The sequence below is a fragment of the Streptomyces sp. NBC_01255 genome, assembly GCF_036226445.1.
GTDB lineage: Bacteria > Actinomycetota > Actinomycetes > Streptomycetales > Streptomycetaceae > Streptomyces.
Window position 1 is genome coordinate 6,376,994 of sequence record NZ_CP108474.1, and the last position, 57,472, is coordinate 6,434,465.

A 57,472-nucleotide genomic window follows, 5' to 3' on the forward strand; every position below is an offset into this window, starting at 1 on the left:
CGGGACGCCGTCGGTGAAGACCCGCACGCCGTACCAGGCGTGCAGCGGCGCGGCGATCCCCGCGAGAGTCGACGTCAGCGCGTCGAGCCGGTCGGCCCGCACCTTCACGCCGTTGTCGTCGGTGTAGACATCGGTGTCGAAGCCCGCGAGGGCACCCGACCAGTCGCCGGCGAGCCCCGGGCGCAGGGCGAGCGCCTCCGCGTTCCGGACGACGAGGGAGAGCAGGCCACCGGGGGCCAGCATCCGGGCCAGACCCGCGAGCAGCGCGTCCGGCTCGTCCGCGTACATGAGCACGCCGTGGCAGAGGACCACGTCGAAGCTGCCGGGCAGGAAGTGGACGCCGGTCTCGCGGCCGTCGCCCTCGATCATCCGGACCCGCTCGCGGATTCCGGCGGGCTCCGTCGCCAGCGACTCGCGCGCCGACTTCAGCAGCTCGGGATCGGCCTCCAGGCCGGTCACGGTGTGTCCGGCGCGGGCCAGGCGCAGCGCCTGTGTGCCCTGACCCATGCCCGCGTCGAGGATCCGCAGCCGCTGCCCCACGGGGTAGCGGGCGGATATCTGCTCGTCGAGCTGGCGGGCGATGATCTCCTGCCGGATGGTGTCGCGCAGCCCGCCGTGTCCGGCGGGCCAGTGCGCGACGGCGGGCAGCACGGCGCCGCCCGTCGCCGACGCGTCCACGCCGAAGGCACGTTCATCGAGCGCACCCCCGTCGGGCGCACGCTCATCCAGCGCACGCCCGTCGGGCGCGCCCTCGTCGAAAGCGTGCCCGCCGAGGCCCGAGCTGTCGGCGCTCAGGGCCGCTCTCCGCGCTTGACCTGCGGCTTCGGCAGCCGCAGGCGGCGCATCTGGAGCGTACGCATGAGGCCGTAGGCCACGGCGCCGCGCTTCGGCTCGTTCGGGAAGCGCTCGTTCAGCTGCTTCTTCAGCCGGAGCCAGATGCCGATCGAGTCGATCACGATCAGGATGATCACGCCGAGCCACAGCAGCAGTGAGATGTTCTGCAGGGCGCGGTTCGCGTTCCCGAAGAGCGACAGCACGAGGATCACCACGGCCATCGGCAGGAAGAACTCGGCGATCGCGAAGCGCGAGTCGACGAAGTCGCGCACGAACTTGCGCACCGGACCCTTGTCGCGGGCCGGCAGATAGCGCTCGTCACCGCTCGCCAGCGCCTCGCGCTGCCGGGCCAGGTCCGAGCGACGCGCCTCGCGCTGACGCTTGGCGGCCTCCTTGCGGTCGGTCGGCACCGTCGCGGCGCGCCGACGCTGGGTCTGCGCTTCGCTCCGCTTCGGTGTCGGGCGGCCCTTCGGGGCCTCGGGGTCGCGGGGCTGAGTGGTGGAAGGGTCCGCCGTCACCTTGTCGGTGGGGGCCTTCTCGTCCTTCGAACGGCTACGGAACACAAAACCCAAGGGTACGGGGTGGTGGGCATGGACCCCAGCCCGGGCGGGAACGATCCGCTAACGGACTGCGTCTACGGCGGTACGTACGCAGGACGCACGGGGTTTCCACGGGGCATCCCCGAGATCCATCTACACCCTGGGCGGGAGGGAGACCGCACGCAGTCGTCCTTGGGGAGGAGCGCATCCCGCTCCGAACAGTGCGGTAATAGAGACAGGGCCCGTACTGTGGACCTTGTTGGAGAGCTGGAGCCGAAGTCCGTCAGAAGGGGGCGCGCGAAGCCCATGAGCGGTGTCATGAAGCGTATGGGGATGATCTTCCGCGCGAAGGCGAACAAGGCCCTTGACCGGGCCGAGGATCCGCGCGAGACGCTCGATTACTCCTACCAGAAGCAGCTGGAGCTGCTGCAGAAGGTGCGGCGCGGTGTGGCCGACGTCGCCACCTCCCGCAAGCGGCTCGAACTCCAGCTGAACCAGTTGCAGGGCCAGTCCGCCAAGCTGGAGGACCAGGGCCGCAAGGCGCTGGCGCTCGGCCGCGAGGACCTGGCGCGCGAGGCGCTGTCCCGGCGGGCCGCGCTCCAGCAGCAGGTCAGCGACCTGGAGGTGCAGCACCAGACGCTGCAGGGCGAGGAGGAGAAGCTGACGCTCGCGGCGCAGCGCCTCCAGGCCAAGGTCGACGCCTTCCGCACGAAGAAGGAGACGATCAAGGCGACCTACACGGCCGCCCAGGCCCAGACCCGGATCGCCGAGTCGTTCTCCGGGATCTCGGAGGAGATGAGCGACGTCGGTCTCGCGATCCAGCGGGCCGAGGACAAGACCGCTCAGCTCCAGGCGCGCGCGGGCGCGATCGACGAGCTGCTCGCCTCGGGTGCCCTCGACGACCAGTCCGGGCTCGCCAAGGACGACATCCAGGCGGAGCTGGACCGGCTCTCGGGCGGTACGGACGTGGAGCTGGAGCTCCAGCGGATGAAGGCCGAGCTGGCCGGAGGCCCTTCGGCGCAGCAGCAGGCGCTCGAGGGCGGCGGCGAGGCCGCACCGCAGGACAGTACGCAGCAGCAGTCCCACCCGCGGTTCGAGAAGTAGGCCGAAGCCAGGCGACAGACAGGACGCGTCATGATCGTACGGATCATGGGGGAGGGCCAGTGGAAGCTGGCCGACAGCCACTTCGTCGAGCTGAACAGGCTGGACGACGAGCTGCTCGAAGAGATGGAGTCGGGGGACACCGAGGGCTTCCGCCGCACGCTGGGCGCCCTGCTGGACGCCGTCCGGCGGCTCGGTGAGCCGCTCCCGGACGCCGCTCTGGAGCCCTCGGAGCTGATCCTCCCGGCTCCGGAAGCGAGTCTCGAAGAGGTCCGCGAGATGCTCTCCGACGACGGCCTGATCCCGGGCTGACGCCCGCGAAGGACCTTCGGTGTCCCACCGCCCCCACCGGGGTGGTGGGACACCGTGTTTTCCGGGTCGGTGGGACACCGTGCGTTCCGGGTGGGGCACCGCACTTTTTCCCCCTCCCGCCGCTTTCCCCGTACCGTTCCTCGACGTGACCCCCACCGGCCCCGCCACCGGCACCCTCTACGCCCGCCTCCACGACTGGTTCCGCGCGCACCCGCTCGCCTTCGACGCGGTGATCGCGAGCGGCACACTGGTCTGCATGATCGCCGGGTCCTTCACCGACCCGCACGGGAGCCGGGAAGGGCCGACCTTCGGCGACCACCCGCCCGACGTGTGGAGCGTGCTGATCATGGTCGTCGGGGCCGCCGCGCTGGTGCTCCGCCGCCGCAGACCCTTCGTGGTGCTCTGCTTCACGGTCACGATCTGCCTCCTCGAACTCGTCAACGACAACCGGCCCGCCCCGATCGCCATGGCCGCCGTCGTCGCGCTCTACACGGTCGCCTCCCGCACCGACCGCCCCACCACCTGGCGCGTCGGACTCCTCACGATGGCGCTGCTCACCGCCGCCGCCATGATCTTCGGCCCGACCGACTGGTACGCGCAGGAGAACCTCGGTGTCTTCGCGTGGACCGGCATGGCGGCCGCCGCCGGGGACGCCGTCCGCAGCCGCCGGGCCTTCGTCGACGCCATACGCGAGCGCGCGGAGCGGGCCGAGCGCACCCGGGAGGAGGAGGCGGGCCGCCGGGTCGCCGAGGAGCGGCTGCGGATCGCCCGGGACCTCCACGACGTCGTCGCCCACCACATCGCCCTGGTGAACGTCCAGGCCGGCGTCGCCGCGCACGTCATGGACAAGCGCCCCGACCAGGCCAAGGAGGCCCTCGCGCACGTCCGCGAGGCCAGCCGCTCCGCGCTCGACGAGCTCCGCGCCACCGTCGGCCTCCTGCGCCAGTCCGGCGACCCCGAGGCGCCCACCGAGCCCGCCCCGGGCCTCGCCGTCCTCGACGGACTCCTCGACAGCTTCCGCAAGGCCGGCCTCCCGGTCGCCCTGGCCCGCGCCGACGGCGACCGGCCCCTGCCCGCGACCGTCGACCTCGCCGCGTACCGGATCGTGCAGGAGGCCCTCACCAACGTCCGCAAGCACGCGGGACCGGACGCCGCGGCGGAGGTGAGCGTCGTCAGGGTGGGCCGTACGGTCGAGATCACCGTCCTCGACAACGGCACCCCGCAGCCCGCGCCCCCTGCCGACTCGGGCGGCCACGGCCTCCTCGGCATGCGCGAGCGGGTCGGCGCGCTCGGCGGCACCCTGACCGCCGCACCCCGCTACGGCGGCGGCTTCCGGGTGCAGGCGATACTGCCCGTGACGACCCGTACGGGGGAGGACGCATGACGATCCGGGTACTGCTCGCCGACGACCAGGCCCTGCTCCGCAGCGCCTTCAAGGTCCTGGTCGACTCCGAACCGGACATGGAGGTGGTCGGCGAGGCCGCCGACGGTGCCCAGGCCGTCGACCTGGCCCGCGCCGAGCGGCCGGACGTCGTCCTCATGGACATCCGGATGCCGGGCACGGACGGCCTCGCGGCGACCCGCGCGATCACCGCCGACCCCGAGCTGTCCGCCGTACGCATCGTCATGCTCACCACCTTCGAGGTCGACGAGTACGTCGTGCAGTCGCTGCGCGCCGGCGCCTCCGGCTTCCTCGGCAAGGGCGCCGAACCGGAGGAGCTGCTCGGCGCGATCCGGATCGCCCACGCCGGCGAGGCGCTGCTCTCCCCGGCCGCCACCAAGGGCCTGATCGCCACCTTCCTCGCCCAGGGCGGCGGGCTCGAACCCCTCGCGGGCGGCGACCGGCCCTACTCCGAGCGGCTCGCCGCGCTCACCGCCCGCGAGCGCGAGGTCCTCGTCCTCGTCGGCGGCGGCCTCTCCAACGACGAGATCGCCGAGCGGCTCGACGTCAGCCCGCTCACCGTGAAGACGCACGTCAACCGGACCATGGCCAAGCTCGGCGCCCGTGACCGGGCCCAGCTGGTGGTCACGGCGTACGAATCGGGACTGGTACGTCCGAGGGTGGAGTGACCGCAGGCTCCGGCGTACTCCAGACGCGGTATGCGCGGGATAAGGATGTGGACCCGGGGGCCGAGGACTTCCGGGCGCGGATGGCAGATCGTATAGGCGGGGGGCACCTCCGGCGGATCCAGCGGATCAGGGCCGGGGTCTTGGCTGCTCCCGCCCGTCGACGAGTACGCCACAGAAGAGAGACCCCATGTCCTGGCTGTCCAGATTCAGCCTCGCGCAACGGGCCCTGATCGGGCTGACGTCCATCGTCGCGATCGTGTTCGGGGCGATCGCGATACCGCAGTTGAAGCAGCAGTTGTTCCCCTCGATCGAGCTCCCCATGGTCTCGATCCTCGCCCCGTACCAGGGGGCCTCTCCCGATGTGGTCGAGAAGCAGGTCGTCGAACCCCTGGAGAACAACCTCAAGGCCGTCGACGGCCTGAAGGGCGTCACCTCCACCGCCTCCGAGGGCATGGCCGTCGTCATGGCCTCCTTCGACTACGGCGACGAGTCGACGAAGCAGCTCGTCGCCGACGTCCAGCAGGCCGTGAACCGGGCCCGCGCCCAGCTGCCCGACTCGGTCGACCCGCAGGTCGTGGCCGGCTCGACGGACGACATGCCGACCGTCGTCCTCGCCGCGGCCTCCGACAAGGACCCGCAGGCCCTCGCCGACCTCCTGGAGCGGACCGTCGTGCCCGCCCTCGAAGGCATCGAGGGCGTCGGCCAGGTCTCCGTCAGCGGTGTCCAGGACGTCCAGATCTCCGTCGTCCCCGACGAGCGGAAGCTCGCCGCGGCCGGACTCAGCTCCATGAAGCTCGCCGAGGCGCTCCGCTCCGGCGGCGCCACGATGCCGGCCGGCTCCTTCTCGGAGGCCGGCAAGAGCCGCACGATCCAGGTCGGCGGCGGCTACACCTCCCTGCAGCAGATCGAGGATCTGCGCATCCCGTCGGCCACGCCCGGCAAGGGCAAGGCGGTCCGCCTCGGCGACGTCGCCACCGTCCGCCAGGAGGAGTCGCCGAGCGTCTCCCTCACCCGCACCAACGGCAAGCCCAGCCTCGCCGTCATGGCCACGATGGACAAGGACGGCAGCGCCGTCGCCATCTCCGACGCCGTCGAGGAGAAGCTGCCCGACCTGCGCCGCGACCTCGGCGCGGGCGCCGAGCTGACCGTCGTCTCCGACCAGGGACCGGCCGTCGCCAAGGCGATCTCCGGCCTGACCACGGAGGGCGCGCTCGGCCTCGTCATGGCCGTCCTGGTGATCCTGGTCTTCCTGACCTCGATCCGCTCGACCCTGGTGACCGCGGTCTCCATCCCGCTCTCGGTCGTCCTGGCCCTGATCGTGCTGTGGACCCGCGACCTCTCGCTCAACATGCTGACCCTGGGCGCGCTCACCATCGCGATCGGCCGGGTCGTCGACGACTCGATCGTGGTCCTGGAGAACATCAAGCGTCACCTGGGCTACGGCGAGGAGCGTCAGGCCGCGATCATCACCGCGGTCCGCGAGGTGGCCGGCGCGGTCACCTCGTCCACGCTCACCACCGTCGCCGTCTTCCTGCCGATCGGTCTGACCGGCGGCATGATCGGCGAGCTGTTCGGCTCGTTCTCGCTGACGGTCACGGCGGCCCTGCTGGCCTCCCTGCTCGTCTCCCTGACCGTGGTCCCCGTCCTCTCGTACTGGTTCCTCCGCGCCCCCAAGGGCACCTCGGAGGACCTGGAGGAGGCCCGCAGGGTGGCCGAGGAGAAGGAGGAGAAGAGCCGTCTCCAGCGCCTGTACGTGCCCGTCCTGCGGTTCGCGACCCGGCGCCGGATGATGAGCCTCGGCATCGCGCTCGTCGTCCTCGTCGTCACCTTCGGCATGGCCCCGCTCCTGAAGACGAACTTCTTCGACCAGGGCGAGCAGGAGGTGCTCAGCATCCAGCAGGAGCTGGCGCCCGGCACCAGCCTGAGCGCCTCCGACGAGGCCGCGAAGAAGATCGAGAAGGTCCTCGCGGAGACCGAGGGCGTCAAGGACTACCAGGTCACCGTCGGCTCCTCCGGCTTCATGGCGGCCTTCGGCGGCGGCACCGGCTCCAACCAGGCCTCGTACAAGATCAGCCTGGAGGACTCGGACGCGTACGAGAAGACCCGCGCCTCCATCGAGAAGGCGCTCGCCGCCCTCGACGGCATCGGCGACACCACCATCGCGGCCGGCGACGGCTTCGGCAGCCAGGACCTGAGCGTGGTCGTCAAGGCCGCCGACCCGAAGGTCCTGGAGCAGGCCTCCGAGCAGGTCCGCACGGCGATCGCCGGGATGAAGGACGTCACCGACGTCCAGAGCGACCTCTCCCAGTCCGTGCCGCGCATCTCCGTCAAGGCCAACGCCAAGGCGGCCGACGCGGGCTTCGACAGCGGCTCGCTCGGCATGATCGTCGCCCAGGCCGTCCGGGGCACCCCGGCCGCCAAGGCGATCCTCGACGACAGCGAGCGGGACGTCCTCATCACCTCGGCGAAGCCCGCCACCACCCTCGCCGAGCTGAAGGCCCTGCCGCTCGGTCCGGTGAAGCTGGGCGACATCGCCACCGTCGAGCTGGTCCCCGGCCCGGTCTCCATGACCCGGATCGACGGCGCCCGCGCGGCGACGATCTCGGCCAAGCCGACCGGTGACAACACCGGCGCGGTGAGCGCCTCGCTCCAGTCGGTGATCAACGCTCTGGACCTGCCCGAGGGCGCCACCGCCAGCATCGGCGGTGTCTCCGAGGACCAGACCGAGGCCTTCACCAACCTGTTCCTGGCGATGCTCGCGGCCGTCGCGATCGTCTTCATGCTGCTCGTGGCGACCTTCCGGTCGCTGATCCAGCCGCTGATCCTGCTGGTCTCGATCCCGTTCGCGGCGACCGGCGCGATCGGTCTGCTCGTCGTCACGGACACGGCGATGGGCGTCCCGGCGATGATCGGCATGCTGATGCTGATCGGCATCGTCGTGACCAACGCGATCGTCCTGATCGACCTGATCAACCAGTACCGGGCCCAGGGCCTGGGCGTCGTCGAAGCGGTGATCGAGGGCGGCCGGCACCGGCTCCGCCCGATCCTGATGACCGCCCTGGCGACGATCTTCGCCCTGCTGCCGATGGCCCTCGGCATCACCGGTGAGGGCGGCTTCATCGCCCAGCCGCTCGCCGTGGTCGTGATCGGCGGTCTCGTCACCTCGACGCTGCTGACCCTGCTCCTCGTCCCGACGCTCTACGCGATGGTGGAGCTCCGCAAGGAGCGCCGCGCGAAGAAGAAGGCGGCGAGGAAGGGCGAGAAGGACGCGGCCGCGAAGAAGGGCGAGAAGGCGGAGATCCCGGAGCAGGGTGACGTCAGCCCGCTGGACGCCGGCCTGCTGGACGTCCTCGACTGACCGAGTCCCGGTGACACCGGAAGGGGCGCCCCGCGAGCTGTCGCGGGGCGCCCCTTCCGGCGTACGTACGGGAGAACCGTTACGGCAGTGCCAGCATCCGCTCCAGGGCGAGCTTGGCGAAGCTCTCCGTCTCCCGGTCGACCTTGATCTGGTTGACCAGGTTGCCCTCGGCCAGGGACTCCAGGGTCCACACCAGGTGCGGCAGGTCGATGCGGTTCATGGTCGAGCAGAAGCAGACCGTCTTGTCGAGGAAGACGATCTCCTTGTCCGGGTGCGCGTTGGCCACGCGCCGGACCAGGTTCAGCTCGGTGCCGATCGCCCACTTCGAACCGGCCGGGGCCGCGTCCAGGGTGTTGATGATGTACTCGGTCGAGCCCACGTAGTCCGCGGCGGCGACGACCTCGTGCTTGCACTCCGGGTGGACCAGCACGTTCACGCCCGGGATGCGCTCACGGACGTCGTTGACCGAGTCCAGCGAGAAGCGGCCGTGCACCGAGCAGTGACCCCGCCACAGGATCATCTTCGCGGCGCGCAGCTCCTCGACGGTGAGCCCGCCGTTGGGCTTGTGCGGGTTGTAGAGCACGCAGTCGTCCAGGGACAGGCCCATGTCGCGGACGGCGGTGTTGCGGCCCAGGTGCTGGTCCGGCAGGAAGAGGATCTTCTCGCCCTGCTCGAAGGCCCAGTCCAGCGCGCGCTTGGCGTTCGACGAGGTGCAGATCGTGCCCCCGTGCTTGCCGGTGAAGGCCTTGATGTCGGCCGAGGAGTTCATGTACGAGACGGGCACGACCTGCTCGGCGATGCCGGCCTCGGTCAGCACGTCCCAGCACTCGGCGACCTGCTCGGCGGTGGCCATGTCGGCCATCGAGCAGCCGGCCGCCAGGTCCGGCAGGACGACCTTCTGGTCGTCGGTGGTGAGGATGTCGGCCGACTCCGCCATGAAGTGCACGCCGCAGAAGACGATGTACTCGGCCTCCGGCTTGGCGGCGGCGTCGCGCGCGAGCTTGAACGAGTCGCCGGTGACGTCGGCGAACTGGATGACCTCGTCACGCTGGTAGTGGTGGCCGAGCACGAAGACCTTGTCCCCGAGCTTCTCCTTGGCGGCGCGGGCGCGCTCCACGAGGTCCGGGTCGGAGGGCGACGGGAGATCGCCCGGACACTCCACGCCGCGCTCGCTCTTCGGGTCGGCCTCGCGGCCGAGCAGGAGCAGCGCGAGCGGCGTCGGCTGAACATCCAGGGGCTGGGCGGTGGTCACGTCACGCACCCTTTCTTCGGGGAACCTTTTCGTCGAAATGACGTTATCTATCATAACCGCTTCACGTCACGTTGACGATGTCCATAGTGTCGATGTGACGAATTCGCCGTCCGCGCTCCTGGACAGGGTGTGCGAGCATGAATGAGGAAGACCCCACGCGGCCCGGAATGAATCCGGGGCACCGGCGGTTACCACTGTCGGCAAGCAGTCTCCGTACACACCGGGAGAGAAGCAGATGTCCGTATCGGACGAGAAGACCACTGTCAGCGACGGCATCCTCCTGTCCGACGCCGCCGCGGCCAAGGTCAAGGCCCTCCTCGACCAGGAAGGCCGCGAGGACCTGGCCCTGCGCGTCGCCGTACAGCCCGGTGGCTGCTCCGGCCTGCGTTACCAGCTGTTCTTCGACGAGCGTTCGCTCGACGGCGATGTCGTGAAGGACTTCGACGGAGTCAAGGTCGTCACCGACCGCATGAGCGCCCCGTACCTCGGTGGTGCCTCGATCGACTTCGTCGACACCATCGAGAAGCAGGGCTTCACGATCGACAACCCGAACGCCACGGGCTCCTGCGCCTGCGGCGACTCGTTCAGCTAAGTCGCACCACCCGCACGAACGCGAGGGCGGCGGCCCGGGACTCCCGGGCCGCCGCCCTCGCGCATGTGCCGACAGGTCTACCGACGAGGTACGGCCTCCCCGCTCGCCGCGTCGACGACGGGCCGGTCGCCCAGCGGCCGGTCGAGCGTCACCGACTTCGTCACCTCGACCGCGATGGCGATGCACGCCTTGCCCGGTTCGGTGGGCGTCTCCTTCACCCGCACCGTGACCCGGTCCGCGCTCTCCCGGGCCGTCACCGTGTAGTCGCTGCACACCCCGCCCCAGAAGGTGACGGTCAGCTTCCGGCCGTCCCCCTCGGTCCGGAACGACTCGATCTGCCGCGCCGGAGAGGTGCCCTCGTCGGGCTCCGGCGTCGGCGAGGGCGACGGCTTAGCCGGCGGCGCCAGGAACTCCGGGGCCACCGCCGTCTGCGTCACCGTGTATGGCGCAGCGTCCGCGGGGTCCGCCGTGAACAGCCACGCCGGTACGAGCAGCCGCGCGCCGTCCACGTCCTGCGCGACCAGACCGAACACCGCGCGCGTCACCGGCACCTGGTCCGGCTGCGCCATGTCCACGATCGTCTGGCAGGGCGCGCCCGGGGCGTCCGACCCGGTGCTCGGCTCGCCGAGGTCGGGCCTCCCGGCGGTCGGCTTCCCCGAGTCCGGCATTCCGGCGTCGGGCTTCCCGGCCTCCGGCATCGGGGCGTCGGGCTTCCCCGCCTCCGGCTCCCCGGCCGGCGGGGCGGTGGCGCAGCCGCCGATGCCGATCGGGCCGGTGCCCTTCGAGGCCTCGTTCAGCTCGGCGAGCGCCTTCTCCGCCCCGATCGCCGGGTACGTGTCGCCCTTCACCGGCTCCTTGAGCATCCCGCTCCCGGCGACCGGCCGGCCGTCCGGCCCGATGTGGAGCCCCGTCGACCAGCCGTACGTCGGGAGCCCGCCCACCACCGGCTCGGCGTTGACCACCCGGACCGAGCCGTTCATCACCTGCGTCGCCGACACCTTGGCGTCGTCCTGGCCGATCGCCTTCAGGACGGGCGCGGCCGCCGCCTTCGCCGCCGCCTCGCTCACCGGCGAACCACCGGGGAAGGGCTTCGTCTCGCCCGGCGGAGGACACGCCTTGCCCTTGAGGCAGCTGTCGCCGGCCGGGCCGCCGTCGTACCAGGAGTACGTCCAGTTCCCGGGCGCCTTCCGAGCCACGTCGAGGCGGGCTCCCGAGCCGTCCTTCTCCGGCCGGATCGTCCAGACCTCACCCACCAGGGAGGGGCTCCCGGAGAGACCGAGCGCTTCGGCCAGCCTGGTCACCTCCGCCGAGGTGACCAGGCCCTCGGGCCGGTGGACCGCGGCCGAGGAGGGCCCTTGGGGGAGCGGGCCCTTGGCTGTGTAGACGGTCCCGTTCGGGCCGCCGCCGGGGTCGGGCTCGCCGGGCGCGATACCGGGACCGTCACCCGTACCGCCGTCACCCGTGCCGCCGCTCCCGCCCCCGAGGCGGAGCGGCGGGGGCACGGCCGCCTTGTCGGCCCGGCTCTCCGACCCGGCGGGCGTGGCCTCGCCGGGCGCCGTCGCGGCGACGGCGAGGTACACCCCGCCGCCACCGGCGAGCAGGACTCCCGCCGCCACCGAGGCGGTGAGCAGCCTCCGCCGCCTCCGACCGTTCTCCGTACCGCTCACGGCATCGCTCCTTCGGACCTGGCATCCCTGTGGGGAAGACACCGGTGGGACGGAGCGGGCGGGCGGACGGTTCCGTCCGTCAGCCGCCGTACTCGGCGGTGGCGTCGATCAGCCGTGCCGAGGCGGCCGGTACGACCACCCCGTGGATCAGCGCGGGGGAGACCGGGGCGGGCACCGGCGGGGCCGGCGTGACCCAGTGCGGGACCATCCGCGCGCTGTCGCCGCGCAGCTGGGCGAGGCTCAGCTCGGACTCGTGACGCTCACGGGGAGCGGGGTGCAGGCTCATGGGCGCACCGTATGCACCCCGGTGCTCCGGAGAAAAGGCCTACTCTGGGGTAGTTTCCACTGTTCGGCAGCGCGCGTCCCACCAGATAGCGTGAACTGTCATTACCGCCTTCCCGCAGGAGCACCCCGCCGTGCGTATCGCAGTCACCGGCTCCATCGCCACCGACCACCTCATGACCTTCCCTGGAAGGTTCGCCGACCAGCTCGTGGCCGACCAGCTCCACACGGTGTCCCTCTCGTTCCTCGTCGACAACCTCGACGTGCGCCGGGGAGGCGTCGCGGCCAACATCTGCTTCGGCATGGGCCAGCTCGGCAGCCGCCCGCTCCTCGTGGGCGCCGCCGGCTTCGACTTCGACGAGTACCGCGCCTGGCTCGACCGCCACGGCGTCGACACGTCCTCGGTGCGGATCTCCGAGGTGCTGCACACGGCGCGCTTCGTCTGCACCACGGACAAGGACCACAACCAGATCGGCTCCTTCTACACGGGCGCGATGAGCGAGGCCCGGCTGATCGAGCTCAAGGCCGTCGCCGACCGCGTGGGCGGCCTCGACCTGGTCCTGATCGGCGCCGACGACCCCGAGGCGATGCTCCGCCACACCGAGGAGTGCCGCTCCCGGTCGATCCCGTTCGCCGCCGACTTCTCGCAGCAGATCGCGCGCATGGACGGCGAGGAGATCCGTACCCTCCTCGACGGGTCCACGTACCTCTTCTCCAACGAGTACGAGAAGGGCCTCATCGAGTCGAAGACGGGCTGGACCGAGGCGGAGATCCTCTCCCGCGTCGGCCACCGGATCACCACCCTCGGCTCGCGCGGTGTCCGCATCGAGCGCGTCGGCGAGACCCCGATCGAGGTCGGCTGCCCCGAGGAGACGGCCAAGGTCGACCCGACCGGCGTCGGCGACGCCTTCCGCGCCGGCTTCCTGACCGGCCTGCACTGGGGCGTCGGCCTGGAGCGCGCCGCCCAGGTCGGCTGCATGCTCGCCACCCTCGTCATCGAGACCCTGGGCACGCAGGAGTACACCCTGCGCCGCGCCAACTTCATGGACCGCTTCACCAAGGCGTACGGCGACGAGGCCGCCGCCGAGGTCCAGTCCCACCTGGGCTGACACGCCCCCGTGCGGGGTGCGGCGGGCGGCTCTCAGGCCACCCGCCGCACCACGTACGCGACGCCGCCCCGCTCGGAGGGCTCCTCGCCCACGTACTCCTGGCCGCGCATCTCGCACCAGGCCGGGATGTCGAGGCGGGCCGCCTCGTCGTCGGAGAGGACGGTCACCGTCCCCCCGACCGGCACGTCGCCGATCACCTTCGCCAGCTCGATCACCGGGATCGGGCAGCGCCGGCCGAGCGCGTCCACCACGAGCGAGCCGGAGCCGGCCGCCGGGACCGCGGCCGCTGCCGTCGGGGCGCCGAGCCGCTCCCGTACCCCGGCGACCACCCCCGGCAGCACGTCGAGGAACCGGTCCACATCCTCCGCCGGGGTGCCGGCCGGCAGGGACACCCGGACGTTCCCCTCGCTCAGCACCCCCATCGCACGCAGCACATGGCTGGGCGTCAGCGTCGAACTCGTACACGACGAACCGGACGAAACGGAGAAACCCTCCCGGTCCAGCTCGTGCAGCAAGGTCTCTCCGTCGACATAGAGACAGGAGAAGGTGACGAGATGGGGGAGCCGGCGCACCGGATCGCCCACCACCTCCACGTCCGGCACCAGTTCCGGCACCCGCGCCCGGATCCGGTCCACCAGACCCCGCAGCCGGGCCGCCTCGGCCGCCGCCTCCGCCCGGACCGCCCGCAGCGAGGCCGCCGCCGCCACGATCGCCGGCAGGTTCTCGAAACCGGGCGCCCGACCCGACTCCCGTTCGTCCAAGGGGCCTTGGGGCGCGAACCGCACCCCCTTCCGTACGGCGAGCAGCCCCACGCCCGCCGGCCCGCCCCACTTGTGCGCGCTCGCCGCGAGCAGCGACCAGCCGCCCTCCACCGGCCCCCAGCCCAGCGACTGGGCCGCGTCCACGAGCAGCGGCACGCCCGCCGCCCGGCAGGCCTCGGCGACCTCCGCGACCGGCTGCTCCGTCCCCACCTCGTGATTGGCCGACTGGAGGCAGGCGAGCGCCGTGCCGGGCGCGAGCGCCCCGCCGAAGACGGCCGCGTCCACCGCGCCGGAGCGGCCCACCGGCACCTCGGTGACCGAGCTGCCCGCCGCCGCGTGACGCTCCGCCGCGTGCAGGACGGAGGAGTGCTCGACCGCCGACACGACGAGGCCGGTCCCGACACGCCGACGGCCCGCGAGGGCGCCCGAGATCCCGGCGTGAACCGCGCGCGTTCCCGAAGGAGTGAACACGAGCTCGTCCGGGCGGCACCCCACCGCCTCCGCCGCGGCCTCCCGCGCCGCGTCGAGCAGCAGCCGGGCCCGCCTCCCCTCCCGGTACAGCCGGGCCGGATCGGCCCAGCCCTCGTCCAGGGAGGCGAGCAGCGCCTGGCGGGCGACGGGGTGCAGGGGTGCGGCGGACGCGGCGTCGAAGTACGGCATCCGCCCACGGTAGGGCCGACCTGCCCCGACCCGCGGGGCCACCCCTCCCCGACCCGCCGGACCGGCCCCGCCGCCCGCCCGGCCGACACGCCCGACGCGCCCGGCCCGTACATCCGTCCACACCGCCGTCCGCCCGCCCGTCCGCTTCTCGTGAGCACTCGTCAGAAGGCCGCCCCGGTACGACGGCAGACCGCCGAACGGCCGCCTGGGACCCCCCTCCGGAACCCCGGACTCCACCCCTTCGGGGACTCGGACGGCGCGTTGGGCACCCTCCCCGCGCGACCCCAAATAGCGTCCAGTAGGGTTTGGTCCGCATAAACATCCAAACCCCTGCCCGCGGCCGGGGCGGCGACCGACCAGCGAGACGGACGGCCGTGGCCGACCAACGCGGGCCGAGACTCTCGGGAAGGCGCTACGTGAGTCCCAACGGCTCCGACCGCTCGTCGCGGCGCCCGATGCGGCGGAAGCTGCCGCAGGTGCTGACTGCGGGCCTGATCCTGGCGACAGCCACGGGCTGCTCGTACAACTGGGAAGACTTCCCCCGCCTTGGTATGCCCACTCCGGTCACGGAAGAGGCACCTACGATCCTCTCCCTCTGGCAGGGTTCGTGGGCGGCCGCGCTCATCACCGGAATCCTGGTGTGGGGCCTGATCCTCTGGTCAGTCTTCTTCCACCGGCGCAGCCGGACCAAGATCGAGGTACCTCCGCAGACCCGGTACAACATGCCCATCGAGGCGCTGTACACGGTCACCCCGCTCATCATCGTCTCGGTGCTGTTCTACTTCACCGCACGCGACGAGTCGAAGCTCCTCGCGCTCACGCCCAAGCCGGCGCACACGGTCAACGTGGTCGGCTACCAGTGGAGCTGGGGCTTCAACTACGTCGAGAACGTGCCCGGTGTGAAGGGCGACGCCAAGACGGACAAGAACCTCGCCGCGATCCCGGACAAGTTCCTGGAGGCGTTCCCGGAGAACGCCGGCGGTGTCTACGACGCCGGTATCCCCGGCGACCGGAACCCGCAGACCGGCAACCCGGGTCCGACCCTGTGGCTGCCGAAGGGCGAGAAGGTCCGGTTCGTCCTGACCTCCCGTGACGTCATCCACTCCTTCTGGGTGGTCCCCTTCCTGTTCAAGCAGGACGTCATCCCGGGTCACACCAACGTCTTCGAGGTGACTCCGAGCCAGGAGGGCACCTTCCTCGGCAAGTGCGCCGAGCTGTGCGGTGTCGACCACTCCCGGATGCTCTTCAACGTCAAGGTGGTCTCTCCGGAGCGCTACCAGCAGCACCTGAAGGAGCTGGCCGAGAAGGGGCAGACCGGCTACATCCCGTCTGGCATCGAGCAGACGGACCCGGCCAGGAATGCGGAGAAGAACCAACTGTGAGCATCCACAACGAAACCCAGGGTGCCGCCGCAGCTGAGGACTCGTACGAGAACGAGCTGCCCGTACGGCGCAAGCAGCCCGGCAACGTCGTGATCAAGTGGCTGACCACCACCGATCACAAGACGATCGGGACGATGTACCTGGTCACGTCGTTCGCTTTCTTCTGCATCGGCGGACTCATGGCGCTCTTCATGCGCGCCGAGCTGGCCCGTCCGGGTACGCAGATCATGTCGAACGAGCAGTTCAACCAGGCGTTCACGATGCACGGCACGATCATGCTGCTGATGTTCGCGACGCCGCTGTTCGCCGGATTCGCGAACTGGATCATGCCGCTGCAGATCGGCGCGCCCGACGTGGCGTTCCCGCGGCTGAACATGTTCGCGTACTGGCTGTACCTCTTCGGCTCGCTCATGGCGGTCGGTGGCTTCCTCACCCCGCAGGGTGCGGCCGACTTCGGCTGGTTCGCCTACTCCCCGCTGTCGGACGCCGTCCGCTCGCCGGGTGTCGGCGCCGACCTCTGGATCATGGGTCTGGCCTTCTCCGGCTTCGGCACGATCCTCGGTTCGGTCAACTTCATCACCACGATCATCTGCATGCGCGCTCCGGGCATGACGATGTTCCGCATGCCGATCTTCGTCTGGAACGTGCTGCTGACCGGTGTTCTGGTCCTGCTGGCCTTCCCGGTCCTGGCGGCCGCGCTGTTCGCCCTGGAGGCGGACCGCAAGTTCGGCTCGCACATCTTCGACGCGGCCAACGGTGGAGCGCTGCTGTGGCAGCACCTCTTCTGGTTCTTCGGCCACCCAGAGGTGTACATCATCGCGCTGCCGTTCTTCGGCATCGTCTCCGAGATCATCCCGGTCTTCAGCCGTAAGCCGATGTTCGGCTACATCGGTCTGGTGGCCGCGACGATCGCGATCGCCGGCCTGTCCGTGACCGTGTGGGCGCACCACATGTACGTCACAGGCGGCGTGCTCCTACCGTTCTTCTCCTTCATGACGTTCCTCATCGCCGTACCGACAGGCGTGAAGTTCTTCAACTGGATCGGAACGATGTGGAAGGGCTCGTTGTCGTTCGAGACACCGATGCTCTGGACGATCGGCTTCCTGATCACCTTCACCTTCGGTGGTCTGACGGGCGTCATCCTGGCCTCGCCGCCGATGGACTTCCACGTCTCCGACTCGTACTTCGTCGTCGCGCACTTCCACTACGTCGTCTTCGGCACCGTGGTCTTCGCGATGTTCGCCGGCTTCCACTTCTGGTGGCCGAAGTTCACCGGCAAGATGCTGGACGAGCGACTCGGCAAGATCACGTTCTGGACGCTGTTCATCGGCTTCCACGGCACCTTCCTGGTGCAGCACTGGCTCGGTGCCGAGGGCATGCCGCGTCGTTACGCGGACTACCTCGACGCCGACGGCTTCACCGCGCTGAACACGATCTCGACGATCTCCTCCTTCCTGCTCGGTCTGTCGATCCTGCCGTTCATGTACAACGTCTGGAAGACCGCCAAGTACGGCAAGAAGATCGAGGTCGACGACCCGTGGGGCTACGGCCGTTCGCTCGAGTGGGCGACGTCCTGCCCGCCGCCGCGGCACAACTTCCTCACCCTGCCGCGGATCCGCTCCGAATCCCCGGCGTTCGACCTGCACCACCCTGAGATCGCCGCTGTCGACCAGCTGGAGAACAAGGGGCACGTGGCCGAGGCCCTCGCGGGCGCGAAGGAGGCCGGCAAGTGAAGATCCAAGGCAAGATGTTCATCTGGCTGAGCGTCTTCATCCTCGCCATGGCCGTCCTGTACGGCGTGTGGTCGAAGGAGCCGGTCGGTACGACGGCGCTGTTCCTGGCGTTCGGCCTGTCCATCATGATCGGCTACTACCTGGCCTTCACGGCCAAGCGTGTCGACGCGATGGCGCAGGACAACAAGGAAGCCGACGTCGCGGACGAGGCCGGTGAGGTGGGCTTCTTCGCCCCGCACAGCTGGCAGCCGCTTTCGCTGGCCGTCGGTGGTGCGCTCGCCTTCCTCGCCGTCGCGATGGGCTGGTGGATCCTGTACTTCTCGGCTCCGCTGCTCCTCATCGGCCTGTTCGGCTGGGTGTTCGAGTTCTACCGCGGTGAGAACCAGAACCAGTAGCAGCAACAGCGGTACCCCGCTCCGTAACGGAGCACCCGAGGGGCCCGGACGCTTCGTCACCGAAGCGGCCGGGCCCCTCGTTTGCCGTACTCGACGCGCTGGTGCGGAGGATTGTCCTTAGCGTGAAGTCATGAACGACACGCCGCGCATTCGGACTGTTCTGAGCTGCACTCTTCTGGCCGTCACCGTCACCGCGACCGCCACGGCGTGCGCGGGCTCCGACGGCCATCCGCTGTCGGTGAAGCCCTACGACGCGGCGGACCAGCTCGCCATCAGTACCGCGGCCGACGGCGCCAAGGCGGACCCGGAGAAGCCCCTGGAGATCTCCGCCAAGGGCGAGGACGGCCGGATCACCGACGTCACCGCCGTCGACGCCGCAGGACGCCACCTGGCGGGTGAACTCACCGCGGACGGGCAGCGCTGGCGCTCCACGGCCTCCCTGGCGGCCGGCACCCGCTACACGGTCCGGGTGGCCACCGAAGACGAGGACGGCGCCCCAGGTGCCCGTACGTACACGTTCGAGACAGCCCCGGCCAAACGGGCCCTGACCGTCACCTTCGGGCCGGAGACGGGCACGTACGGCGTCGGACAGCCGATCACCGCGGACCTCGCCCTCCCCGTGAAGGACCGGGCGGCCCGCGCGGTCGTCGAGCGGGCCCTCAAGATCCGCTCCACGCCCGCCGTGGAGGGCTCCTGGTACTGGGTGGACGACAAGAAGCTGCACTTCCGGCCGAAGGAGTACTGGCCCGCCGGCGCGCGCATCACCGCCACCGCCAACCTGGACGGCCTCAAGGTGGGCGACAAGCTCTACGGCGGCGCGTCCAAGCCGCTGAAGCTCACCATCGGCGACCGCGTCGAGGCCGTCGCGGACGCCGGCTCGCACTACATGACCGTCCGGCGCAACGGAGAAGTGATCAACACCATTCCGGTGACCACCGGCAAGCCGGGCTTCTCCACCCGCAACGGCATCAAGGTCGTGCTCGGCAAGGAGTACTACGTCCGGATGCGGGGCACCAGCATCGGCATCTCGGAAGGCAGTTCGGAGTCGTACGACCTGCCGGTCTACTACGCCACCCGGGTGACATGGAGCGGCGAATACGTCCACGCCGCGCCGTGGTCCGTCGGCTCGCAGGGTGTGGCGAACGTCAGCCACGGCTGTGTCGGCATGTCGACCGGGAACGCGGCCTGGTTCTACGAGACCGTCCGCCCCGGCGACATCGTGAAGACCGTCAACAGCTACGGCGACACGATGGACACCTTCGGCAACGGCTTCGGCGACTGGAACATGCCGTGGGACAAGTGGCGCAAGGGCAGCGCCCTGGTGGAGGAATCGGGAGACCCGACCGCCACCGAGGACGCCAAAGCCCGCCTCCGGCCCCTCTCTTTTTGAGGCTCGGTTCGCCTCCGGGGCGCTTCAGCCGGGCTCACAGGGCCGACCGTGCTCGGCCCTGTTCCCCCGGCGCGCCCCTTCGGCTCACTCGCCGGAGGGTTACGCGTCGATCGCGAGGCGGGAACGCAGCAGGGCGGCCAGGGACGCCGCGAACTCGACCGGTTCCACCGGAAGGGTGATCGCGGCGTCCGCGCGGCTCCAGGTGGCCAGCCAGGCGTCCTGGGGGCGCCCGATGAGCAGCAGCACCGGCGGGCAGCGGAAGATCTCGTCCTTGATCTGCCGGCAGACGCCCATACCGCCGGCGGGCACCGCCTCGCCGTCCAGGACGCAGACGTCGATACCGCCCTCGTCCAGGTGCTTCAGCACCGCCGGCAGCGTCGCGCACTCCACGAACTCGACCGGCGGGACGTCGGCCGCGGGCCTGCGCCCGGCGGCGAGGCGCACCTGCGCGCGGGTGTTCGCGTCGTCGCTGTAGACCAGGACCGTGGCACTCGACTGCATCGTTCCTCCGTGGGGAAGTCCGTGGGAAGGTCGTCGATCGATGCGCGGGATGCTACTCCGGTCCACACCCCGTCAACACCCGTTCAGCACCTGTTCGAAGGGGCTTCCGATGGGCCGTTCGGGCTGGACACGCCCCCCTGACACTCCGAACGGCACCCCCCGGAGTGAGGGCGGGATAAGCGACCGACATAATGTCGGTCGTGGCGACAGTAACGACAGTAGAAACAGGGCACGCGCACCCGTCGGTCAATCGACCGAACCTCACCAGCGTCGGAACCATCATCTGGTTGAGCTCCGAGCTGATGTTCTTCGCGGCCCTCTTCGCGATGTACTTCACCCTGCGATCGGTGACCGGTCCCGAGTTCTGGGCGGAAAAGGCCTCGGCCTTGGCCTTCCCGTTCTCGGCGGCCAACACCACGATCCTGGTGCTCTCCTCCCTCACCTGTCAGCTCGGCGTATTCGCTGCCGAGCGGGGCGACGTGAAGAAGCTCAGGACGTGGTTCATCATCACGTTCGTGATGGGTGCGATCTTCATCGGCGGCCAGGTCTTCGAGTACACCGAGCTGGTCAAGCACGAGGGCCTCTCGCTCTCGTCGGACCCGTACGGCTCCGTGTTCTACCTGACCACCGGCTTCCACGGCCTGCACGTGACGGGCGGTCTCATCGCCTTCCTGCTGGTCCTCGGCCGGACGTACGCCGCCAAGAGGTTCACCCACGAGCAGGCAACCGCCGCCATCGTCGTGTCCTACTACTGGCACTTCGTCGATGTCGTCTGGATCGGCCTCTTCGCCACGATCTACATGATCAAGTAATCGGTTCCGCCTCCCGGCGGACCGAGACATCCAGCAAGCATCGACGCAGAAGATCCTGACACCGGGGTAATCCGTGAAAAAGCTCTCCGCACGACGACGCCATCCGCTGGCGGCGGTCGTCGTCCTCCTACTCGCGCTGGCGGCCACTGGGGGGCTGTACGCCGCGTTCGCGCCCGCGGGCACGGCGAAGGCCGATGAAACCGCCCAGTCCCTCGCGATCGAGGAGGGCAAGAAGCTCTACTCCGTCGGCTGCGCCAGCTGCCACGGAACCGGCGGTCAGGGCACCTCTGACGGCCCGTCCCTCGTCGGCGTCGGTTCGGCCTCCGTCGACTTCCAGGTCGGCACGGGCCGCATGCCGGCCCAGCAGCCGGGCGCCCAGGTCCCGAAGAAGAAGGTCATCTACTCGCAGGCCGACATCGATCAGCTCGCGGCGTACGTGGCCTCCCTCGGCGCGGGCCCGATCACGCCGACGCCGGAGCAGTACGACCCTTCCGGTGCCGACATCGCCAAGGGTGGCGAGCTGTTCCGCAACAACTGTGCCCAGTGCCACAACTTCACCGGTGAGGGCGGCGCGCTGAGCAACGGCAAGTACGCCCCCAACCTCGAAGGCGTGAGCCCGAAGCACCTGTACGAGGCCATGCAGACCGGCCCGCAGAACATGCCCTCCTTCCCGGACACGACCATGCCGGAGAAGCAGAAGCAGGACATCATCGCGTACGTCCAGGCCGTCAACAGCGACAAGGCCGACAGCCCGGGCGGTCTCTCGCTCGGTGGCCTCGGCCCCGTCTCCGAGGGTCTGTTCGCCTGGGTCTTCGGTCTGGGTGCGCTCATCGCAGTTGCCGTCTGGGTCGCGGCCCACACCGCTAAGGCCAAGAAGTCATGAGTACCCAAGAGATTCCAGAAGAGAACCTGCCGGCAGGGCAGGACACCGCGCACGGCGCGGTGAAGGTCGCCGACGACCCGTTCGCCGACCCGGGCCTTCCGCCCCACAAGCCGCGCATCCAGGACATCGACGAGCGGGCCGCCCGCCGGTCCGAGCGTGCGGTCGCCTTCATGTTCGTGCTGTCGATGCTGGCCACCGTCGGCTTCATCGCCTCGTACGTGATCTTCCCGGTCGACAAGATCGTGTACATCTGGCCCTTCGGCCGGGTGTCCGCGCTCAACTTCGCCCTGGGCTGGACGCTCGGCCTGGCTCTCTTCTTCATCGGCGCGGGGGCGGTCCACTGGGCCCGCACCCTGATGTCCGACGTCGAGGTCGCCGACGAGCGTCACCCGATGGCGGCGTCGCCCGAGGTCAAGGCGCAGGTCATGGCGGACTTCGCGGCCGGTGCCGCCGAGTCCGGCTTCGGCCGCCGCAAGCTCATCCGCAACACGATGTTCGGTGCGCTGGCGCTCGTCCCGCTCTCCGGCGTCATGCTCCTGCGTGACATGGGTCCGCTGCCCGAGAAGAAGCTCCGGACCACCAAGTGGGCCCGCGGCAAGCAGCTGATCAACATGAACACGCACGAGCCGCTGCGTCCCGAGGACGTCGCGGTCGGTTCGCTGACCTTCGCGATGCCCGAGGGCATGTCGGAGCACGACCACGACTTCCAGACCGAGATCGCCAAGGCTGCCCTGATGATCGTCCGGATCCAGCCGGAGGACATCAAGGACAAGCGCGAGCTCGAGTGGTCGCACCAGGGCGTGGTCGCCTTCTCGAAGATCTGCACCCACGTGGGTTGCCCGATCTCCCTGTACGAGCAGCAGACGCATCACGTGCTCTGCCCGTGCCACCAGTCCACCTTCGACCTCTCCGACGGCGCCCGCGTCATCTTCGGCCCGGCCGGTCACGCCCTTCCGCAGCTGCGGATCGGTGTGAACGACAAGGGCTTCCTGGAGGCGCTCGGCGACTTCGACGAGCCCGTCGGTCCTGCCTTCTGGGAGCGCGGATGAGCACCGTGACCGATACGAACAAGAAGGCACCCGCCGGTGAGCGGGTCGCCGACTGGGCCGACGGTCGCCTGGGGATCTACACGCTGGCCAAGGCCAACATGCGGAAGATCTTCCCGGACCACTGGTCCTTCATGCTGGGCGAGATCTGCCTCTACAGCTTCCTCATCATCATCCTGACGGGCGTCTATCTGACGATGTTCTTCCACCCGTCGATGAACGAGGTGGAGTACGTCGGACCGTACGTCCCGCTCCAGGGACAGCTGATGTCCGAGGCGTTCAACTCGACCATGCACATCTCCTTCGAGGTGCGCGGTGGTCTGCTGATCCGGCAGATCCACCACTGGGCGGCGCTGATCTTCCTCGCCGGCATGTTCGTGCACATGATGCGCGTGTTCTTCACCGGCGCGTTCCGCAAGCCGCGTGAGATCAACTGGCTGTTCGGCTTCCTGCTGTTCTTCCTGGGCATGTTCACCGGTTTCACCGGTTACTCGCTCCCGGACGACCTGCTCTCCGGCACCGGTGTCCGCTTCATGCAGGGCGCGATCCTGTCGGTGCCGGTCGTCGGCACCTACCTCTCGATGTTCCTGTTCGGCGGGGAGTTCCCCGGCGGCGACTTCGTGGCCCGGTTCTACTCGGCGCACGTGCTCCTGCTGCCCGGCATCATGCTGGGCCTGGTGGTCGCCCACCTCATCCTGGTGGTCGTCCACAAGCACACGCACTACGAGGGCCCCGGCCGCACGAACAAGAACGTCGTCGGCATGCCGCTGCTGCCCGTGTACATGGCGAAGGCCGGAGGCTTCTTCTTCCTGGTCTTCGGTGTCATCGCGGTCATCTCGGCGATCGCCTCGATCAACCCGATCTGGGCCCTCGGCCCGTACCGACCGGACCAGGTGTCCACCGGCGCCCAGCCCGACTGGTACATGGGCTTCGCCGAGGGTCTGATCCGTGTCATGCCGGGCTGGGAGATCAACCTCTGGGGCCACACGCTCGTCCTGGGCGTGATGATCCCGCTGGCGATCTTCCCGGCGGTGCTCGGCGCGATCGCGGTGTACCCGTTCATCGAGTCCTGGATCACCGGCGACAAGCGCGAGCACCACATCTCGCAGCGCCCGCGCAACGCTCCGACGCGCACCGGCTTCGGTGTCGCCTGGATCACCGCGTACATGATCATGCTCGTGGGTGGTGGAAACGACCTCTGGGCGACCCACTTCCACCTGTCGATCAACTCGATCACCTGGTTCGTGCGGATCTTCTTCTTCGTCGGCCCGGTCATCGCGTTCATCGTCACCAAGCGGATCTGCCTCGGCCTCCAGCGCCGGGACAAGGACAAGGTGCTGCACGGCCGCGAGTCGGGCATCATCAAGCGCCTGCCGCACGGTGAGTTCGTCGAGGTCCACGAGCCGCTCAGCCAGGGCGAGCTGCACCGCCTCACGGCGCACGAGCAGTACGAGCCCGCGGCGCTGCCGCCGGCCGTCGACGAGAACGGCGTGGAGCGCAAGATCGGCGCGATCGAGAAGCTCCGGGTCAAGCTCAACAAGGGCTACTACGGCGGCGACAGCCAGGTCGCCAAGCCCACCTCGGAGGAGTACAAGGAGATCCAGAGCGGCCACGGCCACCACTGATCCCCTGACCTTCCGATGACGTAGGTCGCCACGGTGAGAGCCCCGTCCATTCGATGGACGGGGCTCTTCGCCGTCTCCCGGGCTCGATAGGGTGGCACTTGTCTTTCCCTACGTGACGATCCAGGAGCTGCCATGAGCGCTGCGACCCCCGCTGGAGGACCTACGTCGGCGGGCCGCTCCTGGCCCGTCCTCCTGAACGGCCTGCTCGACGGCCGCGACCTCGCCGCCGACGACACGGCCTGGGCGATGGACCTGATCATGCGCGGCGAGGCCACCGACGCCCAGATCGCCGGATTCATGGTGGCGCTGCGGGCCAAGGGCGAGACGGTCGCGGAGATCACCGGCCTCGTACGGAGCATGTACGAGCACGCCAACGTGATCGAGGTGCCGGGTCCCGCCGTCGACATCGTCGGCACCGGCGGCGACGGCGCCAAGACCGTCAACATCTCCACGATGGCGTCGATCGTGGCCGCCGGCACGGGTGCGAAGGTCGTCAAGCACGGCAACCGCGCCGCGTCCTCCGCCTCCGGCTCCTCCGACGTGCTGGAGAAGCTCGGCATCAATCTGCATCTGACCCCGCAGCGGGTCGCCGAGGTCGCCGAGGAAGCCGGCATCACCATCTGCTTCGCGGTGAAGTTCCACCCGGCGCTGCGGCACGTCGCCGCCGCGCGCGGCCAGCTGGGGATCCGCACGACCTTCAACGTCCTCGGCCCGCTGACCAACCCGGCCAAGGTACGGGCCCAGGCCGTCGGCGTCGCCGACGCACGCATGGCGCCGATCGTGGCCGGGGTCTTCGCCGAGCGCGGCAACTCCGCCCTGGTCTTCCGCGGCGACGACGGCCTGGACGAGCTGACGACCACCTCCACCTCCCGGGTGTGGGTCGTCCGCGGCGGCACGGTCACCGAGGAGCGCTTCGACCCGCGGGACGTGGGCATCGACCTCGTACCCCTGGAGGCGCTGCGCGGCGCGGACGCCTCGTTCAACGCCGACGTGGCCCGGCGGCTGCTCGCGGGGGAGACCGGGCCCGTACGGGACGCGGTGCTCCTCAACACCGCGGCCGCGCTCACCGCGCTCGAACCGGGCGAGGGCACCCTCGTGGAGCAGCTGCGGGCCGGCATCGCGAAGGGCGCCGAGGCGATCGACTCAGGGGCGGCCCGCCGGGCCCTGGAGCGCTGGATCGCCGCCAGCAACGCGTAGTTCGCCCCCAAGGCCCCGGTCCAGCATGCGGACCGGGGTCTTGCGCATCGGCGATCATGTGGCAGGATGCATGCCAGGTCATGAGTGACAGCTACGAAGCCCCGGCTTGCTGTCCGGCAACCCTCCGTCCGTGGCGGGGTGCCCCGGGTGAAGACCAGGCCGTAGACAGCAAGGTCTACGGCAAGCGCGGGCCCCTCGACACACCAGGGGTCCTGGTCTCTCGAGGAGCTTTTTCCGTGAGCAAGCGAATGCGATAGGGCGAATCCGCCCCTACTTCACCCTCGGATCAGGGTCACTTTCGCGTACCCCCATGTCTTCCGAGGCATCACCCGTACCCCGCCGTGTCCGGCCGCGTACGGGATCACCGAAGCCATTCCGCACCGCCCGCCGGGAGATACCGCCATGTCCGCATACCCGAACGCCGCCGTCGACACCGCCGCCGTCGAGACCTCCGTCGAGGTCTCCGGCTCCGAGTCCGCCGACCCCTGCTGCGCCGCCCCGCTGCCCGTCCTCGGCCGGGACGTCACCGTCCCGCTCGTCACCGGCGGCGAAGTGACCTACGCGGCGCTCGACTACGCCGCCAGCGCCCCGGCGCTCCAGCGGGTGTGGGACGACGTCGCCGCGTACGCCCCCTACTACGGCAGCGTCCACCGCGGCGCCGGCTACCTCTCCCAGCTCTCCACCGACCTCTTCGAGAACAGCCGCGTCACCGTCGCCGAGTTCCTCGACTGCCGCCCCGGCGACCAGGTCGTCTTCACCCGCTCCACCACCGACTCGCTCAACCTGCTCGCCCGAGCCGTCCCGGCCGGTTGCGAGGTCTTCGTCTTCGAGACCGAACACCACGCCTCGCTCCTTCCGTGGCAGGACGCCCGCGTCACCTACCTCAACGCGCCGCGCACCCCGGCGCAGGCCGTCGAGACCCTGGAGCGGGCGCTCGCCGACCGTGACCCGTACGGCCCCGCCCTGGTCTGCGTCACCGGCGCGTCGAACGTCACCGGTGAACTGTGGCCGGTGAAGGAGCTCGCCGCCGCCGCGCACGCCCACGGCGCCCGGATCGTGCTCGACGCCGCCCAGCTCGCGCCCCACCACCCCGTCTCCGTACAGGAGTTGGACGTGGACTGGGTCGCCTTCTCCGGACACAAGCTGTACGCGCCCTTCGGCTCGGGCGTCCTCGCGGGCCGCTCCGACTGGCTCCAGGACGCCGAGCCGTACCTCGCCGGCGGCGGCGCCTCCCGCACGGTGGCGCGCCGGGCCGACGGCGGCGTGGACGTCGAGTGGCACACCACCGCCGCCCGCCACGAGGCCGGCTCCCCGAACGTCATCGGCGTCTACTCCATCGCCTCCGCCTGCAAGGCGCTCACCGAGGCGGGCTTCGACCAGCTGGTCGCCCGCGAGCAGCACCTGATCGACACGGTGCGCGCGGGCCTCGCCGAGGTTCCCGAGGTCAAGGTGCTCTCGCTCTTCGGCGACGACGCGCCCCGCGTGGGCGTCATCTCCTTCGTCGTGGAGGGCTGGAACAGCTCCCACTTCGCCGCCGCGCTCTCCGCCGAGTACGGCATCGGCGTCCGCGACGGCCTGTTCTGCGCCCACCCGCTGGTCCGCACCCTGCTCGGCAGCGACCCGCAGGACCCGGGCGAGTGCGGCGCCCCCGAGGCCGCGCCCGGCGAGCGTTCGCTCAACGCCATCCGGGTGAGCTTCGGCGCCGGTACGCCGGACGAGCACGTGGAGCGGTTCGTCGGCGCCGTGAAGGAGCTCGTCCGGGACGGCGCGCAGTGGAAGTACCGCACCGAGGACGGCCGCTGCGTCCCGGACCGCGGCTGACCAGTCACTCGTACGGGTGAAGGGGGCCTCCCGAGCGGGAGACCCCCTTCACCCGTGACGCGTGCGCGGCCTCAGGACTCCAGGCCGATGGCGAAGGCCGCCTCCAGGTCGTGCTGGGAGTACGTACGGAACGCCACGTGCGTGTCCGTGGCCTCGACGCCGGGGATCTTGCTGATGCTTCCGGGGATCACGTCCGCCAGGTCGTCGTGGCGCGACACCCGGACCATGGCGATCAGGTCGTAGGTGCCGGTCACCGAGAAGACCTCGCTGACGCTGTCGAGCGCGGCGATCGACTCGGCGATCTCGGGGATGCGGTCCACGCTGGTCTTGATGAGCACGATCGCGGTGATCACGGCTGGCTTTCTCCCTCGGTCGCCGCGGCTGGAGCCTTCACTCTATCCCCACCCCGGTAGCGGCCCCAGGCGTAGAGGAAGCCGACGGAGAAGCCCACCACATGGGACAGATAGGCGATGCCGGGTCCCGGTCCGGCCGCTCGCGCCGCCAGCCACTGGAGCACGAACCAGAAGATCAGCACGATCCAGGCGGGGAAGCGCAGCGGCAGGAAGAAGAGGAAGGGGAAGAGGCTGGTCACACGGGAGCGCGGGAAGAGGAAGAGGAAGGCCCCGAGCACCCCGGAGATCGCCCCGGACGCCCCGACGAGCGTCTGCTCGCTGTTCGCGTGCGCCACCGCGTACCCGACGAGGGCGAGGTAGCCGGTGCCCAGGTAGAAGAGGGCGAACGCGACGGGGCCCATGCGCTCCTCGGCCATCGCGCCGAAGACGTAGAGGAACAGCATGTTCCCGAGCAGGTGGAGCCAGCTGCCGTGGACGAAGAGCGCGGTGAACGGCGTGAGCAGGGCGCGGGGTTCGCCGCTCATCAGCTCGGCGGGGACCACGCCCCAGCGGCGGAAGTACGTGCCCTGGGCCGCCAGGAGCGCGTCGCCCGTGCCGTACACCGGGTTGAGTCCGGAGACCGGGCTCAGCGCGAAGAGCAGACAGCAGGCGGCGATCAGGCCGTAGGTCACCGTGGGGCCGCCGCGCGTGCCCCGCCAGGCACCGAGAGCCGTCGCTCGCCAGTCGATCATGGACAGATCATGGCGTACCGGGGTCGAACTGGACAGAGTGCCTCGCCGTGCTCCGGTGCACCGGCGAGGCCGTAGGGTAACGGGCAGTACAACCGCAGTTCGACGGCGCACCGCGGCTCCCGCACCTGGTACAGGCAACAGGAAGAAGGACGGCACGATGACGACGGTTCCCCTGCCGACCGCCGAGACCCGCTGGCGCTGCACGCTGTGCGGCAATCTGACCCGCTTCGACGTGACCCGCTCCTCCAAGGTCGTGGAGTACGTCCATCTGGACCTCGCGGGCGACCCGACGGTCGAGGAGCGGCAGGTGGTCAGTGAGACCATCGAGTCGGTCCGCTGCCGCTGGTGCAACGCGGTGGACCAGATCGAACTGGTGGACAGGCCGGGCGCCGCCTCCTGAGGGACGGCGCGGACGACATAGGGGTGACGGATCGTGGAGCAGCCCGCGCACGGTGGAGAGCCGGCCGGCGCGGCAGGTGACGCTGCCGAGACGCTCGACCACCCACTGACGGAAGGTGTACGTCGGAGGGTCGTCGCGCTGGTCGCGGACGCCTTCGGCGGGCTGACCGTCGCGGAGCTGCCGGCCCCCCTGCGGCAGTACGCCCGGTTCACCGCGAGCCGGCGGGCCAAGTTCGCCGGCAACGCGATGGCGGCCGCCCTGGAGAGCGACCCGCTCTTCCGACAGCGGATCGGCGAGCGCTTCAAGCAGTCCCAGCCCGAACTGGCCGGGGCCGTCGAGACGGGCACCCCGCCCGCCGCCGCCGACCCGGTCGACGTGGCCGCGGCCGCCTATGTGCTGCGCCCGGCCGGCTGGGTCAAGCTCGTGGCCGCCGCGGGCGAGGAGGCCCTGCGGGCGGACGCCGAGCGGGCCGACGAAGCCGGACGGCGCGAGCTGGAGCGGCTGCGCGAGGAGCTCGCCGCCGCCAAGGACCGCTCCCGCGGCGAGACGGAGCAGTTGCGCCACGATCTGGACGCCGCCCGCAAGGAAGCGGAATCGCTTCACCGCAAGCTGCGCAGCGCCCAGAGCGACGTGAAGCGCGGCGAGGCCGCGATGCGCCGCGCGCAGGGCGAGATCGATGCGGCGAAGGCGGAGGCCGCCGCCCAGGTGTCGGCCGCCGAGAGCGAGAGCCGGCGGCTCAAGGCCCGGCTCGGCGAGGTGGAAGCGGCCCTGGAGGCGAGCCGCAGGACCGCCCGTGAGGGCCGCTCCGTGGAGGACATGCGGCTGCGGCTGCTGCTCGACACGGTGCTGGACGCGGCCCAGGGGCTGCGCCGCGAACTGGCACTGCCGCCCGTGTCCGTACATCCGGCGGACACCGTGGACGCGGTGGAGCCGGGGCGGATGTCCCCGAAGGACATCGCGGCGCGGGCGCTCTCCGAGACCGATCCGGCGCTGCTCGACCAGTTGCTCGCGCTGCCTCAGGCCCATCTGGTCGTCGACGGCTACAACGTCACCAAGACCGGCTATCCGACGATGCCGCTGGAGAAGCAGCGGCTGCGGCTGCTCGGGAGCCTCTCGGCCCTCGCGGCCCGGTCGGGCGCCGAGGTCACCTGTGTCTTCGACGGGGCCGAGCTGGCGGCGCCGGTGCTGCTCGCGCCGCCGCGCGGGGTGCGGGTGCTCTTCTCCAAGCCCGGTGTCACGGCGGACGAGTTGATCCGGCAGCTGGTGCGGGCCGAGCCGCCGGGGCGCCCCGTGGTGGTGGTCTCCACCGACCGCGAGGTCGCCGACGGGGTCGCGAAGGCGGGTGCGCGGCCGGTGGCGTCCGCCTTGTTGCTGAAGCGGCTTTCGCGGCTCTCGTAGCCACCTCGTAACTCCTGGGCGTTTTGCCCGAATTCTGGATGGCGCACCGTCAAGTCGCCATCACTGCCCGTACGGTGTGTGTAAACAAAGTGCTGCGTGGGCAATATTTTTGCCAGTGGGATTTGAACTGATCACAACTTGGTCACTAGGGTCAGGCTTCGAACCTTCGCGCGGTCGATCACCCATCCGGGGTGACGGCGGAGGAACCGCCTGCCCCTCACGGGTCGGGCGGCTCTGAGGAAGAAGGAGCTCGCCTTCGTGGCGTCCCACCGTCGACCCAAGCAGCCGAGCCGTGCCCGTGTGACCGTGCTCACCGCGGCCGCGGCCGCCGCCGTCGCACTCTCCGCCCAGTCCGGAGCCCAGGCGGCCCCCAAGCCCAAGATCGACGAGGTCAAGTCGAAGGTCGACGAGCTCCACCACGAGGCCGAAGAGGCCACGGAGCAGTACAACCAGGCCGAGGAGCGCCGCGGCAAGCTCCAGGAGGAGATCAGCAACCTCCAGGACAAGGTCGCCCGCGGTCAGCAGGAGCTCAACACCCTGCGCGACCAGATCGGTTCGGTCGCCACCGCGCAGTACCGCTCCGGTGGCATCGACCCGGCGCTCCAGCTCTTCCTCTCCGCCGACCCGGACACCTACCTCGACAAGGCGTCCGCGATCGACCAGCTGAGCGCCCAGCAGGCCGACGTCCTCACCTCGATCCAGGCCAAGCAGCGGACCCTCGCGCAGCAGCGCGCCGAGGCGACCACGAAGCTGGCCGACCTCGAGGACGTCCGCAAGACGCTCGGCGAGAAGAAGAAGAAGTACCAGGGCAAGCTCGCCGACGCGCGACAGCTCCTCAACACCCTCACGGCGGCCGAGAAGGCCAAGCTGGAGCAGGAGGAGCGGGCGAAGGAGCAGCGGGCCAGCCGCGCTGCCAACGAGCGGGTCGACCTGGGCAACGAGGCCCCCGCTTCCGGTCTGGGCGGCCGGGCGCTCGCCGCCGCCGCCACGCAGATCGGCAAGCCGTACGCCTCCGGCCAGGAGGGCCCGAACTCGTACGACTGCTCCGGTCTGACCCAGTGGGCCTACGGCCAGGCCGGCGCCAACATCAGCCGCGTCACCTACACCCAGCAGAACGACGGCCAGAAGATCGGCCGCAGCCAGCTCGCGCCGGGCGACCTGGTCTTCTTCAACGGGCTGTCGCACGTGGGTCTGTACGTGGGCAACAACACGATCCTGCACGCCCCCAAGCCGGGCGCCAACGTCCGGTACGAGTCGATGAGCTACATGGGCACGTTCCAGTTCGGTGTCCGCGTCGGAGGCTGACACGCCCCGCCCCGGCATGCCGCCCAAACGGGTGGTTCGGCCGGACACGTGCTGACCTGACGCCCCGCCGGTGACCTGTGATCTCCGGCGGGGCGTCACTTTGTGTGCCCGGCGGCTTCGTTGGACGCGACGTGATCAGCGGCTACTGTCTGCCGCGCCAGTCTGCGTCGAGCCGAACGGAGCGCGATTAGTGGCGTCCCACCGCCGACCCGCGAGGGTCACCGTCCTGACCGCAGCCGCCGCGGCCACCGCGGCGGCGTCCCTCGGGGCCGTCCCCGCGAGCGCCGACCCGGGGCCCACGAGCGCGGCCACCCGGGCCACGGTCGACCGCCTCTTCGAGGAGGCCGAGAAGGCCACCGAGGGCTACAACAAGGCGGACGAGAAGACGGACGCGCTGCGCAGGACGGTCTCCCGGGCGCAGGACGGACTCGCCCGCGGCCAGGAGCGCATCAACCACATGCGGGGCGCCCTCGGCGCGGTCGCCGGGGCCCAGTACCGCTCCGGCGGCATCGACCCGGCCCTCGCGCTGCTGCTCTCCTCCGACCCGGACAGCTACCTGGAACGCGCCTCCGCCCTCGACCGTGCCACCGCCCGGCAGGGCGCCGCGCTCAGCGAGCTCCAGCGGGAGCAGCGCAGGCTGAACCAGAGGCGGGACGAGGCGCGCACCGCCCTCGCCGAGCTGGAGCGCAGCCGGGCCGACGTCGCCCGCCACAAGCGCGCCGTCGAGCGCAAGCTCGCCGAGGCCCGCCGGATCCTCGCCTCCCTCACCGTCGAGGAGCGCGCCGACTACGACCGCGCCTCCCGCTCCGGCGGGCGCGCGGACGCCACCGGGGAGCTGCCGCCCCTCGCCGACCTCGGCCCCGGCTCCTCGCGGGCCTCCGCCGCGGTGATCGCCGCCCGCAGCGCGATCGGCAAGCCGTACGTCTGGGGGGCGACCGGGCCCACCGGCTTCGACTGCTCGGGCCTGATGGTCTGGTCGTACCGGCAGGCCGGGATCAGCCTGCCGCGCACCTCCTCGGCCCAGCGGTACGCGGGCCGGCAGGTGCCGCTCTCGCAGGCGCAGCCCGGCGACCTGGTCACGTACCGCGGCGACGCCAGCCATGTGGGGATCTACGCGGGCAACGGACAGGTCATCCACGCCCCCTATCCGGGGGCGCGGGTCCGCTACGACCCGGTGAACATGATGTCGAACGTGACGGTGACGCGAGTCTGAGCCCGGGGCGGAGCGCCGATCCCGCAGTACCGGAAGCGGTACCGGCCGGTCCGACCGTACGATCGGGGGCGTGGCAGGTCAGGGGTGTGGAGCGCGGCGACCGGCCGTGGCCTGCCTGCTCGCCCTGCTGCTCACGCTCACGGGCCTCGCCGGCTGCACGGCGGGCGGCTCCGGCGGCCCGGCCACGGCCGTGGTGTCCCGGGAGATACAGACGCTCCTCGACACGCACGCCAGGGCGCTCCTCGACCGTGACGAACCCGCCTTCCGGGCCGCCCTCGACCCCGCGTACGCGCCGACCGCCCTCACCGAGTTCCGGCGGCTCGGGAAGGTGCCGCTCGACGACTGGAGGTACCGGGTCACCGGCGTCGAACGCACCGGCGAGGGCCGGGCGACCGTCCGCGCGGAGCTCGGTTACCGGCTCGCGGACCACGACATCGGCTTCGCGACCAGTCGCCGCGTCCTCGACCTGGCCGAGCGGGACGGGCACTGGTACATGACCGGTGACCGGCCCGCGGAGGGCGCGCCGCGGCAGCTGTGGGAGCAGGGGGACGTACGGACCGTCCGGGGCTCCCGCTCGCTGGTCCTCGGCGTCGGCCAGGACCCGGAGCGGCTCCAGGAGATAGCGGCGGCGGCTGATCGGGCGATCCCCGTCGTGAGCGAGGCCTGGCCCTCGGCGTGGGCCGACGCGGTCGTCGTCCTCGTCCCCGGCTCGCTGGAGGCGATGGGCGGGCTCCTCGGGGCGCCGGGCAGCTCCTACCGGGGGATCGCCGCCGTCACCACGGGGGAGACCGCGGGCGGGGCGGACGCGCCCGCGGACCGGGTCATCGTCAACCCCGAGGCGTACGGGCTCCTCGGAGCCTTCGGCCGGCAGCTCGTCCTCACCCACGAGACGGTCCACGTCGCCACCCGGGCCCACACCTCCCCGGCCACCCCGGTCTGGCTCTCCGAGGGCTTCGCCGACTGGGTCGGCTACCGGGGCACCGGCCGGACGCCCGCCCAGGCGGCCCCCGAGCTGGCCCGCGCGGTCCGCGCGGGCGAACTGCCCGCCCGGCTTCCGGAGGACGCGGACTTCGGCTTCGGCGGCGACGCGGAGGCGCTCGCGCGGGCCTACGAGGGCGGCTGGCTCGCGTGCGCGCTGATCGCGGAACGCTGGGGCGAGACGGAGCTGACCGCGTTCTACCGGGCGGTGGGGGCGCATCCGGGCCGGGAGGGCGCGGTGGAGAAGGCGCTCCAGGAGGTCCTGGACACCACACCGGAGGAATTCACGGCCGCGTGGCGGACGTACCTGGGGGAGCGGCTCGGCTGAGGCGGCGCTCGGTGTCTCCGCGGCCGGATTTCCTTCCCTCCCCCTGTAGGGGTCAGCGACCCGTGTTTCCGCTCTTCTGGTCGTCGATCCTTTTCAGGAGGGATATCCCGTCCCGCGTCTCCACTACGCGGTATCCGGCGAGGCTCGGCGAGGGGGCTTCCAGCCGGCTTCCGGTCACGCAGTCCGGGTCGGTGTTGTCGGTGACGTCGTAGATCACCCACTGGGCCGGTTCCTTCGGCGGGAAGGACCGGGGGAACAGGCACACCTCACTGACGGTGGCCCGGTCCGCGAGCTGAGCGGCCAGGCGATTCGACGCGGCCACGGTCGAGCCGTCAGGGATCTTTTCGAGCAGCTCGTCCGCCGCCTTGACGTGGGCGGTCTCGCTCGACGTCCGTGGCAGTACGAGCTCGTGCAGGGGGTGGGTGAAGAAGGTGACGCTCGTGGCCACCGCTCCGATGACGCAGGCGGGCATGACCCTTCGCGAGGGCACGCCCGTGGCCACAGCGTGAATGGCGGCGGCGAAGGCGATGGGCATGAGGACGGCGCTGTAATGGAAGCCCGTGCCCCAGTAGAAGGGGTTGTCCGCCGTGAAGCGCCAGGCGAGGGTCGGCACCGCGACCAGCAGGATCGGGGAGCGGAGGGCCAGGAAGCCGGTGGGGGCGACGATCAGGAACAGCGTCAGCCACTTGACCGGGGGCCAGAGTGCTCCGGTGACCTCCATCAGCAGGCCCGCTTCCTCGGCGGCCTCAGGCGGCCAATAGGCGAACTGCCCCAGGGGATTGAAGTACGGGAGAATCACCAGCATCTCCAGCGCCGTCGCACCGGCCCCGAAGGCGGCCACGGCGAGCCCCGTGACCCTCGGCCCCTTCCACGCCACATAGAGGCCGATCGCGGCGACCGTGAGCCCCAGGTCCTCCTTGACCAGGACCAGCGGAATCGACCACAGGGCGGCCGAGCGCCAGTTCTTCTGCCCGGCGGCACAGAGGGAAAGCGAAAGCAGCGGCACCGCGAAAGCGACTTCATGGAAGTCGAAGGAGATCAGTTCGGCGATTCCCCAGGAAGCCCCGTACGAAATGCCGATCCAGTAGGCGAACTTACGCCCCTTGACCTTGTACGCCCATTTCATCAAGGGGGTTATGGAGAAGGCGACGAGTGCCGCCTGGCAGACGAGCAGGGTGTAACTGGAGGGGAATATCTTGTAGACCGGTCCCAGCAGTGCGAGGATCGGATGGAAGTGATCCCCGAGCGTGTTGTACGCGGGCCCCTTGAGATCGGAATACGGGGCGGTGAACTCGGAGTACGACTTGACGATCTGGGTGAAGATCCCCAGGTCGTATCCGGTCGAAAGGTTTGTCACGTGGCGTCGCGCCGACGCGAGCAGGTAAATCAGGAAGAAAGCGCCGGATGTCAGAAGAGCGGCCTTTGAGAACGTCCCTGCCGCTGCTTCCGATGAGCCCTCTGTGGTTCTCTCGTCACCCCCGGTCCCTGTGCGCCGTTGAAGCGTGTCGACCGAGAGATTCGAGATATTCATGTCGGCAGGAGAACCTAACAGGGAGACAAAGGTGCCCAAGAGTACCAGCAGAGCTCTTAGGCCGGTCGGGTGAAGCTCGTACGGCTAATCCGCACCGGTCAGATCGAACCGGCCAGCACCTTCTCCTGCTCCGGCCGGCCCGCCGGGACCGGGATGTGCACCGATCCGGCGTCCGTCACGGTGTGCCGCCACAGGATGCGGCAGGCGGAGAAGGTCGCGGCGATCAGCAGGCCGTTGCGCAGGAACAGCACCGCGATGCCCAGCGGATCGCTGGACGTCACATGCGAGAACCAGACGGGGTACTCGAACTGGGTCACGGCCGTCGCCCACAGCACCAGGTGGGCGGGGCGACGCATCCGGCTCGAACGGTAGACGAGACAGACGGCGGCGAGACCGAACAGCCAGATCACGTACTGCGGCGAGATCACCCGGCTCGTCACGGTGAAGAGCAGCACCGCCACGAAGGCCGCGTCCGCCGTCGTCGAGGTCGCGAAGCGCCGGGCCTTGAAGCGCCACAGAGCCAGCCAGCCGAAGGCGGCGACCGTCAGCGCCATCGCGCCGGCCGAGACCCACGAGACGTACGGGCCGAGGAACTCCATCGAGCCGTAGTTCATCCGCGCCACACCGTCCCAGCCGAAGTGCCGGGCTATGTGGAACACCATCGCACCCAGCGACTCGACCTCCGTGCCCCGCTCGCTCTGGTACGAGAGGAAGGCCAGCGATCCCGGCATCCACGCCGTGCACAGCAGCAGCACCGCGGCCCCGCCGCCCGCCGCCGTCGACCACGACGCCCAGGTTGCCCGGCCCTTCGGAGTGCCCACGAGCAGCAGCGCCGGCCACACCTTGAGGACCGCGCCGAAGCCGGTGAGCGCCCCGAGCACCCGCGGGCTGCGGACGGCGGCCAGCAGGCCCGCCACGGCGACCGCCGTCACCATGACGTCGTACCGGGCATAGGCGGTCGGCCCGAGCAGCGGCACCGCGGCGAGCCAGAACCAGGCACCCCGCATCGACCGGCCCGGCCGGCGCCCGGTGTGGACGAGCAGTCCGAAGACGAACGCGTCGCACAGGAACGCCAGCAGGAAGAAGGCGGGGGCGTAGTCGAGGAACGGCAGCAGCGCGGGGGAGAGGATCGCCAGGGCGGCGCCGGGCGGGTACTGCCAGGTCACGTCGTCCCGGGGATACGTGCCGGACTGCAGGACCTCGAACCAGCCCCGGTAGATCTGCTCGACCTCGAACATCGCGTCCGGGCCGGGGACCACCACCACCTTGAACGTGCACAGCAGGAGGATGATCCGGGTCAGGCCCCACAGGCCGAGCGGAAGCCGCAGGCCCATGCGCGAGCCGTTCCTCACTGCGCCCGTCATGCCTGTCCTGTCCTCGTCTCGCGGTCCGCTCGCGCGGAGAGTGGTGGTGCCGGGCGGTGAGTGCCATCGCGTACTGTCGGCCACGATGGACAAGACCCTGATCGTAACCAACGACTTCCCGCCGCGACCCGGCGGAATCCAGGCGTTCCTGCACAACATGGCGCTGCGCCTGGACCCCGAACAAATCGTGGTCTACGCCTCCACATGGAAGCGAAGCCGCGACGGAGTCGAAGCGACCACTCTGTTTGACGCCGAACAGCCTTTCACGGTTGTCCGCGATCGCACCACCATGCTGTTGCCCACACCTCGGGTCACCGCCCGCGCCACCGCGCTGCTGCGCGAACACGGCTGCCGGTCCGTCTGGTTCGGCGCCGCCGCACCGCTCGGCCTGATGGCCCCCGCGCTGCGCAGAGCGGGCGCGCAGCGGCTCGTCGCCACCACCCACGGGCACGAGGCCGGCTGGGCCCAGCTGCCCGCCGCCCGACAACTGCTGCGGCGGATCGGCGAGGGCACGGACACCATCACCTACCTCGGCGAGTACACCCGCTCCCGGATCGCGGAGGCCCTCACGCCCGCCGCCGCCGCGCGGATGGTCCAGCTCCCGCCCGGTGTGGACGAGAAGACGTTCCACCCCGACTCGGGCGGCGCCGAGGTCCGCGCCCGCCTCGGGCTCACCGACCGGCCCGTCGTCGTCTGCGTCTCCCGGCTCGTCCCGCGCAAGGGCCAGGACACCCTGATCCGGGCCCTGCCGGCGATCCTCCGCCGGGTCCCGGACGCGGTCCTCCTGATCGTCGGCGGCGGCCCGTACGAGAAGGACCTGCGCCGCCTCGCCGGCGAGACCGGCGTGGCCGGATCCGTACGCTTCACCGGCGCCGTTCCCTGGGCCGAACTCCCCGCCCACTACGGGGCCGGGGACGTCTTCGCCATGCCCTGCCGCACCCGCCGCGGCGGCCTCGACGTCGAAGGCCTCGGCATCGTCTACCTGGAGGCCTCGGCCACCGGCCTCCCGGTCGTCGCCGGCGACTCCGGCGGCGCCCCCGACGCCGTCCTCGACGGCGAGACCGGCTGGGTCGTCCGCGGCGAGTCCGCCGAGGAGACCGCCGACCGCGTCGCCACCCTCCTCCTCGACCCCGAACTCCGCGCCCGCATGGGCGAGCGGGGCCGCGCCTGGGTCGAGGAGAAGTGGCGCTGGGACCTCCTCGCGGAACGGCTGCGCGAACTGCTCTGAGACATACGGAAGGGGCCCGGGGGCGATGTTCACCCCGGGCCCCTTCCGCTGCGCCGTGCGACCGGGCTCAGCCCTGGTAGATCGCCTCGATCTCGTCCGCGAACTCCCGCGCCACCACGTTCCGCTTCAGCTTCAGGGACGGGGTGATGTGGCCCGCCTCCTCGGTGAACTGGGCGGGAAGGACGCGGAACTTGCGGACCGACTCCGCCTTGGAGACCGCCGCGTTGCCGTCGTCGATCGCCCGCTGGACCTCCGCGAGGAGCTCCGCGTCGTCGCGCAGGGACGCCGCCGTCGAGCCCGCCGGCTTGCCGTGGTCGGCGGCCCAGCGGCCGAGGAACTCCTCGTCCAGGGTCACGAGCGCGCCCACGAACGGGCGCCCGTCGCCGACCACCATGCACTCCGCGACCAGCGCGTGCGCCCGGATCCGGTCCTCGATGACCGCCGGGGCGACGTTCTTGCCGCCCGCCGTCACCAGGATCTCCTTCTTGCGGCCCGTGATCGCGAGATAGCCGTCCTCGTCGAGCGTGCCGATGTCACCCGTGTGGAACCAGCCGTCCGCCAGCGCCTCGGCCGTCGCCGCCTCGTTGTTCCAGTACCGCGAGAAGATGTGCTCGCCGTGGAGCAGGACCTCGCCGTCGTCGGCGATCCGCACCACCGAGCCCGGCAGCGGCTGCCCGACCGTGCCGATCTTCTGCCGGTCCCACGGGTTGAACGCGGTCGCCGCGCACGACTCCGTCAGGCCGTACCCCTCCAGGACCGTGAAGCCGATGCCCCGGAAGAAGTGGCCGAGGCGCTCGCCCAGCGGCGCGCCGCCCGAGATCGCGTACTCGCCGCGCCCGCCGAGCACCGCCCGCAGCTTGCTGAAGACCAGCTTGTCGAAGACCTTGTGCTTGAGCCTGAGGCCGAGGGACGGGCCCTCGGGGGTCCCGATCGCCCGGCTGTACGCGATCGCCGTGTGCGCGGCCTTGTCGAAGATCTTGCCCTTGCCGTCGGCCTGCGCCTTGGCCCGCGCCGAGTTGTAGACCTTCTCGAAGACCCGCGGCACGCCCAGGATCAGCGTCGGCCGGAACGAGGCCAGCTCGTCGGTGAGGTTCTTGATGTCCGGGACGCAGCCCAGCCGGATCGGCGCCATCACGGACGCGACCTCGACGAGCCGCCCGAAGACGTGCGCGGCCGGCAGGAAGAGCAGCACCGAACACTCGCCGGTACGGAAGAGGGGCTTCAGCCGCTCCACGATGTTGCCGCACTCGGCGAAGAACGCCCGGTGGGACAGGACACAGCCCTTGGGGCGGCCGGTCGTGCCCGAGGTGTAGACGATCGTGGCCGGGTCGTCGGCGTTCGCCGCCGACATCCGCGCGTCGAGCAGCTCGTCGGAGACGTCCGCGCCGTCGGCGGTGAGCATGGCGACCGCGCCGGCGTCGATCTGCCGGATGCCCTTGAGGCCCGGGAGCTCCGCCCGGACGGACTCCACCGAGGCCTCGTGGGCCGCGCTCTCCACCAGCGCCAGCGAGGCGCCCGAGTCGCCGAGGATCCACTGGATCTGCTCCGGCGAGCTCGTCTCGTAGACCGGCACGGTCACGCCGCCCGCGCTCCAGATCGCGAAGTCGAGCAGCACCCATTCGTACCGCGTACGGGACAGCAGGGCGACCCGGTCGCCCGGCTCGACGCCCGCGGCGATCAGCCCCTTGGCGGCCCCGCGGACCTCCGCGAGGAACTGCGTCGCGGTCACGTCCGTCCAGACCCCGTCGACCTTGCGTCCCATCACGGCGACGTCTGGGTGCCGGGAGGCGTTGCGGCGGATGAGATCCGTCAGGTTGCCGTCCGTGGGGACCTCGTACAGGGCCGGAAGGCTGAACTCGCGCAAGACTGCTGCTCCTCATCGGGCGCCGGCGCCACGGCTCTGTGTGATGCACCGGTGTGGTCCATGATCGGGCAGGTGCTCAGTGGGGGTGAGCACGACTGGACTGCCCGGACGTTACCCATCAGTAGATGGTTCCGATAGGGGGTCCCGGCCAGATGTTCCGTGCGTCACACATGCATGACGGTGCTGTGCGCACAGTAATCCACAGGTTTCCCGACTCGGAAGTAACCGCAGGTGACACCCCCTAAGGTGAGCTCATGCGAGTCCATGTGGTCAGTGACGTGCACGGCAACGCCGAAGACCTCGCCACGGCGGGGGAGGGCGCCGACGCCCTCATATGCCTGGGAGACCTGGTCCTCTTCCTCGACTACGCCGACCACGGCCGCGGGATCTTCCCCGACCTCTTCGGCGTCGAGAACGCCGACCGGCTCGTGGAACTGCGCACCGCCCGCCGCTTCGACGAGGCCCGTGACCTGGGCCGCCGCCTCTGGGCCGAGCTCGACGTCGACCGCGACACCGCCATCGAGGCCGCCGTGCGCCGCCAGTACGCCGAGCTCTTCGCCGCCTTCCCCACCCCGACCTACGCCACCTACGGGAACGTCGACATCCCCCGGCTCTGGTCCGAGTTCGCCGGGCCGGGCACGACCGTCCTCGACGGACAGCGCGTCGAGCTCGGCGGCCTCACCGTCGGCTTCGTCGGCGGCGGACTGCGCACCCCGATGCGCACCCCGTACGAGGTCTCGGACGAGGAGTACGCCGCCAAGGTCGAGGCCCTGGGGGACGTCGACATCCTCTGCTCCCACATCCCGCCGGACGTCCCGGAGCTGACGTACGACACGGTGGCCCGCCGCTTCGAACGCGGCAGCCGCGCCCTGCTCGACGCGATCCGGCGCAACCGGCCCCGGTACGCCCTCTTCGGCCACGTCCACCAGCCGCTCGCCCGGCGGATGCGGATCGCCGCGACCGAGTGCGTCAACGTCGGCCACTTCGCTTCGACCGGCAGGCCCTTTGCCCTGGAGTGGTGACGGGCGCGGAGCCACGGCGCGATAGCCTTCCGTCGGCACATCTGTACGTCCGTGCCCCTGTTTTTCCCGTAGTTCTCGCCGGACCGCACAGTGGAGGAGCCACCGCGATGGCCGAACACACCAGCTCGAGCATCACCATCGAGGCGGCGCCGGCCGACGTCATGGGTGTGATCGCCGACTTCGCCCGCTACCCGGAGTGGACGGGCGAGGTGAAGGAGGCCGAGGTCCTGGAGACGGACGCCTCCGGCCGCGCGGAGAAGGTCCGGCTGCTCCTCGACGCCGGCGCCATCAAGGACGACCACACCCTGGCGTACACCTGGACCGGCGCCGACGAGGTCAGCTGGACCCTGGTCAAGTCCCAGATGCTCCGCTCCCTCGACGGCTCCTACCGGCTCGCCGCGCTCGGCGGCGGCGCCCGCACCGAGGTCACGTACCAGCTGACCGTCGACGTCAAGATCCCCATGCTCGGCATGATCAAGCGCAAGGCCGAGAAGGTCATCATCGACCGCGCCCTGGCCGGCCTGAAGAAGCGCGTCGAATCCGGCGTCTGACCCTCCGGGCGGCGGCGGTAACGTCCTCCGCATGCGGATCATCCTTGTCACCGGCCTCGGCGGCGCCGGGCGCACCACCGTCGCCGCCGCGACCGCCCTCGCCGAGGCGCGGGCGGGGCGCCGGGTCCTACTCGTCTCCGAGGAGGCGGATCCGCTCGGGGGGCCACTTCCGGACCCGCCCCGGACGGGCAGTGGGAGCCTTCGGGTCATGCGGCCCGATCCCGCCGCGGACTTCCGCCGCGAGTTCCTCGCGCTCCAGGCCCGCTCCGGCGCCGCCCTCGACCTCCTCGGCGCCGCGCCCTTCGAGGACGCCGAGCTCACCGAACTCCCCGGCAGCCGCCAGTTCGCCCTCCTGAGGGCCCTGCGCGACGCCGCCCACGGCGCGCACGACCTCGCCGTCGTCGACCTGCCCCCGCTCCCCGAGGCCCTCGCCCTCCTCGCCCTGCCCGAGCAGCTGCGCCGCTACCTGCGCCGCCTCCTGCCCGCCGAACGGCAGGCCGCTCGCGCGCTGCGCCCGATGCTCGCCCAGCTCGCCGGGGTCCCCATGCCCGCGCAGTGGCTGTACGAGACCACCGCCCGCTGGGAGGCCGAGCTCGCCGCCGCCCAGGCCGTCGCCGACGCCCCCGCCACCCGAGTCCGCCTCGTCCTCGAACCCGGACCCGCCGCCGTCCGCGCCCTGCGCACCGCCCGGCTCGGCCTCGCCCTCCAGGGCCTCGCCCTCGACGCCGTCGTCGCCAACCGGCTGCTCCCCGCCGACTCCGAGGACCCCTGGCTCGCCGGGCTGACCGCTCAGCAGCACCGGCACCTGGGGGAGCTCCGTACCGCCGCGGGCATCGTCCACGAGCTGCCGCACCTCGGACGCGACCTGCGCGGCGTCGAGGACCTCGCCCTCCTGGCGCCCGTCCCGCACACCGCCCCCCTCGCCCCCGTACCCGGCCGTGAGGTCGAGGACCGGCGGGAGGAGGACGGCGTCCTCGTCTGGCACATCGCCCTCCCCGGCGCCGTCAAGGAAGAGCTCGCCCTCGTCCGCCGCGGCGACGAACTGCTCCTGACCGTCGGCCCGTTCCGCCGCCACCTGCCCCTGCCGTCCGTCCTGCGCCGCTGCACCGTGACCGGCGCGGGGCTCGTCGAAGGGGACCTCAGGGTGCGCTTCACCCCGGACCCGGGACTCTGGCCACGTACCCCCTGAGGGCGTGTACCGTCGAAGTACCAGCCACTGAGGAGTACGCCATGAGCGATTCGGATGCCTGGGCCAAGGCGTGCGCCGAGGACCTGGAGGCGGAGAAGGCCCGCCGCCGTGCGGAGCGCGGCGCCGAGCCCGGCTCGGCCGCCGAGGAGCTCCGCAAGCTCTTCGACGCCGTAGCCGACAAGGTCGCCGGGGGACTCGGGGGCCCGCTGCTCGGCGGAATCGGCGGACTCGGCGGGATCAGCGGCGAGACCGTCAAGCAGGTCGTCAGCCAGGCGAAGGCCGTCGTCGAGCCCGTCATCGAGCGCAACCCGCAGGTCTTCGACCACCTCGCCGCCGCCGGGAACGAACTGCTCGCCGCCTACCGCTCCGCCGTCGAGGGCCACGAGACCCGCTGGACCCGCGGCGGGACCGTCGCCGAGGACGACCCGCGCCGCGAGGCCGACGCCGCTGGTGACGGTGACGGCGAGGAGAAGCCGCGCCGCGACGACGAAGGCCCCGGTACGGGCCAGCACATCGACCTCGACTGATCGGGACGACCCCTCCCCTCGGGTACGGTGGGCCGTAGCGGGGCTCGACCGAAAACTGAGGGACACATGGGACTCACCATCGGCGTCGACATCGGCGGCACGAAGATCGCGGCCGGCGTGGTCGACGAGGAGGGCAACATCCTCGACACGCACAAGGTGCCCACCCCGCCGACCCCCGAGGGCATCGTCGACGCGATCAGCGCCGCCGTCTCCGAGGCGGGCAAGGGCCACGTGATCGAGGCCGTGGGCATCGGTGCCGCCGGCTACGTCGACGACAAGCGCGCCACCGTCCTCTTCGCGCCGAACATCGACTGGCGGCACGAGCCGCTGAAGGACAAGGTCGAGCAGCGGGTCGGCCTTCCCGTCGTCGTCGAGAACGACGCCAACGCGGCGGCCTGGGGCGAGTACAAGTTCGGCGCCGGCCAGGGCCACGAGGACGTCATCTGCATCACCCTCGGCACCGGCCTCGGCGGCGGCATCATCATCGGCAACAAACTGCGCCGCGGACGCTTCGGCGTGGCCGCCGAGTTCGGCCACATCCGGGTCGTCCCGGACGGCCTGCTGTGCGGCTGCGGCAGCCAGGGCTGCTGGGAGCAGTACGCCTCCGGGCGCGCGCTCGTCCGGTACGCCAAGCAGCGCGCCAACGCCACCCCGGAGCGCGCCAAGGTCCTGCTGGGCCTCGGCGACGGCACCCCGGAAGGCATCGAGGGCAAGCACGTCAGCCAGGCGGCGCGCGCCGGTGACCCGGTCGCCGTCGACTCCTTCCGCGAGCTGGCCCGCTGGGCGGGCGCCGGCCTCGCCGACCTGGCCTCGCTCTTCGACCCCTCGGCGTTCATCGTCGGCGGCGGCGTCTCGGACGAGGGCGACCTAGTCCTCGACCCGATCCGGAAGTCCTTCCGGCGCTGGCTGATCGGCGGCCAGTGGCGCCCGCACGCGCAGGTCCTCGCGGCCCAGCTCGGCAACAAGGCCGGCCTGGTCGGCGCGGCGGACCTGGCCCGCCAGGGCTGACACCCGTACGAAGGCATACGACGACCGCCCGCCGCGTCCTCTCGGACACGGCGGGCGGTCGTCGTATGTTGGCTGTCATGGCGATCAGCGAACTGCCCAACTCCCGTACCGAAGCGGACGGTTCGGCCGTCCTCCGGGTCCTGAGCTACAACGTCCGCTCGATGCGCGACGACGAGGACGCCCTCGCCCGGGTGATCCGCGCCTGCGCCCCGGACCTCGTCTTCGTCCAGGAGGCCCCCCGCTTCTTCCGCTGGCGCAAGCACGCGGCCCGGCTCGCCGCCAAGAGCGAGCTCGTCATGCTGAGCGGCGGTGCCACCGCGGCCGGACCGATGCTCCTCTGCTCCCTGCGGGCCACCGTGGAACGCACCGAGGACGTGCTGCTGCCGCTCACCCCCGGCCTGCACCGCCGCGGCCTCGCGACCGCCGTCGTCCGCTTCGCCGGGGCCAGGGTCGGGCTGATCAGCTGCCACCTGAGCCTGCGGAAGGACGAGCGGTACGCCCAGGCCGGGATGGTCCTCGACCGGGTCGCCGCGCTGGGCACCCCGTACGCCCTGGTGGCCGGAGACCTCAACGAACGACCCGGGGGCCCCGCGTTCACCCGCCTCGCGACGGAGCTCCGGGACGGCTGGGCGGTCAGCCCCTGGGGCGGCGAGTACACCTCGACCCCCGCCGACCCGCACCAGCGCATCGACGCGATCCTGGCCACCCCGGGCATCGAGTTCCTCGGCTGCGGGGTCCCACCCCACCTCGACCCCAAGGACCTGGAAACGGCGACGGACCACCTGCCTGTACTGGCGGCGGTCCGTGTGCCTGCTGTGTAGGAAGTAGGGGATCGGGGCTCTACACGACCGCGCCGCGGCCCGGGTCGCCGAAGCCGTCGTCGTCATCGTCGTCGTGCTTCATGCGCGCGACCAGGGTCGCGAAGCCGCCGAGGAAGCCGCCCACGCAGAGCGTCGTCAGCCACCAGGTCATGTCCCACTGGAACAGGACGGCCACCAGCATCAGCACCGGACCGCCGATCACGCCCAGCCAGGCGAACTTGGTCGTCGCGTCCGCCTCCGGCAGCGGCGGGGGCTCCGGCGGGACGAAGTGTCCCTCCCCGGAGCCGTCCGGGCCCTGCTCCGGCTCGGCCGGGGAGTAGTCTCGCGGGCCGCTCGGGCGCACCCCGGGCGCGAAGACGACGGAGCTGCCCAGCGCGGGCTTCTCCGCTCCCGCCTCCGGCTTCCGGTCCGCGTCGGCCGAGGGCTCGCCGTCCGTCCCGGTACCGGATTCGCCGCCGGACGCGGTGGTCTCCCCGGGACCGGAATCGGCTCCCGCGTCGGCGCCGCCTTCGGTGGCTTCGGCTCCGGCAGGGGTCGCCGGCCCCGTACCCGGCCCCGTCCTGGCGTCCGGCTTCGCCGGCTCGTCCGCCGGCTCGTCCTCCGGTTCGGGCAGCGCGAGGTTCTCGATCGGCCGGTACGGCCTCGCCCCCGGCGGATCCGCGGGCTCGTCCCCGTACCCGGCGACGATCGCGGCCCACGCCGCCTCCTCGTCGATGGGCTGCGGCTCCCGCTCGCCGCCGTCCTGCTGATCAGCCACCGCTGCTGCTCCTCTTCCCGTCGACCGGACTCGGGGCGAGACGCTCGACGAACGCCCAGCTCTCCTCGAAGATCCGCTCCGCGTCATGGTCCAACGTCGCGACGTGGTAGCTCTGTTCCAGCAGGATCTCCCGGACGTCCGTCGAGGACACGCGGCTCAGGACGCGGGCCGAGTCGGCCGGCGGCACCACGTGGTCCTGCGGGCTGTGCAGCACCACCAGCGGCTGCGTGACCTGCGGGAGCTCCGCGTCCACCGTGCGGAAGAACTGGCGCAGCGAGTGCGCGGCGTGCAGCGGGACGCGGTCGTAGCCGACCTCCGTCACGCCCTCCTTGGCGATGTCGCTCGCGATGCCGCTCGTCGTACGGACCAGGTGGCGGGCGACCGGCAGCGCGTGCGCCGCCAGGCCGTGCACCTTGTTGCCCGGGTTGACGAGGACGATGCCCCGCACCGCGTCACCGTGCTGGGCGGCCAGCCGCAGCGTGAGCGCCCCGCCCATGGAGAGGCCCATGACGAAGACGGTCTCGCACCGGTCCAGAAGCTCGCGCAGGGCCCGGTCCACCTCCGCGTACCAGTCGCGCCAGGTGGTGAGCTGGAGGTCCTCCCAGCGGGTGCCGTGGCCCGGCAGCAGCGGCAGTGACACGGTGAGCCCGCGGCCGGCCAGATACTCGGCCCACGGGCGCATCGACTGCGGGGAACCGGTGAATCCGTGACAGAGAAGGACGCCGACCTCTCCGCCTTCGTGGCGGTACGGCTCGGCTCCGGGAAGGACCGGCACCGGGGTCTCCTGTTCGTTCGACTTCGGGTGCGCCGAAGCGACGGAAAATGGGGAAGGACCTTCACGGTACGCGACCGGACCGACACCGACCAGGGCCGTAGCGGGGGCCGTGGGCAGGTACGGGATAAAGTCGTCGCGACGGCACACGGAAGGCATGGCGAGTTGATCTACGGCGCAATGAAGTTCTCCATCGGAGGGTCCCTGAAGCTTGCCTTCCGGCCCTGGGTCGAGGGATTGGAGAACATTCCGGCCGAGGGTCCCGCGATCCTGGCGAGCAACCACCTCTCCTTCTCCGACTCCTTCTTCCTCCCCGCCGTCCTCGACCGCAAGGTCACGTTCATCGCGAAGGCCGAGTACTTCACCTCTCCGGGAGTGAAGGGCAAGCTCACCGCCGCCTTCTTCAAGGGCGTCGGCCAGCTCCCGGTCGACCGTTCCGGTGCCCGCGGCGCCGGCGAGGCGGCGATCAAGGCCGGCATCGAGGTCGTCGAGAAGGGCGGGCTCTTCGGGATCTATCCCGAGGGCACCCGTTCGCCCGACGGCCGGCTCTATCGGGGCAAGCCCGGCGGTCTGGCCCGGGTGGCCCTGGCCACCGGCGCGCCCGTGATCCCGGTCGCCATGATCGACACGGAGAAGATCCAGCCGCCCGGCAAGGTCGTCCCCAAGCTGATGCGCCCGGGGATCCGGATCGGCAAGCCGCTGGACTTCACCCGCTACCAGGGCATGGAGGGGGACCGCTTCATCCTCCGCTCGGTGACCGACGAGGTCATGTACGAGATCATGAAGCTGTCCGGCCAGGAGTACGTCGACATCTACGCGACCGCCGCCAAGCGGCAGATCGCGGACGCGGAGAAGGCGGCCAAGGAGGCCGTCAAGGCCGAGATCGCGGCACGGGAAGAGTCCGGCGCGTAGGCAGACCGGCGCGCATATGCGGACCGGGCAAGACACCCCCTAGGGGTGTCCGGGGGTGGTGGGGGAGATGGCCAAACGCGAGCGTGTCGTGCGCATGTCGGTCGAGCAGCCGCTGTGGCGGGCTCTGACCGGCTACCGCGTCCTGACGATGATCTACGCGGTCCTGCTCTTCGCCTTCGGGCGGGAGCGGTACGAGCGGCCCTGGATCGCCGTCGTGTATCTGGCGGTGATGTGCGTCTGGACCCTCGCGACCCTCCCCAAGGTGGCGAACGCGGCCAGCTGCACCAAGCGCTTCCTCGGCGCCGACCTCACCGTCGCCCTCGTCGGCATCCTGCTCACCCCGCTCGCCGACGCCCAGGCCCAGACGGTCGACGGCCCCACCCTGCCGTCGATATGGACCGCCGGCTCCGTCCTCGCGTTCGCGATCAAGGGCGGCTGGCGCTGGGCCGGAGTCGCCTCCTCCCTGGTCGCCGTCGCCAACATCGTCGAGCGCGGCGACCCCACCCGGGACACCCTCCACAACGTGCTGCTCGTCTGGGTGGCCTCCATCGCCATCGGATACGTCGTCGAGGTGGCCCGCGCCTCCGAGCGCACCCTCGCCCGCGCCCTGGAGATCGAGGCCGCGACGCGGGAGCGCGAGCGGCTCGCCCGGGACATCCACGACAGCGTCCTCCAGGTCCTCGCGATGGTGCAGCGGCGCGGCACGGCGCTGGGCGGCGAGGCCGCCGAGCTCGGCCGGATGGCGGGGGAGCAGGAAGTGGCGCTCCGTACGCTCGTCGCGGGCGGTCTCGCCCGGCCCAGCCTGGTCTCGGAGGACGAGTCGGAGGGGGCCGTGGTCCGCGTCGTCGAGGTGGACGACGAGCCCGACGAGGACACCCCCGTCGACCTGCGCCTCCTGCTCGCCCCGCGTGCCGGGTCCCGGGTCACCCTCTCCGAGCCGGGCGCGCCGGTCCTCCTGCCGCCGCCCGCCGCCCGCGAGCTGGCCGCCGCCGTCGGCGCCGCCCTGGACAATGTCCGGGTGCACGCGGGCGAGGACGCCCAGGCCTGGATCCTGATCGAGGACTGGACGGACGAGGTGATCGTCACCGTCCGGGACGACGGCCCCGGTATCCCGGAGGGCCGCCTCGCGCAGGCCGAGGGCGAGGGCCGGATGGGGGTCGCCCTCTCCATCCGGGGCAGACTGCGGGACCTGGGCGGGTCGGCCGAGCTGATCTCGGTCCCGGGGCAGGGCACGGAAGTCGAGTTGACGGTTCCACGGGGGAAGGCAGGACAGGAAAGATGAGCGAGCAGCAGGCCGACCGGCAGCGGATCAAGGTGATGGTCGTCGACGACCATCCGATGTGGCGGGACGCGGTCGCCCGCGACCTCGCGGAGGCGGGCTTCGACGTGGTCGCCACGGCGGGCGACGGCGAGCAGGCCGTGCGCCGGGCCACGGCGGTCGGCCCCGACGTCCTCGTCCTGGACCTGAACCTGCCGGTCAAGCCGGGCGTCCAGGTCTGCAAGGAGCTCGTCGGCGCGCACCCGGCGCTGCGGGTCCTCGTCCTCTCGGCGAGCGGCGAGCACGCCGACGTCCTGGAGGCGGTCAAGTCCGGTGCCACCGGCTACCTCCTCAAGTCGGCCAGTACGGCGGAGCTGATCGACGCCGTGCGGCGGACGGCCGTCGGCGACCCCGTCTTCACCCCCGGCCTCGCCGGTCTCGTCCTCGGCGAGTACCGCAGGCTGGCCTCCGAGCCCGCCCTGGCGGCCGGCGGTGACGAGCCGAAGGCCCCGCAGCTGACCGAGCGCGAGACCGAGGTCCTGCGGCTCGTCGCCAAGGGGCTCAGCTACAAGCAGATCGCCGAGCGCCTGGTGATCTCGCACCGCACCGTCCAGAACCACGTTCAGAACACCCTCGGCAAGCTCCAGCTCCACAACCGGGTGGAGCTCGTCCGGTACGCCATCGAGCGCGGGCTCGACGACGCCTGAGGCACGCCCCGAGGAGTGCCCCGCACCGGGCGCGGAGACCTGATGGGCCGTATATTCGCGAAGACCGCGCATATCCGGCCCATCACCGCTTCTAGGGGAAATCCGTGGAAATCCTGGCATTCGGCGTGCAGGCGGACGAGAAGCCCCTGATCGAGAAGGCCTTCGAGGGGCACCACGACGTCCGCTGCCTGGAGGTGTTCCTCACCCCGGACACCGCTCCCATCGCGGCCGGCTACGAGATCGTCTCCACCAGCGTCAACGCCATCCTCGACCACACGGTCCTGCAGACCCTCGTCGCCGGCGGCACCCAGATGATCGCCCAGCGCTCCACGGGCTTCAACAACATCGACCTGGAGGTCGCCGAGCGCCTCGGCCTCACCGTCGCCCGGGTCTCGTACTACTCCCCGTACTCCGTCGCCGAGTTCGCCTGGACGCTCGCGATGGCCGTCAATCGCCGGATCGTCCGCGCCTCCAACCGGACCCGCGACTTCGACTTCCGCCTCGACGGTCTGATGGGCCGTGACCTGCGGGGCCGTACCGTCGGCGTCCTCGGCACCGGCAAGATCGGCGAGGCCTTCACCCGGATCGCCGAGGGCTTCGGCATGAACCTGCTCGGCTGGGACGTCGCCGAGAACCCGGTCTGCCTCGCGCTGGGCATGGAGTACGTGGACAAGGAGCGGCTCTTCGCCGAGGCCGACCTCATCAGCCTGCACGTGCCGCTGCTCCCGTCCACCCATCACCTCATCGACGCCGACGCCCTCAGGGCGATGAAGGACGACGTGATCCTGGTGAACTCCAGCCGCGGCGGGCTCATCGACACCGAGGCCCTGGTCGCCGAGCTCCGGTCCGGCCGCTTCACCGGTGTCGGCCTGGACGTGTACGAGGCGGAGGCCGGGCTCTTCTTCCTCGACAAGTCCCTGGAGATCGTCGAGGACGACACCCTGGCCCGCCTCGTCACCTTCCCGAACGTGGTGGTCACTTCCCACCAGGCGTACTACACGGTCGACGCCGTCCGCCAGATCATCGACACCACGGTCCGGAACGTCCTCGACTACACCGCCGGCCGGCGCAGCGAGAACGTCCTGGTCCCGAGAAGCTAGTCAGACGAGTACGCCCGCGAGCAGCGAGGCCGTCAGCGCGGCCCCCTCCGTCGTCAGCACCGACTCGGGGTGGAACTGCACCCCGGCGAAGCCCGGTCCGCGCAGCGCGTGGACCTCGTCGGTCTCCGGGTCCCGGCTGACCTCGATCCGGTGCAGAGCGAGCTCCGTCGCCGCCCGGTCGTCGCAGCGGGCCGTGAAGCTGTTGTAGAAGCCGACCGTCTGCTCCTGCCCGAACAGGTCGATCCGCAACTGGGCCCCCTGGAACGGGGTCCGCTTGCGGACGATCTCCAGGCCCAGCTCCGCGGCGATCAGCTCGTGCCCCAGGCACACCCCGAGCAGCCCGTGCCGGTGGTCCCGCACCAGCTCCGCCGTCAGGCCGCGCAGGAAGCGCATCTTCGGGTCGGCGGCGTCCGCGGGGTCGCCCGGACCGGGACCGAGCACCACCGGCCCCTCGTGGGCGAGGGCCAGTTCCCGCAGCCCCGGCTCGTCGTAGCGGAGGACGGACACCTCAAGGCCCGAGGAGCGCAGGACGTGCGCGAGCATGGCCGTGAAGGTGTCCTCGGCGTCGATCACCAGCGCGTGCCCGGACAGCTCCGCCGACTGCACCTGCATCTTCAGCCAGAACGGCGCCAGATCGGCCCGCCGCGCGTCCAGAGCGGCCCGTACGCGCGGATCGTCGGCCAGGCGCGCGGGCGCCGGAGCCGACGGGTCCGCCGCCGGACGGCCCTCCCGCACCCCGAGCGCGGTCAGCACCCCGGCGGCCTTGGCGTGGGTCTCGGCGACCTCGCCGGCGGGGTCGGAATGCCGGACGAGGGTCGCTCCGACCGGCACCCGCAGCTTTCCCTCCCGGGAGATGTCCGCGGTACGGATCAGAATGGGCGAGTCCAGCGTCTGTGCCCCGTTCTCGTCCGTACCGAGCAGGGCGAGCGCCCCCGCGTAGTAGCCGCGCCCGCCGGTCTCGTGACGCTCGATCACCCGGCAGGCGTTCTGCACCGGAGAGCCGGTCACGGTCGCCGCGAACATCGTCTCCCGCAGCACCTCCCGCACGTCCAGCGTGGAGCGGCCCCGCAACTCGTACTCGGTGTGCGCGAGATGGGCCATCTCCTTCAGCCGTGGGCCGATCACCACCCCGCCCATGTCGCCCACCGTGCACATCATCTTCAGCTCCTCGTCCACCACCATGGAGAGCTCCTCGGTCTCCTTGCGGTCGGCGAGGAAGGCGAGCAGGTCCTCGGGGGTCGGCGCGGCGCCGGCCGGGTAGCGGTACGTGCCGCTGATCGGGTTCATCACGACCGTGCCGCCCGTCATCCGCACGTGCACCTCGGGACTCGCCCCGACGAGCGTCCGGTCGCCGGTGTGCACGACGAACGTCCAGTACGCGCCCCGCTCGCCCGCGAGCAGCCGCCGGAACAGGGCGAGAGCGTCGGCCCGCCCGAAGCCCGGGATCTCCCCGGTGTAGGTGCGCCGGATGACGAAGTTCGCGCCCTCGCCGGAACCGATCTCCTCGTCGATGACCCGCCGCACGGTCCCGGCGTACTCCTCGTCGGAGACGTCGAACCGGCCGCCCTCGACGCTCACGTCGTGCGCGGGCAGCTGCGCGAGCGCCTCCGCGAGCGGCAGCTCGTACACCTCGTCCGCGACGAGCACGGAGAGCGGGGTGCCGTCGTCCCGCACGTCGAAGCCGCGTTCCCGGATCTGCCGGAAGGGCACGAGCGCGAGTGTCGGAAGCGGGCCCACGGGCAGCTCGGCGAGGCGCTCGGCCTCGTGGACCCGGCCGATCAGCACCTCGACGGTGTCGTGGTCACGGCCGGGGGTGCGCCTGCGCAGCAGGGCGAAGGGCGGGCAGGAGTCGTCCAGGAGACGGGAGAGGTCCATGGGGCGGGTCGTTCCTTCCGAGGGGGAGTGCGGAGAGGAACGGCCCGGGTACGAGAAAAGGCCGCCCCTCGGGCGGCCTTCGCGTGTCAGTCGGTGTACGCGCGATCAGTGGGCCGCCGGATGAGCGGTCCACCACCAGTTCTGGATCTGCGGCGCGAACATGCGAGCACTGTAACCCAGCAGGAACGCGACGGGCCACGGAAACGGGGCCCGTTCCACACCGCGGACGGTGCGGAACGGGCCCCGTGGGCGTGCCGGCCCGATCAGACGATCAGGTTGTAGATGCCCCAGCCGCCACCGACGCGGACGCGGGTGGCGTACGGGTTCGGGTAGCCGTTCGTGTTCTTGTAGAACCACAGGTCGCCGGCGGCGTCCCGGGCGATCAGGTCAGGCTTGCCGTCGAGGTCGAGGTCGCTCGGGCCGACCATGACGTTGTAGGTGTTCCAGCCGCCGCCGACCTGGCCACGGGTGGCGAACGGGTTCGGCGAGCCGCCCGTGTTCTTGTACAGCCACAGCACGCCGGTCTTGTCGCGGGCGATCAGGTCGGGCTTGCCGTCCCCGGTCATGTCCCCGGTGCTGATCAGCTCGTTGTAGATGTTCCAGCCGCCGCCGACCCGGACGCGGGTCGCGAAGGGGTTCGGGGAGGCGCCCGTGTTCGTGTACAGCCACAGCACGCCGGTCTTGTCGCGGGCGATCAGGTCCGGCCGGCCGTCGGCGTTCATGTCGCGAGCGCCGAGGAGCTTGTCGTAGACGTTCCAGCCGGCGCCGACCCGAAGGCGGCTCGCGAACGGCGCGGAGGGGTTGCCGCTGCCCCGGTAGTACCAGAGCACGCCGTCCTTGTCCCGGGCGACGGCGTCACCGGTGCCGTCGGCACGGAACGCGGTCATCGGGGTGATCATGTTGTACGCGTCCCAGCCGGGGCCGACCCGGTACCGGTTCAGGAACGCGCCCTTGCCGGTGCCCTGGTACTGCCAGAGCACACCGGCGGCGTCACGGGCGAGGACGTTGTAGCGGTTGGTGGCGTTCACCGCCGGGGCCGCGGCGGACTCGACGACGTCCGAGGCCTTCACCCACGCCATGCGGTGGTTGTAGCGGATCGGGATGTACATGTCGGTGCCGACGACGTTCGTCTGGGCGGAGCCGAAGTAGTCGTCGCCCTTGACCGCCGGGCCTGCCTTCACGTACGCGCCGCCGTCGCCGAAGGCGTACTTCGACAGGTAGTTCGGGTCGTCGGTGGGGGCGGTGACGCCGCCGGTGCCGGGGTACGCGGCCTTCTCGGGGAAGGCGCGGCCGTAGATCAGCGGGGTCTTGCCGGGCGCGGCCTTGAGGACCCGCTGCGCGCTGTCCTTGACGACGGACGTGTACTGGCCGCCCGGGTTGGAGAACCAGGCCTTCTGACCGCGATACCAGATGGCGGTCCAGTTGGTCCGGGACTCGGCGACGACGTAGGTGCCGCCGACCGGGACCTTGTTCGCCCAGTTGGAGCCGTACTGCCAGCCGTCCGAGAAGTACGGATCGGTCAGCGCCTTGGCCTGGTCGGCCACGGGCTCCGAGTACAGGTAGCCGAAGTTCACCGGAAGCGGGACGGTCGTCTTGGTGACGATCGTCTTGTCGGGGAGCTCCTCCCTGTACTTCATCGCCTGCTGGTTCGCCGAGGTGAACGGCGGGACGACACGGACCAGCTGGCCGGGCTGGAGCAGACCGCCGGCGCTGCCGGCACCGGTCGGCGCGCCGAGGAGGGACATGTAGTGGTTCCAGTCCCAGAACGGACCGGCGTCCCAGTGCATCCCCGCGACCTTGGCGTTGATGTGGCCCGCGATCTCGTCGTGGCCGATGATGTGCTCACGGTCCAGCGGAATCCCGTACTGGGCGGCGAGGTACTTCACCAGCTTGGCGGAGGACTCGTACTGGGGCTCGGTGTACCAGTAGCCGTCCCGGATGGCGAAGCCCTCGTGCTCGACGCCGATGTCGTGCATGTTGTCGGACCAGTTGCCCGCGTGCCACGCGATATTCTTGTTCTCGACCATCTGGGTGACCAGACCGTCGTTGGCGCGGATCAGATAGTGGGCACTGCCCTTGGCGGTCGCGCTCTGGAAGGTCGCGATGGTGCCGTCGTAGCTGCCCTCGGTGTCGTGGATGACGATCCGGCTGATGTCCAGCTGCGTGCCCTTGGCACGATTGGCGAGGGTGTAGTTCCGCTGTCCGGTGCTCGGAACCTCCGCCGGACGGAAGTCGCAGACGAGGCCGGTGGGCGGGCACTCGGGGGTCGGGAGCGCCGTGGTGCTCGCGAAGGCCGCGGCCAGCGGCACGTTCGACGGCTTGACCGGCTCGACCGCCGGGTCCGCCGACAGCGCGACCGACTCGCCGTCCGTGGTGAGCGCGCGCTCGCCCGTCCGGATCGACTCGAAGACGCGCTTCGCGAAGAGGTCGGCGCTCTTCTTGTTCGGCGACTGGCTGTAGCGCGCCACGGCCGGGTACCAAACACCCGGGTCGTCGGAGAGCTCGGCGCCCGCCTGCTTCTGGTACTCGGCGAGCAGTGCGGCACCGGCGCGGATGGAGGCGTTGGTGTCGTTCTGGACGGCCTCGGCGGAGCTGTCGATCAGCCCGGCCGCCTTGTCCAGGGTGTGAAGCCGCGGGTCGTCGGTGTCGACGGTCTCCTTCGGCAGGGCGGCCAGAGCCTTGGCCTTGTCGAAAGTCTTCTCGATCTCGGCCTTGCCGCTCGCGTTCAGGTGCGCGAGGCGCTCCTCGTCGGAGGGCTGCTCGATGTCCTCGGCGTCCACGTCCGTGAGGCCCATGACGTTGTACGCGCCGGTCGTGCTCGGCTGCCCGTCGTGCGACTCCCACCGCGTCTGGCGGTACGACACCGCCATCAGCACGCTCTGCGGCACATCGAACTCGCGCGCCGCGTTTGCGAACTGCGACTGGAGGGAAACGTCCCCAGCAGCAGCCTTGGCGTCGCCCGTCGCGCCGAGGAGGCCCGGCGAGGCGACCGCGATGGTGCCGATCGTGGCGGTGGCGACGACCGCTGCCGCCGCTCCGTACATGAGTCGTTTCTTCTTGCGGTCCCTGCGGTGCCCCTGGGTCACGCCCACCCCTGTGATTCGACTGTCAACTAGTGAAACGGGCCAGAGGGTAACACCACCCGAAGGCATGAAGATCGGTGACGGACATTTCGGGCGCGCGTCTCAGCCACTGGGCAGGGGGACGAGATCGGGCGAAGGACCCCGTAATGTTGTGCGCGTGACCGTGAACGCTGATACCCACGCCGTCGCCAAGGCGACCTGGCGAGACCTGCCCGCGGCGCAGCAGCCCGAGTACCCCGATGCCGAGGCTCTGCGCGATGTGATCGCGGACCTCGAGTCGTATCCTCCGCTCGTCTTCGCCGGCGAGTGCGACCAGCTGCGCGCCCGGATGGGAGCCGTCGCCCGTGGCGAGGCGTTCCTGCTCCAGGGCGGCGACTGCGCCGAGGCCTTCGACGCCGTGTCCGCCGACCACATCAGGGCCAAGCTCAAGACGCTGCTCCAGATGAGCGCCGTCCTCACCTACGCGGCCTCCGTGCCCGTGGTGAAGGTCGGCCGTATCGCCGGCCAGTACTCGAAGCCCCGCTCCAAGGGCACCGAGACCCGTGACGGCGTGACCCTGCCGACGTACCGGGGCGACTCGGTCAACGGCTTCGACTTCAACGAGAAGTCCCGCGTCCCGGACCCCGAGCGCCTGAAGCGGATGTACAACGCCTCCGCCTCCACGCTCAACCTGGTGCGCGCCTTCACCACCGGTGGCTACGCCGACCTGCGCCAGGTGCACGCCTGGAACCAGGACTTCGTGAAGTCGTCCCCCTCGGGCCAGCGCTACGAGCAGCTGGCGCGGGAGATCGACAACGCGCTGAACTTCATGAAGGCCTGTGGCACCGACCCGGCCGAGTTCAAGGCCGTCGAGTTCTACGCCTCCCACGAGGCGCTGCTGCTCGACTACGAGGGCGCCCTGACCCGTACGGACTCGCGCACCGGCAAGCTGTACGACACCTCCGGCCACATGGTCTGGATCGGTGAGCGCACCCGCCAGCTCGATCACGCCCACATCGAGTTCGCCTCGCGGATCGCGAACCCGATCGGCATCAAGCTGGGCCCGACCACCTCGGTGGACGAGGCGCTGACGTACATCGACCGGCTCGACCCGGAGCGCGAGGCGGGCCGACTGACCTTCATCGTCCGCATGGGCGCCGACAAGGTCCGCGACAAGCTCCCCGAGCTCGTCGAGAAGGTCACCGCCTCGGGCGCGGTCGTCGCCTGGGTCACCGACCCGATGCACGGCAACACCTTCGAGGCCGCCTCCGGCCACAAGACGCGCCGTTTCGACGACGTGCTCGACGAGGTCAAGGGCTTCTTCGAGGTCCACAAGGCCCTCGGCACCCACCCCGGCGGCATCCACGTCGAGCTCACCGGTGACGACGTCACCGAGTGCGTGGGCGGCGGCGACGAGATCTTCGTCGACGACCTGCACCAGCGCTACGAGACGGCCTGCGACCCGCGCCTCAACCGCAGCCAGTCGCTCGACCTGGCGTTCCTCGTCGCGGAGATGTACCGCGACCAGTGACGTGATCAGTCGGTAGGTACCTACGACGATGGGGCGCGGATCCATGTGATCCGCGCCCCATCGTCGTATCCAGGGCTTTTGAGGCTCCGGCCCGCCGGGTAAGGTTAGGTAAACCTAATCGATCTCGGCGGGAGGTGAACCGCGTGTACGTCTGCTCATGCTTCGGTGTCACGGAGAAGCAGGTCAAGCAGCACGCGGACGCGGGCGCCTGCACGCCGCGCCAGATCGCCTCGGCCTGCAAGGCCGGAACGGACTGCGGCTCCTGTGTCCGCCGTATCCAGGCCATCCTGGGGCGTGGCAACTGCCCCCGCCGTGACCTCGTCGACCAGGGCATGCCGGCCCTGACGGCCGAGACCGTCACGGAG

General features: G+C 70.8%; 52 protein-coding genes and 1 riboswitch (2 of these 53 cut by a window edge). Of the genes, 35 read left to right on the forward strand and 17 right to left on the reverse strand.

Annotated elements, in window-relative coordinates:
- Both OG357_RS28870 and OG357_RS28875 read right to left on the reverse strand, forming a co-directional pair.
- Positions 1 to 651, reverse strand: the 5' portion of a protein-coding gene (locus OG357_RS28870) for a class I SAM-dependent methyltransferase (protein ID WP_443066827.1). It extends 126 nt beyond the left edge of the window; 651 of the gene's 777 nt are visible here — the first part of the coding sequence; the start codon lies at positions 649 to 651; its stop codon lies off the left edge, out of view.
- Positions 652 to 791: 140 nt separating this feature from the next.
- On the reverse strand, positions 792 to 1,397 hold the full coding sequence (locus tag OG357_RS28875; protein WP_317594378.1) for a DUF3043 domain-containing protein: 606 nt from the start codon (positions 1,395 to 1,397) through the stop codon (positions 792 to 794).
- A 282-nt stretch (positions 1,398 to 1,679) separates the two neighbouring features.
- On the opposite strand from OG357_RS28875, the gene OG357_RS28880 reads away from it, so the two are divergent.
- The 5 genes from OG357_RS28880 (at position 1,680) to OG357_RS28900 (ending at position 8,214) form a co-directional block, all read left to right on the forward strand.
- Entirely contained in the window at positions 1,680 to 2,477 is a 798-nt protein-coding gene (locus OG357_RS28880) for a PspA/IM30 family protein (RefSeq protein WP_329623931.1), read from the forward strand.
- A gap of 30 nt (positions 2,478 to 2,507) precedes the next feature.
- Positions 2,508 to 2,786, forward strand: coding sequence for a PspA-associated protein PspAA (gene pspAA, locus OG357_RS28885; RefSeq protein WP_329623932.1), 279 nt, complete (start codon positions 2,508 to 2,510; stop codon positions 2,784 to 2,786).
- A gap of 145 nt (positions 2,787 to 2,931) precedes the next feature.
- Entirely contained in the window at positions 2,932 to 4,170 is a 1,239-nt protein-coding gene (locus OG357_RS28890; protein ID WP_329623933.1) for a sensor histidine kinase, read from the forward strand.
- Positions 4,167 to 4,856, forward strand: coding sequence for a response regulator transcription factor (locus OG357_RS28895; protein WP_329623934.1), 690 nt, complete (start codon positions 4,167 to 4,169; stop codon positions 4,854 to 4,856). Before OG357_RS28890 ends, OG357_RS28895 begins: the two co-directional genes overlap by 4 nt.
- A gap of 187 nt (positions 4,857 to 5,043) precedes the next feature.
- Positions 5,044 to 8,214: an efflux RND transporter permease subunit gene (locus tag OG357_RS28900; protein ID WP_329623935.1), complete on the forward strand. Its 3,171-nt coding sequence runs from the start codon at positions 5,044 to 5,046 to the stop codon at positions 8,212 to 8,214.
- A gap of 79 nt (positions 8,215 to 8,293) precedes the next feature.
- Here OG357_RS28900 and nadA read toward each other — a convergent pair whose 3' ends face one another.
- Positions 8,294 to 9,475 (reverse strand): quinolinate synthase NadA, encoded by a 1,182-nt coding sequence (gene nadA / locus OG357_RS28905; protein ID WP_329623936.1) that lies wholly within the window; start codon positions 9,473 to 9,475, stop codon positions 8,294 to 8,296.
- 226 nt (positions 9,476 to 9,701) lie between these two features.
- Here nadA and OG357_RS28910 point away from each other — a divergent pair, with 226 nt between their 5' ends.
- The gene (locus OG357_RS28910; RefSeq protein ID WP_015033024.1) at positions 9,702 to 10,058 is read left to right on the forward strand and encodes a HesB/IscA family protein; all 357 of its coding nucleotides are present in this window, start codon (positions 9,702 to 9,704) and stop codon (positions 10,056 to 10,058) included.
- A gap of 77 nt (positions 10,059 to 10,135) precedes the next feature.
- Here OG357_RS28910 and OG357_RS28915 read toward each other — a convergent pair whose 3' ends face one another.
- A complete protein-coding gene (locus OG357_RS28915; RefSeq protein WP_329623937.1) occupies positions 10,136 to 11,725 on the reverse strand; it encodes a hypothetical protein in 1,590 nt (529 codons plus the stop codon).
- A gap of 79 nt (positions 11,726 to 11,804) precedes the next feature.
- Positions 11,805 to 12,011 carry a hypothetical protein gene (locus OG357_RS28920; RefSeq protein WP_329623938.1) on the reverse strand — a complete coding sequence of 69 codons (207 nt, stop codon included), beginning with the start codon at positions 12,009 to 12,011 and terminating at the stop codon, positions 11,805 to 11,807.
- 130 nt (positions 12,012 to 12,141) lie between these two features.
- Here OG357_RS28920 and OG357_RS28925 point away from each other — a divergent pair, with 130 nt between their 5' ends.
- On the forward strand, positions 12,142 to 13,116 hold the full coding sequence (locus tag OG357_RS28925; RefSeq protein ID WP_329623939.1) for a carbohydrate kinase family protein: 975 nt from the start codon (positions 12,142 to 12,144) through the stop codon (positions 13,114 to 13,116).
- 32 nt (positions 13,117 to 13,148) lie between these two features.
- Here OG357_RS28925 and OG357_RS28930 read toward each other — a convergent pair whose 3' ends face one another.
- Positions 13,149 to 14,537, reverse strand: a complete 1,389-nt coding sequence (locus OG357_RS28930) for a cysteine desulfurase/sulfurtransferase TusA family protein (protein WP_329623940.1) — start codon at positions 14,535 to 14,537, stop codon at positions 13,149 to 13,151.
- Between the two features lie 416 nt (positions 14,538 to 14,953).
- On the opposite strand from OG357_RS28930, the gene ctaC reads away from it, so the two are divergent.
- The 4 genes from ctaC (at position 14,954) to OG357_RS28950 (ending at position 19,437) form a co-directional block, all read left to right on the forward strand.
- A complete protein-coding gene (gene ctaC / locus OG357_RS28935; protein ID WP_329623941.1) occupies positions 14,954 to 15,919 on the forward strand; it encodes an aa3-type cytochrome oxidase subunit II in 966 nt (321 codons plus the stop codon).
- A complete protein-coding gene (gene ctaD, locus OG357_RS28940) occupies positions 15,916 to 17,652 on the forward strand; it encodes an aa3-type cytochrome oxidase subunit I (protein ID WP_329623942.1) in 1,737 nt (578 codons plus the stop codon). Before ctaC ends, ctaD begins: the two co-directional genes overlap by 4 nt.
- Positions 17,649 to 18,047, forward strand: a complete 399-nt coding sequence (locus tag OG357_RS28945; protein WP_329623943.1) for a cytochrome c oxidase subunit 4 — start codon at positions 17,649 to 17,651, stop codon at positions 18,045 to 18,047. Before ctaD ends, OG357_RS28945 begins: the two co-directional genes overlap by 4 nt.
- 130 nt (positions 18,048 to 18,177) lie before the next feature.
- Positions 18,178 to 19,437 (forward strand): L,D-transpeptidase, encoded by a 1,260-nt coding sequence (locus OG357_RS28950; RefSeq protein WP_329623944.1) that lies wholly within the window; start codon positions 18,178 to 18,180, stop codon positions 19,435 to 19,437.
- A 99-nt stretch (positions 19,438 to 19,536) separates the two neighbouring features.
- Here OG357_RS28950 and OG357_RS28955 read toward each other — a convergent pair whose 3' ends face one another.
- A complete protein-coding gene (locus tag OG357_RS28955; protein WP_329623945.1) occupies positions 19,537 to 19,938 on the reverse strand; it encodes a hypothetical protein in 402 nt (133 codons plus the stop codon).
- A 191-nt stretch (positions 19,939 to 20,129) separates the two neighbouring features.
- Between OG357_RS28955 and ctaE the strand changes: the two genes are divergently transcribed.
- From ctaE to OG357_RS28985, 6 genes are all read left to right on the forward strand, one after another.
- Entirely contained in the window at positions 20,130 to 20,750 is a 621-nt protein-coding gene (ctaE, locus tag OG357_RS28960) for an aa3-type cytochrome oxidase subunit III (RefSeq protein ID WP_317594362.1), read from the forward strand.
- A gap of 73 nt (positions 20,751 to 20,823) precedes the next feature.
- Positions 20,824 to 21,633, forward strand: coding sequence for a cytochrome bc1 complex diheme cytochrome c subunit (gene qcrC / locus OG357_RS28965; protein ID WP_329623946.1), 810 nt, complete (start codon positions 20,824 to 20,826; stop codon positions 21,631 to 21,633).
- Positions 21,630 to 22,682: a cytochrome bc1 complex Rieske iron-sulfur subunit gene (gene qcrA, locus OG357_RS28970; protein ID WP_329623947.1), complete on the forward strand. Its 1,053-nt coding sequence runs from the start codon at positions 21,630 to 21,632 to the stop codon at positions 22,680 to 22,682. The genes qcrC and qcrA overlap by 4 nt, the downstream gene beginning before the upstream one ends.
- A complete protein-coding gene (qcrB, locus tag OG357_RS28975) occupies positions 22,679 to 24,304 on the forward strand; it encodes a cytochrome bc1 complex cytochrome b subunit (protein WP_329623948.1) in 1,626 nt (541 codons plus the stop codon). The genes qcrA and qcrB overlap by 4 nt, the downstream gene beginning before the upstream one ends.
- Before the next feature lie 132 nt (positions 24,305 to 24,436).
- On the forward strand, positions 24,437 to 25,501 hold the full coding sequence (gene trpD, locus OG357_RS28980) for an anthranilate phosphoribosyltransferase (RefSeq protein ID WP_329623949.1): 1,065 nt from the start codon (positions 24,437 to 24,439) through the stop codon (positions 25,499 to 25,501).
- Positions 25,502 to 25,577: 76 nt separating this feature from the next.
- Positions 25,578 to 25,694: riboswitch (SAM riboswitch) on the forward strand.
- Between the two features lie 209 nt (positions 25,695 to 25,903).
- Positions 25,904 to 27,322, forward strand: a complete 1,419-nt coding sequence (locus OG357_RS28985) for an aminotransferase class V-fold PLP-dependent enzyme (RefSeq protein ID WP_329623950.1) — start codon at positions 25,904 to 25,906, stop codon at positions 27,320 to 27,322.
- A gap of 71 nt (positions 27,323 to 27,393) precedes the next feature.
- On the opposite strand, the gene OG357_RS28990 is transcribed toward OG357_RS28985, so the two are convergent.
- Both OG357_RS28990 and OG357_RS28995 read right to left on the reverse strand, forming a co-directional pair.
- On the reverse strand, positions 27,394 to 27,675 hold the full coding sequence (locus OG357_RS28990) for an Lrp/AsnC family transcriptional regulator (protein ID WP_024755605.1): 282 nt from the start codon (positions 27,673 to 27,675) through the stop codon (positions 27,394 to 27,396).
- A complete protein-coding gene (locus OG357_RS28995; protein ID WP_317594356.1) occupies positions 27,672 to 28,406 on the reverse strand; it encodes a rhomboid family intramembrane serine protease in 735 nt (244 codons plus the stop codon). The genes OG357_RS28990 and OG357_RS28995 overlap by 4 nt, the downstream gene beginning before the upstream one ends.
- A gap of 157 nt (positions 28,407 to 28,563) precedes the next feature.
- Between OG357_RS28995 and OG357_RS29000 the strand changes: the two genes are divergently transcribed.
- From OG357_RS29000 to OG357_RS29020, 5 genes are all read left to right on the forward strand, one after another.
- Positions 28,564 to 28,806, forward strand: a complete 243-nt coding sequence (locus OG357_RS29000; protein WP_017238847.1) for a hypothetical protein — start codon at positions 28,564 to 28,566, stop codon at positions 28,804 to 28,806.
- 33 nt (positions 28,807 to 28,839) lie between these two features.
- Entirely contained in the window at positions 28,840 to 30,204 is a 1,365-nt protein-coding gene (locus OG357_RS29005) for an NYN domain-containing protein (RefSeq protein ID WP_329623951.1), read from the forward strand.
- A gap of 258 nt (positions 30,205 to 30,462) precedes the next feature.
- Entirely contained in the window at positions 30,463 to 31,509 is a 1,047-nt protein-coding gene (locus OG357_RS29010) for a C40 family peptidase (RefSeq protein WP_329623952.1), read from the forward strand.
- Positions 31,510 to 31,699: 190 nt separating this feature from the next.
- Positions 31,700 to 32,722, forward strand: coding sequence for a C40 family peptidase (locus OG357_RS29015; RefSeq protein WP_329623953.1), 1,023 nt, complete (start codon positions 31,700 to 31,702; stop codon positions 32,720 to 32,722).
- A gap of 70 nt (positions 32,723 to 32,792) precedes the next feature.
- Positions 32,793 to 34,028, forward strand: a complete 1,236-nt coding sequence (locus tag OG357_RS29020; protein WP_329623954.1) for a hypothetical protein — start codon at positions 32,793 to 32,795, stop codon at positions 34,026 to 34,028.
- A gap of 52 nt (positions 34,029 to 34,080) precedes the next feature.
- Here OG357_RS29020 and OG357_RS29025 read toward each other — a convergent pair whose 3' ends face one another.
- Both OG357_RS29025 and OG357_RS29030 read right to left on the reverse strand, forming a co-directional pair.
- Positions 34,081 to 35,559 carry a DUF2079 domain-containing protein gene (locus OG357_RS29025; protein ID WP_329623955.1) on the reverse strand — a complete coding sequence of 493 codons (1,479 nt, stop codon included), beginning with the start codon at positions 35,557 to 35,559 and terminating at the stop codon, positions 34,081 to 34,083.
- A gap of 98 nt (positions 35,560 to 35,657) precedes the next feature.
- Positions 35,658 to 36,923, reverse strand: coding sequence for a glycosyltransferase family 87 protein (locus tag OG357_RS29030; protein ID WP_329623956.1), 1,266 nt, complete (start codon positions 36,921 to 36,923; stop codon positions 35,658 to 35,660).
- A gap of 85 nt (positions 36,924 to 37,008) precedes the next feature.
- Between OG357_RS29030 and OG357_RS29035 the strand changes: the two genes are divergently transcribed.
- A complete protein-coding gene (locus OG357_RS29035; protein WP_329623957.1) occupies positions 37,009 to 38,151 on the forward strand; it encodes a glycosyltransferase family 4 protein in 1,143 nt (380 codons plus the stop codon).
- Positions 38,152 to 38,218: 67 nt separating this feature from the next.
- On the opposite strand, the gene OG357_RS29040 is transcribed toward OG357_RS29035, so the two are convergent.
- Complete coding sequence (locus tag OG357_RS29040) at positions 38,219 to 40,015, reverse strand: AMP-dependent synthetase/ligase (RefSeq protein ID WP_329623958.1); 1,797 nt, start codon at positions 40,013 to 40,015, stop codon at positions 38,219 to 38,221.
- 254 nt (positions 40,016 to 40,269) lie between these two features.
- Between OG357_RS29040 and OG357_RS29045 the strand changes: the two genes are divergently transcribed.
- The 6 genes from OG357_RS29045 (at position 40,270) to OG357_RS29070 (ending at position 45,133) form a co-directional block, all read left to right on the forward strand.
- A complete protein-coding gene (locus OG357_RS29045) occupies positions 40,270 to 41,037 on the forward strand; it encodes a metallophosphoesterase family protein (protein ID WP_329623959.1) in 768 nt (255 codons plus the stop codon).
- A gap of 107 nt (positions 41,038 to 41,144) precedes the next feature.
- On the forward strand, positions 41,145 to 41,588 hold the full coding sequence (locus OG357_RS29050) for an SRPBCC family protein (protein WP_329623960.1): 444 nt from the start codon (positions 41,145 to 41,147) through the stop codon (positions 41,586 to 41,588).
- A gap of 31 nt (positions 41,589 to 41,619) precedes the next feature.
- Complete coding sequence (locus OG357_RS29055; RefSeq protein ID WP_329623961.1) at positions 41,620 to 42,777, forward strand: ArsA-related P-loop ATPase; 1,158 nt, start codon at positions 41,620 to 41,622, stop codon at positions 42,775 to 42,777.
- Between the two features lie 41 nt (positions 42,778 to 42,818).
- Positions 42,819 to 43,304 carry a DUF5304 domain-containing protein gene (locus tag OG357_RS29060; RefSeq protein WP_329623962.1) on the forward strand — a complete coding sequence of 162 codons (486 nt, stop codon included), beginning with the start codon at positions 42,819 to 42,821 and terminating at the stop codon, positions 43,302 to 43,304.
- A gap of 66 nt (positions 43,305 to 43,370) precedes the next feature.
- Complete coding sequence (locus tag OG357_RS29065; RefSeq protein WP_317594344.1) at positions 43,371 to 44,312, forward strand: ROK family glucokinase; 942 nt, start codon at positions 43,371 to 43,373, stop codon at positions 44,310 to 44,312.
- A gap of 77 nt (positions 44,313 to 44,389) precedes the next feature.
- A complete protein-coding gene (locus tag OG357_RS29070) occupies positions 44,390 to 45,133 on the forward strand; it encodes an endonuclease/exonuclease/phosphatase family protein (RefSeq protein WP_329623963.1) in 744 nt (247 codons plus the stop codon).
- Positions 45,134 to 45,152: 19 nt separating this feature from the next.
- On the opposite strand, the gene OG357_RS29075 is transcribed toward OG357_RS29070, so the two are convergent.
- A complete protein-coding gene (locus tag OG357_RS29075) occupies positions 45,153 to 45,890 on the reverse strand; it encodes a hypothetical protein (protein WP_329623964.1) in 738 nt (245 codons plus the stop codon).
- Positions 45,883 to 46,665, reverse strand: coding sequence for an alpha/beta hydrolase (locus OG357_RS29080; protein ID WP_329623965.1), 783 nt, complete (start codon positions 46,663 to 46,665; stop codon positions 45,883 to 45,885). Before OG357_RS29080 ends, OG357_RS29075 begins: the two co-directional genes overlap by 8 nt.
- 177 nt (positions 46,666 to 46,842) lie before the next feature.
- Between OG357_RS29080 and OG357_RS29085 the strand changes: the two genes are divergently transcribed.
- The 4 genes from OG357_RS29085 (at position 46,843) to OG357_RS29100 (ending at position 50,639) form a co-directional block, all read left to right on the forward strand.
- Positions 46,843 to 47,574 carry a lysophospholipid acyltransferase family protein gene (locus OG357_RS29085; RefSeq protein ID WP_055644018.1) on the forward strand — a complete coding sequence of 244 codons (732 nt, stop codon included), beginning with the start codon at positions 46,843 to 46,845 and terminating at the stop codon, positions 47,572 to 47,574.
- A 67-nt stretch (positions 47,575 to 47,641) separates the two neighbouring features.
- Positions 47,642 to 48,856, forward strand: a complete 1,215-nt coding sequence (gene macS, locus OG357_RS29090) for a MacS family sensor histidine kinase (RefSeq protein ID WP_329623966.1) — start codon at positions 47,642 to 47,644, stop codon at positions 48,854 to 48,856.
- Positions 48,853 to 49,539 (forward strand): response regulator transcription factor, encoded by a 687-nt coding sequence (locus tag OG357_RS29095; protein WP_329623967.1) that lies wholly within the window; start codon positions 48,853 to 48,855, stop codon positions 49,537 to 49,539. The genes macS and OG357_RS29095 overlap by 4 nt, the downstream gene beginning before the upstream one ends.
- Before the next feature lie 104 nt (positions 49,540 to 49,643).
- Positions 49,644 to 50,639, forward strand: coding sequence for a 2-hydroxyacid dehydrogenase (locus tag OG357_RS29100; RefSeq protein WP_329623968.1), 996 nt, complete (start codon positions 49,644 to 49,646; stop codon positions 50,637 to 50,639).
- Here OG357_RS29100 and OG357_RS29105 read toward each other — a convergent pair whose 3' ends face one another.
- The 3 genes from OG357_RS29105 to OG357_RS29110 form a co-directional block, all read right to left on the reverse strand.
- Positions 50,640 to 52,514 (reverse strand): anthranilate synthase family protein, encoded by a 1,875-nt coding sequence (locus OG357_RS29105; protein WP_329623969.1) that lies wholly within the window; start codon positions 52,512 to 52,514, stop codon positions 50,640 to 50,642.
- A 105-nt stretch (positions 52,515 to 52,619) separates the two neighbouring features.
- Positions 52,620 to 52,676 (reverse strand): trp operon leader peptide, encoded by a 57-nt coding sequence (locus OG357_RS38880; RefSeq protein ID WP_071892416.1) that lies wholly within the window; start codon positions 52,674 to 52,676, stop codon positions 52,620 to 52,622.
- A gap of 101 nt (positions 52,677 to 52,777) precedes the next feature.
- Positions 52,778 to 55,558 carry an N-acetylmuramoyl-L-alanine amidase gene (locus OG357_RS29110; RefSeq protein WP_443066828.1) on the reverse strand — a complete coding sequence of 927 codons (2,781 nt, stop codon included), beginning with the start codon at positions 55,556 to 55,558 and terminating at the stop codon, positions 52,778 to 52,780.
- A 202-nt stretch (positions 55,559 to 55,760) separates the two neighbouring features.
- Between OG357_RS29110 and OG357_RS29115 the strand changes: the two genes are divergently transcribed.
- Both OG357_RS29115 and OG357_RS29120 read left to right on the forward strand, forming a co-directional pair.
- Positions 55,761 to 57,107 (forward strand): class II 3-deoxy-7-phosphoheptulonate synthase, encoded by a 1,347-nt coding sequence (locus OG357_RS29115; protein ID WP_317601835.1) that lies wholly within the window; start codon positions 55,761 to 55,763, stop codon positions 57,105 to 57,107.
- A 134-nt stretch (positions 57,108 to 57,241) separates the two neighbouring features.
- On the forward strand, positions 57,242 to 57,472 hold the 5' portion of the coding sequence (locus tag OG357_RS29120; RefSeq protein ID WP_317594337.1) for a (2Fe-2S)-binding protein. Its footprint extends 18 nt past the window's final position; the window shows 231 of its 249 coding nt (coding positions 1-231); the start codon lies at positions 57,242 to 57,244; its stop codon lies off the right edge, out of view.

Coding starts and splice junctions, on each gene's coding strand:
- OG357_RS29050 (WP_329623960.1), top strand. CDS start 41,145: ATGGCCGAACACACCAGCTCGAGCATCACCATCGAGGCGGCGCCGGCC.
- qcrA (WP_329623947.1), top strand. CDS start 21,630: ATGAGTACCCAAGAGATTCCAGAAGAGAACCTGCCGGCAGGGCAGGAC.
- trpD (WP_329623949.1), top strand. CDS start 24,437: ATGAGCGCTGCGACCCCCGCTGGAGGACCTACGTCGGCGGGCCGCTCC.
- macS (WP_329623966.1), top strand. CDS start 47,642: ATGGCCAAACGCGAGCGTGTCGTGCGCATGTCGGTCGAGCAGCCGCTG.
- OG357_RS29055 (WP_329623961.1), top strand. CDS start 41,620: ATGCGGATCATCCTTGTCACCGGCCTCGGCGGCGCCGGGCGCACCACC.
- OG357_RS28995 (WP_317594356.1), bottom strand. CDS start 28,406: ATGATCGACTGGCGAGCGACGGCTCTCGGTGCCTGGCGGGGCACGCGC.
- OG357_RS29000 (WP_017238847.1), top strand. CDS start 28,564: ATGACGACGGTTCCCCTGCCGACCGCCGAGACCCGCTGGCGCTGCACG.
- OG357_RS28930 (WP_329623940.1), bottom strand. CDS start 14,537: ATGCCGTACTTCGACGCCGCGTCCGCCGCACCCCTGCACCCCGTCGCC.
- OG357_RS28955 (WP_329623945.1), bottom strand. CDS start 19,938: ATGCAGTCGAGTGCCACGGTCCTGGTCTACAGCGACGACGCGAACACC.
- OG357_RS28900 (WP_329623935.1), top strand. CDS start 5,044: ATGTCCTGGCTGTCCAGATTCAGCCTCGCGCAACGGGCCCTGATCGGG.
- pspAA (WP_329623932.1), top strand. CDS start 2,508: ATGATCGTACGGATCATGGGGGAGGGCCAGTGGAAGCTGGCCGACAGC.
- OG357_RS29095 (WP_329623967.1), top strand. CDS start 48,853: ATGAGCGAGCAGCAGGCCGACCGGCAGCGGATCAAGGTGATGGTCGTC.
- OG357_RS28920 (WP_329623938.1), bottom strand. CDS start 12,011: ATGAGCCTGCACCCCGCTCCCCGTGAGCGTCACGAGTCCGAGCTGAGC.
- OG357_RS29035 (WP_329623957.1), top strand. CDS start 37,009: ATGGACAAGACCCTGATCGTAACCAACGACTTCCCGCCGCGACCCGGC.
- OG357_RS28895 (WP_329623934.1), top strand. CDS start 4,167: ATGACGATCCGGGTACTGCTCGCCGACGACCAGGCCCTGCTCCGCAGC.
- OG357_RS28950 (WP_329623944.1), top strand. CDS start 18,178: ATGAACGACACGCCGCGCATTCGGACTGTTCTGAGCTGCACTCTTCTG.
- OG357_RS28985 (WP_329623950.1), top strand. CDS start 25,904: ATGTCCGCATACCCGAACGCCGCCGTCGACACCGCCGCCGTCGAGACC.
- OG357_RS29070 (WP_329623963.1), top strand. CDS start 44,390: ATGGCGATCAGCGAACTGCCCAACTCCCGTACCGAAGCGGACGGTTCG.
- OG357_RS29025 (WP_329623955.1), bottom strand. CDS start 35,559: ATGAATATCTCGAATCTCTCGGTCGACACGCTTCAACGGCGCACAGGG.
- OG357_RS29105 (WP_329623969.1), bottom strand. CDS start 52,514: ATGGACCTCTCCCGTCTCCTGGACGACTCCTGCCCGCCCTTCGCCCTG.
- ctaE (WP_317594362.1), top strand. CDS start 20,130: ATGTCGGTCGTGGCGACAGTAACGACAGTAGAAACAGGGCACGCGCAC.
- OG357_RS29045 (WP_329623959.1), top strand. CDS start 40,270: ATGCGAGTCCATGTGGTCAGTGACGTGCACGGCAACGCCGAAGACCTC.
- OG357_RS29065 (WP_317594344.1), top strand. CDS start 43,371: ATGGGACTCACCATCGGCGTCGACATCGGCGGCACGAAGATCGCGGCC.
- OG357_RS29030 (WP_329623956.1), bottom strand. CDS start 36,923: ATGACGGGCGCAGTGAGGAACGGCTCGCGCATGGGCCTGCGGCTTCCG.
- OG357_RS28910 (WP_015033024.1), top strand. CDS start 9,702: ATGTCCGTATCGGACGAGAAGACCACTGTCAGCGACGGCATCCTCCTG.
- OG357_RS29060 (WP_329623962.1), top strand. CDS start 42,819: ATGAGCGATTCGGATGCCTGGGCCAAGGCGTGCGCCGAGGACCTGGAG.
- qcrB (WP_329623948.1), top strand. CDS start 22,679: ATGAGCACCGTGACCGATACGAACAAGAAGGCACCCGCCGGTGAGCGG.
- OG357_RS28880 (WP_329623931.1), top strand. CDS start 1,680: ATGAGCGGTGTCATGAAGCGTATGGGGATGATCTTCCGCGCGAAGGCG.
- OG357_RS29110 (WP_443066828.1), bottom strand. CDS start 55,558: ATGTACGGAGCGGCGGCAGCGGTCGTCGCCACCGCCACGATCGGCACC.
- OG357_RS29085 (WP_055644018.1), top strand. CDS start 46,843: ATGAAGTTCTCCATCGGAGGGTCCCTGAAGCTTGCCTTCCGGCCCTGG.